This is a genomic window from Protofrankia sp. BMG5.30 (genome assembly GCF_001983005.1).
Lineage (GTDB): Bacteria > Actinomycetota > Actinomycetes > Frankiales > Frankiaceae > Protofrankia > Protofrankia coriariae.
Map to the genome: position 1 here is coordinate 1 of NZ_MOME01000036.1, position 57,671 is coordinate 57,671.

Consider the following 57,671-nt stretch of genomic DNA (forward strand, 5'->3'; position numbering starts at 1 on the left):
CATAAAACGACCGCACGACCGCGTTCGAATGCCGAATCGTGGCCACCATATAACTGTCGTCCTGGAACCGCTTACGGGTGATCGGGTTCACCGTTCCTGCCGTCATCGCAGAATCGGTTCGCGGCAACCGACGCCGCTTGCTGGTCCGCTGCAACCACAGCACGAAATCCCGCGCCTCCGCCGGACACGCCTTCGACCATTCCACCTCCACCGCCCGCAGGAACCGCCACCAACGCAGCAACGCAAACGCATAGCTACGAATCGTCGCGGCCGAACATCCCTGCGCTACAAGATCACGCAAGAACCGTCGGACCGGCTCGACCGGCCTATCCGCCTCGTCCACCACACAGAACGGCTCGACACCAACCATCGGGACCACCCGACCCCACTCMGGCAGATCGATCAGATCAATCACACGATCACAATTATCGGACATCCGCACGCAGTCCTCTCACTCGGAACTGCGTGACAGTTACCGACGGGCCACCACCCGCCGCCTACGACACGCTGACCCTCCGCCCGGTAGTCCGGTCAACGGTCCCAACGACCGACAGATCCACCGCGGGAGCGACCAACGGCGCGACGTACGGCGGCACCCCGAGGTGGAGTCCCAATGCCCAGGAGTTGCCGAAGCCGAAAAGGAAACTGAGCCCCATCACCAGCACCATGATCACGGTGACGCCGCGGACGGCGGAGCTTCCTGCCCGGTCGCCGCCACGGCCGCCTGACGATGCTGCGGCTGTTGCCGCTTCGGCGCTCATCGAAGACTCCGCATGACCTTGGTCGGCTGCCAGGCGCCGGCTGATCGCTCGGGCGGGGCTGTCCGCTCCGCCCTGCCCGCTGCCGCACCGGTTGCCACACAGGGGTGCGGCGAAGGCGCGACGGGGGTGTCGCTGGCCCTCTCGGAGGCGGCGGATGTGTGGCAATGCGTGTGGCAACGCGGGCCGCCAGAGGGGCACTCCGGCGACCAGAAGTGGACGTCAAAGCACGTGTGCGGACGTTCCTGAACGGTATGGACCGGCCTGAAAAGCGGAAGGTCGGCGGTTCGACCCCGCCCCTGCCCACCACCTCTGACCAGGGGTTTTGCTCCTCAACTGAGCCCCTCACAGCCTCTTCAAGATCGTTATGTAGCAACGGGCCGAGCTGTCCGACCGACGTGCACGCTGACATGCTCGTGCGATGCCACCGGCACGCGCCCCGGCACCGGCGTCCGGGATAGCTGTTGACTCGGTCATGCCGCGACCCGCCTCGCGCCCGTGCGCACCGGCCGTATCCCGGCCACCCAGAACGAGCCGGGGTTTCGCCCCGTTCGTGTTCACGTACGGGGCGAGCGTCAGCCCGTCGAACTCCACCGGCCGAAACGGCGTACCCGCCAACGACTCCGGCGGCACCGGCCGCACCGCGGCGGCGATCTTCACCTTCACCTCCGCCGACCCGGCCCGCGCGTTCGGGTCGGCGTCCATCATCCGCACCGCCCACACCAACTCACCGGTGACCTTGTCCCGTTTCTGCGCGTCGGTCACTCCGAGCCCCGCTCCCAGTCGCTCGCATACGGTGGCTGGGACAAGTGCCTCTACAAGTACGCCTGGTTCGACACCTCACCCGAGTGCAAGGTTGCCCATGCGCTCGACGACGTGCGCAGCAACGTCGTTGTCCGGGCCCGTCTACACATCGACGATCTCCCGACTACCTGGACCCGAGAAGGCCGCGAGTACAACCCTGACCTCGTCGCGATCGAAGAAGTCGACGGCGAGCGGACCTGCTGGCTCATCGAGACCAAGATGAAYAAGGAGGCGACTGTCGACGRYGTTCGGGCGAAATCGAAATGTCACTGTCCGCAACCACGCTGGAGTCGTGCCGCGTCCGTGTTCGGCGGACACCCGCTTCGACCATGCCAACCCGCGTGCCAGACGCCGGTGACGAAATCGGATGACACCACCCGGACAGAGGTGTCCCCGGCAGCAGGGCGACCGCTACACGGCCTGCGCACTCGCGCAGCCTGCATCGTTTGCACAGAAATAACTGGCCATAATCAAGAAAAATAGTTTAACGGGGTGGCCACAGGGGATATCACAAGAAACCTCTGTCRCAAGGAGAGACCACCATGGTTACTTTTGTCCTCGTTATGCTGCTGCTGGGTCTGGTCGCTGGCGCGATCGCTCGTATTGTGCTGCCCGGCCCCGATCAGATCGRTATTTTCGGCACCATCGTTGTCGGTGCCATCGGCTCCTTCGTGGGCGGCTTCCTCGGCTATATTCTGTTCGACCGGGACGTCGGTGAGGGCGCCCTGCAGCCATCCGGAATCATCGGTGCCGTCATCGGCTCCATCCTGGTACTGCTGGTGTGGCGGAGTGTCGGTGGCCGCACCGGCAGCCGTCGGTACGCGCGACGGTAGGAGCGGGGAGGGCCTCGCGACGCCTGGGCGAGAGGGTATCGGGCCGGCGTCGCGGTACGGCCGTTCGCGCCGATGCGCGGCCGAACCGGTCCGCTACAGGGGCTGCCGGCGGTATCGCCACCTCGTCCGGGACAGCGCCCGAATGTGGCGAACCGTCACTCCACGGGCCGTCGCCTTCGTCAGCACGGCGCTCAGCGCGACGAACAGCCTGGCCACGGCACGCGCACCGCTGCCGGCACTTCCACAGGAAAAGGAATCCACATGAGTATGACTGACAAGGTCAGAAACACGCTGCATCGGCTCCGGGGAAAGGGCCGGCGGAGCGCCGGCAGGGTAACCGGCGACCGAGAAATGGAAGCGAGAGGCGGGGCCGAGAAGACCCGCGGGGACCTCAAGCAGGCTGGTGAGAACGTCAGGGACGCCTTCAGCTAGACCGGACCGGAACAGCCACAATCGAGCGGGCCTGCGGGTCCGGCCAACAGGGTCGGACCCGCAGGCCCGTTTCCGCCTGCCTGCGGGCCGATGAGCACCCGCCGGCTCGTCACGGCGCGCACGGGAGAGGGGGCCGGGAATTGGATTACCGCACGATGGGATGGCTCGTCACGGTGCGCACGGGAGAGGGGTTTCTGGCTACCGGGTGACGTGGAGGTCACCGCGACCGGGGTTGCGGGCCTCGGCATTGCGGTGACGACGCGCGAGCCGGCGGAGTTGGAACATGCGGCCCGTTCCGGGGATCGCGATCAGTAGTGCTCCCGCGACCGTGGCGAACAGCATCGCTACCGCGAGCGGCAGGTGGCCGTCAAAGCTCAGGAACGACACTTCGACCTGCTGGCCGTTCTGCAGAATGAAGATCAACAGCAGGATGAGGACGAGGGCGAACAGAATTGCCGCTGTCCAGGTTCGGCTGGTGCGCGTGGAGCGCACGACGTGCTGGCGGACCGCGGGCTGTGTGYCGCCCGTCTCGGGTGTCCGTGGGTCCGGCGACGGGTCGGTGATCGTCATGACGGCTTCCTGTTCTGGCCTCGGCCGGGTAGTGCACCTGTGGGTCTGTCGAGCGCTGCTGTCCGCGACATCCCCTTCTTGCCTGACATGTCCCGGATCACACAGCCGTGAGGGCGGTCGGCGCGGTTGCCGCACCTGGTGGGGCCAGATCGGGGATCAGGGCGGCGGCCGTCGGTGTGGCGTGCACATTCAGCCGGTCGACCATGCGGGTCAGGGCGAACAGGCGGTAGATGTGGGGGCGGACTCCGACGACCTTGACGGGGATGCCGGCGAGGGCCGCCCGGTTCGCGACGCCGACCAGGATTCCCAGGCCGCAGGCGTCGAGGAAGGACACACCGTCGAGGTCGACCACCAGCAGCGGTGGTAGCTGGTCGAGGCCTGCCATCAGCGCCGCGCGGAACGCGGCGCCGGTGGCCATGTCGATCTCACCGTGGACACGCACGATCGTCATACTGGGCGGCGCGTAGGTGTCGGTATGAAAGCGGATGACGGACCTGGAAGTGCGCTGAGACAACGGGCCGGACAGGTGGAGGAAACCCTCCATCACGATCACCAGGCTTTCGGCCAAATGAGTTGCCACCGGAAGGTGTAAGCAGTCGACGGGAGCGCATGGCATCCGGACACTTCGGCTGGCTACTCAGACCCGGCTCTCACCATAGCGCGATCCGTCTCCGACCGGGAAACTTTTTCCACGTTGCGGGCGGTCCCGCGGCGCCGGGACACGATTGTCGGCTATCTCGCCGAACCTCGGATGGACGGGGGTGGCGGCTGGCGGCGTCGGTGGGAGGTCAGCACAGCGGTGCTGTCGACCGTTCCGTCGACGATGCCGCGGGCCAGGTCGGTGAGGCGGGTGTTGGTGTTGCGGGCGTGGCGGCGGAGCCGGTTGAACGCCTGGTCCATGTCGAGGCTGCCGCGTTCGGCGAGGACTCCTTTGGCCTGTTCGATCACGACCCTGCTGGTCAGCGCGTGTTGTAGCTGCTCGGCGAGCATCTCCTGGTGGCGGATCGCACGTTCCTGCAGGATCGCGATCGTCGCCACGTCGGCCAGCGCCTGGCCGATGCGGGCGTCGGCGTCGTCGAGACGGCCGGGGCGGGTACCGAACAGGTTCAACGTGCCGATCACCTCGTCGCGTAGCCGCATCGGTAGCRCATGGACCGAGCGGTAGCCCGCGGCACGCGTCTCGGCCGTGAAGATCGGCCACCGGCGTGCGGCCAGATCGACGTCGGGAACGGTGACCGCCGTGCCGGTGTGGTAGCAGTCCAGGCACGGCCCCTGGTCGTGTTGGAGCTGGAACAACTCGAGTAGCCGGCTGGTCTCCGAGGATGCTGCCACGACCTGCAGGCTGCCGCGCTGGTCGGCCAGCAACAGGCCGGCGGCGGCTACGTCGAGCAGGGTCACGCAGTGGTCGGCCAGCCGGCGCAGCAGGTCCGCGACGTCGTAGTCGGCCACCAGACTGTCGGCCAGGGCGACGAACGCCTCGCTCAGTTGCTGTTCCTGATCCACCGTCGCCTCCACGCACCCGTCACGCGTCCCATGAGGAGTTTTGTCCGCCATCATCCGGGCAGGTCACCGTCGAGTCGCAGCCGGYGGCCGACGATGTCGCGGGCGACCTCGTCGGGGGTCCGCCCGGCGGCGTAGGCGTACGCGCGCAGCCGGACAAGGGCCTCCTGCGCGCTCACCCCGAGCTGGGCCATCACCATCCCGGTCGCCTGGTGGATCTCGGCCCGGTACATCCCGAAGGCGTCCGGGCCCACTCCGAGCGGCAGGCCGGCCGGGCCCCGCAGGTCGCCGGCCGCCGCGTCGATGACCGTGAGGGCCGCGACGTCCACGACGATCAACGCGTCCGCCAGCGCATCGCCCTCCAGCGAGCCTGGCCGCGCGCGTACGAGGTCGAGGGCGCCCAGCCGGATCGCGCCGATCTGCAGCGGAAACGCGAAGATCCCCTGGAAGCCGGCAGCCAGGACCGCGGGGGTGAACATCGGCCAGCGGCGCCCCGCCGGCCCGGTCAGATCCCCGACGAGCACCGGGTGTCCGTGGCGGGTGGCGTCCCAGCAGGGTCCCTCACCGAGGGCGAACTGAAGATCGTTAAGATGGGCGGAGGCCGGATCGCTCGCGCCGGAGTAACCCTGGCCGGCAGTGTCGGCCGTCACCGAGATCGCAGCCCCGTCCACCGGTAGGGCTGACACGGCGCCGGTGCACAGCCGCTCCAGCACCGAAGCGTCCCTGGACCGGTCTGCCAGCAGGGCACGCAACTCGCGGCGAAGCCGGCCGGGGTCACTCACGCGCTCCTTGGCTGCCACGCAGGCGCGGTGCGACACCGACGACACCCCTGGCTGTGATCAACCGCTTCTCAGCTCCTGCCACCGCGGAAAGGGTCGGTTCTGCCGTAGGCGAACCGGCCACGAGGTCTGCGGTTATGGTTGTTCCTCTCAGTCGACCAACCGCATCAGCGAGAGGGAACCCGGAACAGGCATACGGACCAGACCAGGACGAGAACACAGCCACGCTGACATGACGCCTCTCAAGCTACGCCGCCACCCGTGGCCCCGTGGCCTCCCTGCTCGGCCAGGCCGAAGAGGAAGGCCGTCAACGGGACGGATCGAATCAGGTTACGCGTCCCCGATCCCTCGGTCCCACCGCGCCTGCGCCGGAGGCGGCAGCCGAGATGGAACGATGTGCGATGTGCGGAAGGATGTTTGCGATGTACGCCCGCGAGGGCGTCGGCCTGCCGGTCACGGCCGCGATCGGGCGGCCGTCGCGTGAGGACGAGCCGGCTGGAGGCGTTCAGTGACGCCGTCCTGGCCATCATCATAACGATCATGGTGCTGGAACTGAAGGTTCCGGAGGGGCACGACCTGGCGGCGCTGCGGCACACCACCGGGACCTCGTTGCTCACCTACCTGCTCAGCTTCGTCTATGTCGGCATCTACTGGAACAACCACCACCACACCTTCCAACTGGTMCAGCGCAGCACCGGCGGCGTGCTCTGGGCGAACCTGGGCCTGCTGTTCTTCCTTTCCCTGTTTCCATTCACCACCGCGTGGATGGACGACAGCGACTTCGCCCGCACTCCCGTGGTCGTCTACGGGGTGAACCTGCTCGCGGCCGCGATCGCCTACTTCGTGCTACAAACTGTGATCATTCGGAACGAGGGCGCGGGCTCCCCGCTGCGGCAGGCTGTCGGGCGGGACCTCAAGGGCAAGGCATCCGTGATCCTCTACCTCGCCGGTATCGTGAGCGCGCTGCTCACCGGCCACGGGCACATCGGCATCCGGATCGCGCTCGGCTTCTTCGTCGTCGTCGCCATCCTGTGGCTGATCCCCGACCGCCGCATCGACCGCATCATCCGCGACCAGGGCCTCCCCGACTGAGGTCGTGTCCGCGCGATCGAAGATCCACCGGACATGGCCTGGCCGGTGCCCCACCGTTGAGACGTACCGTCCGGGCACGCACACGCGCGCCCCGAAAATCATAGATTGAGATCAGATCTCAAATCGGAATCGACCGGACGGCCAGGATCCGGTCAGCCGGACGAACGGGATCACAGCGATGCCGCCCCGCACTCCGACGACGGTTCAGGATCGTCAGGACCGTCTGTGACAGCGGCGACGGCTCGGCTGACGAGGTGTTCGGGCAGCCCCGCCTGTTCGCCATGCCAGCGCACCCAGTCGGGCAGAAGCGCCTTCGCCGCCGCCGTGACCGGATCATCGATCCAGTCGCTCATCAGAGCCCGGTGGAACCGGACGCGGTGCGGGGACACCGTATGCCGGGCCTCCGGCAGGACCCCTTCGATCCACTCGTACGCCAGCGCGGCGACCGCGTCAGAGTCCGGCTGCGCACCGTKCCGGGTGACGTACCAGATGGTGAACGCCTCGGCCGTCGGGGTCTCGTCGATGTCACGGTACAGCGACGGCGTATCGGGTAGCGGCATCCCACGCCCGTTCAACGCGTCCGCGAGATCATGGATACGGCGCCGGACACGGAACCAGTTGTCCAGTGCGGAATCGGACTCGGTTCCTTGTATCGTCTCCTCCCCGATACCGCAGTAAAGAAGGCAGCGCAGGGATTCCGCGGTCTCGGACGGTACCGGCAGGGCGTCGTCAGCCGTGTCACCGACCATGCTGCGCCACGCCGCGGCAGCCTGCGCCACATCGTCGAAGACACCTGCGTTGGCCACTTCCACGAAGCCGCAGGCGTCGATGTCGAACAGGAAGACCGACGGGTCCGCACCACCGGGATACTCACAGCCAGCGATCACCGCCAGCCGGGTGCCGTAGGCATCGCGCATCCGCCACACCTCGCCGGTGGCGGCGATACGCGGCAGCGTTTTCAGCCACCGCGGCTGGGGTCGCGCGGCCGTGCCGGCCCGGACCGCCTTCCCGACATCCGACGCCACGCTCCGTAGCGCGTCCTGGGTATTCGAGGCGAGCGCGGGCGACGCGATCGAGGTAAGGCCGTGCAGCAGCCGCCACGGTGCCTCCCACGCACCGCCGCCGCGGCCCAGCTCGTCCCGGACGCGGGTCGCCAGCGCGTCGGTGAGCTCGGCGAACCACCAGTCGAACCACAGCCCGGCGCAATCCTCGCGCAGGGCACGGCGTAGCTGGCCGCCCAGCAGTTGCGCGGCCGCCTCCTCCAGGCGGCGGGGCCCGTCGGCCGCCATGACCACCTCGGCCCCGTCGATGACCGCCGTGGTCGACCGGCCGAACCAGGCGGGCGGCTGCCGGCGCCCCGCCAGCAGCCGCGACGCCGTGGCCGGCGTGTTCCGTCGCCCGGTCTGCCGGCTGCCGGCACTCGACGACGCACCGACCGGACGAGCGGAGGGACGCTTCCCGCTCTTCTTGGTCTTACGTCCGCGTGACACCGGTGACATGATGCCGTCGATCGTAGATGGGCCTTCCGACAATCGAAACACGAGCCGCCGGCGGGACCTCACCTTGATCCGTGGTGTGGTTCACGCCGGCGTTCACGCGGCGTCAACGCGGGCGGTCGGCGACGGCGATCCGGCCGCTTCGTAGCGATCGGTGCTGCTTCACCTCGACGGGCAGGCCGGCCGCGACGGTGAACAGGTCGTTGTCGGCGGCGACCGGGAAACGATGGCTGGTGAGCAGTGCGCGCATGGCAGCGGCCGTCCAGGACGAGCGGCGTGGCTCGGCCGCCCACGGGCGCGGCTGACGCGCGACCAGGGTCATGGCGCCGGCGGCCACGCGGCCGACGGCCGTTGACAGGGAGGGTGACTGGTAGGTCACAATCAGGCGACTGCCGGGAGTGGAGCAGTGATCGACGGCCGCCATCGTGGCGGCGACCTGGGCCCGGGTCAGGTAGGGCACGACACCCTCCCAGACCCACGTCGTCGGCACGGCGCGGTGATGGCCGGCCGAGGCGAGCACGTCCTCGAGCCGGTCGCCGGAGAAGTCGACGGTCACGAACCTCAGTGACCGCGCACACGGCGCAAGAACACCGACCCGGTCACGCTTGTCCCGCTGGGAAGCCTGATGGTCGACTTCGAAGACGTCGACCTCGGCCAGCTCGGGCATGCGCCAGGCACGGTCGTCCAGACCGGCGCCCAGGATCACCAGTTGCGGGGACAGCCGGGAACGCACCGCCTCGTCGATCGCGACGGTGCGCGCCACCATGACCTCGCTGGCTGCCCGCACCATCTCGAACTCCACCCGTGGGCCCCAGCCCTGGGGCGGCGCGCCCGCGCGCACCTGGTCGACCGGAACCCGCTCCTCGTCACGCAGCAGCGCGATCGCCGTCGGGTCATGGAACCGACCCGGCGCAAGCCGTCCGTCCGCGACGGCGCGGCCCTGGCAGACCAGTACCGCGGTGCGGCTCGCCGGACGTCTTCTCACCCGCCGCACGAGGCGCCCGCCGGGGAACAGCGGGTCATGGTGCGCCTTCCCGCCTGTCGACGCGGCGGTGCCATCGTGGTGCGCGCGTGGCGCGGGGCGGGCTGATACACAGATCCAGTCAGGCCGACGGTAACGGGGACAACGGCACGGTCGACAACGTAAGGAAACTGTGAGCCGAAGGCCCGGGCAGGCTGTGACGGCGGAGCGCCGTAACCCCTGTGGCCCTATGACGAGCTGGCCGGAGTGATGATGACGGCGACATCGGCATACGGGGACTTCGCCCGGCCGAGACGGCTGAGCGTGTTGAACAGCTTCGACGCCGGGACCATGACCCCGTATTTCGCGCGGACCTTGCGCCGGACTTCGTCGAAGACGTCGCCGGAGGCCGCCAGCTCGGCGGTCCCCTCGACAGGTGACGAGCCGTCCCGGACGCGCCCGCGCGCGTCCGACGGCTGTAGCACAATCTTGGGGTTGTTCCGGAGCCGCTTGTACTTGCCCGACGCCGACGACGTGCTAAATCCGATCCGGTCCCCGTCAAGCGGAACGATCCACGTGGGTGTGGACACGGCGGAACCGGTCTTACGGAAAGTTGTCACAGCAACATATTTCGCATCACCCAACGCCATGCCGTAAGTCTAGGACCTGACAGGGCCGGGGACTCAGCGGGACGTCGGGATGCTTTTGACGGAAGCGACCGGACGATCTCAAAGGCGCCGGTACGGCCGTTCCCGGGAAGGATGAAACACGCCGAGTCACCACCGGACGGTGACCGGCTCCCTCAGGATCGCCTGTACCGTGCCGGCACATCGGACACCGCTCCGGCTGCCGGAAAAATCAACCATCATGGCCGTTGATTTTCTTCGCGGCTTTACAACAGCCGCAGCTTTACAACAGCCGGCCCGCACCGCGCCGGGGCCTCCCGCGTCGGCAATCCCACGCGCTTCCCCGCGGTCCGGTCCTGCGTCACGGCCATGACCCGCCGGCCCGGACAGAGTGGTGCTGCCCGGGCCTTGTCAGGGTCTGGCCAGGCCGGGTGCGGACGGCCGCGCCCACCCCCGCGAGCGGACCGCACCCACCGAGCGAGCATCGTCGTCCGGCGGCTGTCCGGCGGCATCCGGTTCATCCGGCGGCCGGTCAGTCCWCCGGATCGGCGGATCGCCGCGAAAGGGGCCGAGAAATTTCGGTGAGGTGCAGGGTCTTCGCGGTCGCGGCCATCGTCTGGGCCGCGAGCTCGGTATTGTCCGAGAGCCGCTGACCGAACGTGGGGATCATTTCGTTCAGCCTGGGCCGCCAGGCGTCATAACGCTCGGGGAAGCACCGCTCGAGAAGATCGAGCATGATCGGTACGGCGGTGGACGCGCCGGGGGAAGCCCCGAGAACTCCGGCGATGGAGCCGTCGGCGGACGCGACGACCTCGGTGCCGAACTGGAGGATCCCTCCCTTCTCGGGATCCTTCTTCACGATCTGTGCCCGCTGCCCGGCCGTGATGATCCGCCAGTCCTTGGCCAGTGCGCCGGGAACGAACTTCGCGAGCTCGGCAATCTTCTTCTTCCGCGTCGCTCGCAGCGCGTTCACCARCAGGGCGACAAGGGCGATGTTGTCCCTCGCCATGGCAAGCAGCGGGAGGACGTTGTGCCAACGGATGGACGACGGCATATCAAGGACGGAGCCGTGCTTGAGGAACTTCGGGCTCGAGCCGGCATACGGACCGAACAGGATCGACTTCTTGCCGTCGACGATCCTGGTGTCCAGGTGCGGCATGGACATCGGCGGCGCGCCGATCGGCGCCTTGCCGTACACCTTCGCGTGGTGCCGGGCGACGACGGCCGGATTGTCGGTACGGAGAAACTGCCCGCTGATGGGCAGCAGGGCGAAACCGTAGGCCTCGGGTATCCGTGATTTCTGCAGGATCTTCAGCGCCCACCCACCCGCGCCGACGAACACGAACCGCGCGGAGACCTCCTTGGTCTTCCCGGTCGTGTTGTTGTGGATGCGCAGCCGCCACCGGCCGTCCGGCTTCCGCGTCAGCGCCCTGATCTCCTGGTTGAGGTGGATACCGACGCCGGAGGCCTCAAGCGTCCGGAAGAGCTGCCGGCTCAGGGAACCGAAGTCCACGTCGGTTCCGGAGATGTCACGGGTCGCGGCTATCTGCTCGCCGGGTTTGCGCTGCTCGATCAGCAGCGGAGCCCATCGCTGGATCACGGCGGGATCGTCGCTGAACTCCATGGCGGAGAACAGCGGCTCGGTACGCAGCGCCTCGTATCTCCTGCGCAGGAAGTCGACATCGGTCGCCCCCTGCACGAAGGTCATGTGCGGCGTCGAGTTGATGAAGGTCTCCGGCTCGGAAAATGTTCCGTCCTCCACCAGATACGACCAGAACTGCCGGCTCACCTGGAACTGTTCGTTGATCCCGACGGCCTTCCGCACGTCGATGGTGCCGTCCGGGAGCTCRCTGGTGTAGTTCAGTTCGCACAGGGCGGCGTGACCGGTACCCGCGTTGTTCCACGGGTCCGAACTCTCCTCGGCGACCCTGGGCAATCGCTCGTACAYGTCGATCGACCAGTCCGGCTGGAGTCTGCGCAGCAGAGTACCGAGGGTGRCACTCATGATTCCCGCGCCGATGAGGACGACGTCGGCGGACTCACGGGCCCTGTTCGTGTCGGGCGACTGCGGATTCATGTGGCTCACTGCCTTCTTTCACGATTCTCGCACCTGACACAATTCCATCGTACGGTCCGCATATACGCACGTATGATTGGAGCGGTGAGTCGTGAATCACGGGACGGAAAGAGCGCACCGGCGTCGGACCTGTCGTCTGCTATGGGACGGCAGCCGGCACCGTGAACTCCCGGATGCCCCGTGAGCTGGGAGTACGTCACTACGAATGAATCACCGGGGCGGGCCTGGCGGCGTTTGCGAAATGGAATTTTTACACGCTTCTAACCTGCCGTCCACGAACGACTTCCAGTCGATTTGACGGCCGCCCGACAAAGCATCGCGGTAAATAGGGAGAAATACCCGGCCAGCCGGGCAGAGAATACCCTGACGACCAGGAGGAAAGGCGGCCCGGCCAGGGTCCGGCCGAGGCCGGGCGCGGGGGACCCTCGGCCCCGCGGGGCCTTCTCCGCCCGCCGGCACTCCGGTGCGTCCGGAAGCGGTCCTCCCGACACGCGGCAGGCGCCTGCCGGTGCGGCGGCAGCCCGGCCGCTGGTGCGCCCGGTCGCAACGCGGGYTGGTCCGCGCTCCGCCCCGCCGACGCTCATCGCCGACCGGGTCAGGTCCACCAGCGAGGGCCGCGTCCACCGCGGGGCCGCCCGGTTCCCTCGGCGCCCCCTTGCTCCCGGCTCCTCATGGACGGCCCCGGGCAGGATCGTGCGTCCATACCTGGGAGACGCATGCTCCGTAACCGGGATACGACGTATATGGATGCGGCCAGTACGGATACGGCCGGCCTGGGATGTACCTGGGATACGGTGTGTCGCCGGCCCGGTGTGGCTGGTGGGCTCCGGTATACCGGAACGGCCGTGAGAAGGCGGGCCGAACCGGAAGAACCAACGAACGAGCCCACTCGCCCGACCACCGAAAGGGAATTCGCCGGCGTCGGTTTGGCCACGGCACGGCCGGGCACGAGCGGCACAGCGGATTACCGGTGAACGGCCCGGGGGCCAGACGTTCCGGTCTGCTCCGGAGAATCCCGGTGCCATGTCGGTCGCGTCCCGGCCCCCGGGCCCACCGAGCAGCGACAAAGCGACCACAAGAGCGCCGACGGGGAGTCACAATGGGCAGTTGTGAGGTTTGCGGCAACGACTACGAGATGAGCTTCGAGGTGCACGCCCAGGGAAATGTACACATATTTGACAGCTTTGAATGCGCGATCCACGCGATGGCCCCGGTCTGTGAACACTGCGGGGTGAAGATCTCCGGTCACGGAGCACAGACCGACGGACAGTTCTTCTGCGGCGCCCACTGCGCCCGGGCGGCAGGGCGGCAGGGGATTCGTGACCATGCATGACGTGACCACGAGTGACGTGACCACGAGTGACATATGAACATGTGACATGTCACATGGGACGCATGAACTGAACGTATGACGTGTGAACGTGCGGCCTGACCACGTGACAGACGCGGCCACCGGTGGCGCGCGGCCGGTGGACAGCCATCCGCAGTTCGCCGTCACGGTGCCACCACGGCCGTCGCGCCGCCGTAAGAACGAGATCTCCGCCAGCCACGATGCGGTGATCCGTGGCAGACGGATGATCTACAGCGGCGGGCGACGGTGCCACCCTGGCGGACCGATCACCATCCGCGTCAGGGCTTTCCCATGAACTGCCCCGGCCGGATCGCGGCCGGGGCTTTCGCGGCAGGACCGGCCGTCACCCGCCCAGCGGGTTGCGGCATCCCCCAGCCGCGGCCGCGGGCGGCCATCCTGGCGTGTTCCGGCCCCGGGGGTGCCCGGCGGCCTGGATCGATCCACCGGCCACCGGCCGGGCCCTGGCCCACGGAGGAAACCGTGCGCCACGACCCCCTCGGGATGCCCGGGTCCGGGGGCTTCGACCCGGAACGCTGACCTGCCAGCGGTCCGGGAAGCCGGGCCTGAGGCGGCGGGCGAAAAACTACGGCACGCCGCCCTCAGCCTCTGGTCGAAGACCCCCGGATCCTGGCCAGGGACCCCAGTTTCCTGGTCGAAGACTCCCGGATCCTGGCCGAAAAACCCGAAAACGCCTGGATGTACCGAGACGTCCTCATTTTCGGCAACCTCGACACATCAAAAGCACAACCATTGCCCCTGGTTGGAACAACCGTCGTACCGGCGACCCCCTTGGCCTTAACCTGACCGCATCTCAAGCAGCCGGAACCGCCTGGACTCCGAAGCCTGCGGGCCATGTCGAAACAGGAAGGAGGATCCGATGCGTCTGATCGCGTTGGCGTGGGGCTATACCTCACTTCCCACGGATGGGATCCCCTTGAGGAGAGCCCGGACCTCCGCCTCTCGGTAGCGGCGATGGCCGCCGAGAGTGCGGATCGACGTGAGCTTGCCCGCCTTCGCCCACCTGGTCACCGTCTTCGGGTCAACTCGAAACATCGTTGCCACTTCAGCGGGCGTCAGCAGCGGCTCAGCGTCCGGTGTTCTCGTCGTCATTGCGTTGGCCTCCCGTCACAGAGCGTCGCTCCGTCCCATACAGATCGTGCATCCTTCGGGGGCATTTCGGACATGGCACGTCAGGACCATCTGCTGACTAGTCACACGACGTCCGAAGCGAGCAATCACGCTCAGTTAGCAGTTATGAACTATCAGCTTGCGGACTCCCTGGTCTGAAGCGGTCTCCACCGGTTCAGGACACGCCCATACGCCGCAACCGCCGCGTCTGTTCGCCCTCGGCGTAACGCGCTGATCGCCTCGCCCAGGTCCGCGACCGACGTGTCGTTGCGCAGCGCATCGTCATCGAGCAGATCGACGATGCCTCCGTAGTCGAGCTCGATCCGGCTGTGCGGGTGGAAGTCCTCCAGCCAGTCCCCGAGCTCGGCCACGCCGTCGACGCCCGGCGAGTCCGGCGCGACCCGGCGCAGCACATCGAGCGCCTCCAGGGCCCGGGTCACCCGGCGCCGGGCAAGGCCCATCGACGTCCGGTAGAGCAGCGACCTGTCGACGGTGTCACCCGTGACCAGGACCCGCTCCGCGGGATCGAACAGGACGAACCACGGCGGCGGCACCATCCAGGTGCAGGTCTGGACGTAGACCTTGAGATCGGGCCGGCGGCTGCGCCAACGGTCCAGCTCGGTCTCGGCCGGCTCGGCCAGCCGGCGCGGGATGAACGCCTCGGCCACCCGCTCGGGCAGCCGGCCGCGGAACTCCATCGCGGCCTGCCACACCCGCAGCTGGGTGTACCAGGGGCAGACGAACATCAGGCCGTCCGCCATCTGGACGAAGGCGGACTCGTCTGCCACGTCCAGCGAGGGACGGATGGTCGCGGCCAGCGCGACGGTTCGTTCCCGCCGGGCACCGGCCCGGCGGCTGGGCACGCCTCCCTCGGCCGCGTACCGCTCCCAACGGAGCCGTTCGGCCGGGGGGAAGGCCGCCAGCGGCTCGTACACCCGCAGGTAGGCGGCCGGACTCACGACAGGCGCCACAGAAGAGATCCTGGCATGCCGGGAACATCAGCGAGTCGCCGTAGGCCCGTCGTCGACACGCGCCCCCCGCTCGACGACGGGAGCCCATGGCAGCAACGACGAACAATCACCACCACACCAGCTCATGGCGGCAGCCGCGGATACGTTGCGGACGTCGACCGCGCCCGTTCGGGAGGTTCCACCCGGTCAGGCGTCGACCATGAAGAGCACATCCCTCGACGAACCCCACGTTCCCGACGAAGGGAGCCTCACCGGTGCCGTCCGTCTTCACCGCCGGTTCGCAGCACGAACAGGTGGTTTTCTGCATCGACCCCGCCAGCGGGCTGCGCGCGATCATCGCGATCTACTCGACCGCTCTCGGCCCCGCCCTCGGAGGGACCAGATTCCACCCCTACGTCGACGAGGACGCGGCCCTGGGCGACGCCCTTGCCCTGTCCAGGGCCATGGCCTACAAGGCCGCCTGCGCCGGCCTGGACCTCGGCGGCGGCAAGGCGGTCATCCTCGGCGACCCCGAGCGGGACAAGTCCGAGCCGCTGCTGCGCGCGTACGGACGTTTCGTGGCGTCACTCGGCGGCCGCTATATCACCGCCTGTGACGTCGGCACGTACGTCGAGGACATGGACGTGATCGCGCGGGAGTGCCGGTGGGTCACCGGACGCTCCCCCGCACACGGCGGCTCGGGCGACTCCGGCATCCTGACCGCCTACGGCGTGTTCGAGGGGATGCGCGCCTGCGCCCGGCACCTGTGGGGCACGCCGTCGCTGGCGGGCCGCCGGGTGGCCGTCAGCGGCGTCGGCAAGGTCGGCCGACGGCTGGTGGGCCATCTGCTCGCCGACGGCGCCCGGGTGGTCGCCGCGGACGTCAGCCCGGTGGCCCTGCGACGGCTGCGGGCGGAGTATCCCGACGTCGAGACGCACGCCGACCCCGACGTGCTCATCGGAGCCGACGCGGACGTGTACTCCCCGTGCGCGCTCGGTGGTGTTCTCACCGCGGACGTGGTCGGGGCGCTGCGGGCGCGCGTCGTGTGTGGCGCAGCCAACAACCAGCTCGCGGACGCGGACGCGGACAAGCTGCTGGCCGGCGCGGGCGTGCTCTACGCGCCGGACTTCGTGGTCAACGCCGGCGGGCTCATCCAGGTCGCCGACGAGATCCAGGGCTACTCCCCGGAGCGGGCGCGGGCGAAGGCCAGCGGCATCTTCGCCTCGACCCTGGAGGTGCTGGCTCTCGCCGAGCGGACCGGGGTCACCTCCACCGTTGCCGCCACCCAGTTGGCGGAGCGCCGCATCAGCGAGGTCGGACGGCTACGCCAGATTCTCGTTCCCGGACGTGCGGAGTAGTCAGAGCAGCCGATCGTCAGATTTCGATCTGTGATTCATGTCACGTATATGCCGCTGCGATCGCCTCCCAACCGGACAACTGTGGGGTTGGCGTGCCGGGCGGCCCGCGATCCCTGTAGTCTCGGGAGGCACGAGACAATGAGAGCACCGGGGCGGGTCCCCGTCGTCATGTTCGAGGGGGTCGAGCCATGGGGCGCGGCCGAGCGAAGGCCAAGCAGACGAAAGTCGCCCGCGAGCTCAAGTACAACTCGCCGAATATGGATCTGGATCGGCTAAAAGCCGATCTGGGCGCGAGCAGTACGCGAGACGACACCGCGGACGATCCGTACTCGGATGATTCCTACGAGTACGACTACCTCGATGAGGATGAGGACACCGGTCGACGGTAGCGGTACGAGCACGGGGTGCGGGCCGCCGGGTCCGCGTCACTGGGTACCACCGTCGGGCAGTGCTCCTCGCCAGCGCAAGGTGCGCCAGGGGTGCGCGTCCCACTCCCGCTCCACATGTGGGATGCGCACCCGTCCTCAAGCGCTCCGAGTGCCTCCTGGGCAGCCATCGCGCGACCGACGATCCACCGGAGACAGCCGTCCCGGGCCGGCGGGAGCCGTCGGCGTCCCGTGAACGGCCGGTCGCGGGAGTCCGCATGGGCCGTAGACCCATCGGCGGCCCGTCGGCCGCGCGTCTCCGGGGTTCGCACGGGCGGGGTCCACGGATCGGGGTCCAGGGGGCTGGTTACGTGGTCGCTCCACGGGTTCCGGCCGGTCACCGGTCTATGGCGTCACACAGGTAGCACGTGACGCCATAGACCGGTGACCGGCCGGCCCGACGGGTTCGCCGGGTGGGCTGTCACAGGTACGGCCCGCCCGTACACCGCCGTCATACCGCCGTCGCRGGTCCAGCGGATGGGCAGGGGTGTGATCGGGCTGAGTCGGACGCGTGTGAGCCATCCRAATTTTGTTGCATTTAGTTATTTATATGAGACATACCGTAACAGGCCGCCACATGATCTATGCCACTATGGGCAACATTCGAGCTGAGCATCCCGGTCAGTACGGACTCGACCGATACACGTGGCAAACTGACGGGGTCRCATCGCCATCGGACCACACCGGCTGGCGGCGATGACGGCCGTTCCGTCCGAGCGGGTCTCGGCCTGGACGTGAGCCTACGAGAAGGCTGCTGGCAGGCATCGGCGCGTTGCCCGCAAGGTCGAGACGGAGGCCGGCTACATGTCCACGAAGCCGCCGTCTGCCTCCTCAGATCATGCTACCCAGGGTAATGAACGGTCACGTTCTCCTCGCTCGTTCCGTGCTCTGTACGGTGTGCTCTCGCTCACGTCCGCCGCGGCCGTCGTCGTCGCGGCACTGTACGCCGTCCGGGATGGCCGGCCCGCGTGGGACGCGCTCGCCCCGGCCCTACTGGTATGCGTACTCGGCCAGCTACCGATAGTCATTCGCCGAATCGGCCGGAACCTCGACGATCTCAACCTCGGAGAGATCTCGCTGATCATCGCCCTCGCGCTGGTCCCGGGCCCGTGGGTCGTCCTGCTCAGCCTGCCGACAACGCTGGGAGCACACCTGGTCGCCGGGCACCGGCCGCTCCCAGCGCTGCTGCGCACCGCTGTCGTCACCACGAGTACCGGAGCGGCCGTCCTGGCCGCGGCCGCGGCCATGGGTGGCCGCGACCTGCCGGCGGCGCTGCCGGACACCCGCGCGTTCGCCGCCATGGCCGTGGCCGCCATGGTGTGCGGCATCCTCACCTGGCTTCTCACGCTTCCCGGCACGTTCGCGGCAACGCGGTCGAGATGGCCTGCCCACCGCATGCCGCATGACAGCCTCGCCATCCTGCGGATGCAGTCGATCGTCGCGAACACCGCGCTGGGCCTGCTGGTACTCGCGGCCGTGAGCTGGAATCCGGTCGTCGCGCTGGCGCTTCCACTCGCCGCGGCCGGCCCCGGCATCGGCCACTACCGCAGGCTGCGCTCCCTGGAGGAACCCGGCCACTGGGACGAGGTCAACGCCGCCGCCCGGGAACTCGCCGACGCCGACGAGCCAACCGTCGTCATGATCGCACAGCGCAAGGCCGAGACCCTCTTCCACGCGGACAGCACGATGTTGACCATCTGGCCCCCGATCCCCACCGACACGGCACCCACCGAAAGCACATCCACCGACACCACGTCGACAACGACCGACCAGCACGCGCCGGCAACGGCCGAGCGGCATCCGTCCCCTGACACGCCGCCGGAAGACGTCCGCCAGGAAGATCCTCTTCCGGGGCGGAACACCCGCCGGCAGGAAGAGCGCCAGCCAGCTCCGCCCGGGCGTCGCAGATGGCTGCCATCCCGGATTCGGGAGGTCAGCACCCCCCTGCTCGCGGGCGAGGAGCAGATCGGTGTGCTCACCCTGGGCTTCCGCCGGCCGACGGCCTGGCGTCGCCACGAGGAGCAGGTCCTGGCGGCCTTCACCCAGACGGTCTCCCGCGCCCTCGCGCATGCCCGGCTGGAGGCCCACGCCCGCCAGGTGGCCGAGGAGCAGGCCCACGACGCCGGGCACGACTGGCTGACCGGCCTGGGCAACCGCCGGCTGCTGATGGCCAGAGCAGCGGCCGAGCTGCGGCGGCAGGCCGAGACCGGGCGGTCCGTCGCCCTCGTGATGATCGACCTGGACCGCTTCAAAATCATCAATGACACCCTCGGGCACAGCGCCGGGGACCGGGTGCTACAGGCGGTCGCCGAGCGGCTGCGGCGCGGCGTCCGGGCGGACGACGTCGTCGCCCGCCTGGGCGGGGACGAGTTCGCCGTCCTCGTCACCGGCATCGACGACCCCGCCCAGGCCGAGGCGACCGCCGCCGAACTCGCCGACGTGCTGTGCCGGGACGTCGTCATGGACGGCATCCCGCTGGCGGTGGAGGCGTCCCTCGGGGTCGCCTGCCACCCACAGGACGGCAGCACCATCGAGGAGCTGCTGAAACACGCCGACATCGCCATGTACCAGGCGAAACACTCCCACCCCCGGTGGCGGCGCTTCGACGCCGGCAGCCACGACCCGTCCCTGGAACGGCTCGCCCTGGTCGCCGAGCTGCGCTCCGCGATCAGCGGGAACGAGCTGGTGCTGAACTACCAGCCCCAGGTGGAGCTGCGGACCGGGCGAATCAGCGGCGTCGAGGCGCTGGTGCGCTGGAAGCATCCACGACGCGGGATGCTCACCCCCGAGATGTTCGTCCCCGCGATCGAGCAGTCCGGGCTGGTGCAGGACTTCACCAAGGCGATCCTCGAGCAGGCCCTCGTCGCGTGCGCCGGCTGGCGGGCCAGCGGGTTCGACATCACGGTGTCGGTCAACCTCTCCGCCCGTAACCTCCTGAACATCGAACTTCCCGGGGACGTGGCGAAGTTGCTGGTCAAGMACGACGTTCCGGCGGCGGCACTCACCCTGGAGATCACCGAGACCGCGATGATGTCGGACAAGCGGACGGCCCACCGGCTGCTGGGCAAGCTGCGGGAGATCGGCGTCCGGATCGCCGTCGACGACTTYGGCACCGGGTTCTCCTCCCTGACCATGCTGCAGGAGCGGATCCTCGACGAGGTCAAGGTGGATCAGAGCTTCGTCCGCAAACTGCTGGTCGAGCAGGGTGACGCCGCGATCGTCTCCGCCACGATCCACCTGGCGCACACCCACAACCTCCAGGTGGTCGCGGAGGGGGTGGAGACCGCCGAGCTCATGGCCGCGTTGGCGGCGCTGCGGTGCGACTTCGTCCAGGGCCTGCACACCGGCGCGGCCATGCCGCTGCCGGAGCTCACCGCCTATCTGCGGGCGTCGGAGTCCGCGCCCCGCCGGGCGGTCGGCACGAACGCCCGGATCCTGCCGCTGTACCGCAGGCGGCCCCGCGGCCCCAGACCCGCCGGGGACTGACCAGCCCGGGCACCCAGCCCAGGGACGCTGGCCGACCGGGACCGGAATCGGCTACCCGGTGGGAGGGTGTTCCCCGACAAGCTCGACCCGGCCCTCCTCGGCGGCACCCGCACCGTTGACGGAGCCGGCAGCGCCCCCGGCAGTGCCCTCACCGGGGTGGGCGGTGACCTCCCCGACGATCCAGGCGGGGACCCCGCGGGCGGCGAGCAGGTCCACGGCGGCGGGCGCGTCGTCCGCGCCGAGCAGGGCGACCATCCCCACCCCGAGGTTGAACGTGCGTTCCATCTCGGCCCGCGATATGCCGCCACGCCCGGCCAGCAGGGCGAACAGGGGCGGCGGGGCCCAGGTGGAGCGGTCCAGCCGGGCGGTCAGGTCGGCGGGCAGCACCCGCGCCAGGTTGGCCGCGAGCCCACCGCCGGTGACATGCGCGAAGGCGTGGACGTCCAGAGCCTCGGCCAGAGCGAGGCAGTCACGAGCGTAGATCCGGGTGGGGACGAGCAGTGCCTCACCGAGAGTGGTACCCAGGTCGTCCTCGTGGCGGGCCAGGGCGGCCCGGCCTTCCGCGGACACCCCGCCGGGGCCGTCCGGATCCGGCGGGCCGAGCAGCGCGTGGCGCACCAGGGAGTACCCGTTGGAGTGCAGGCCGGACGAGGCCATCGCGACCACCGCGTCCCCGGGCCGCACCCGATCCGGCCCCAGCAGCGCGTCCGCCTCCACCACACCGACGCCGGTGGCGGCGAGATCGTAGTCGTCGGCGCCCATCAGACCGGGATGCTCCGCGGTCTCACCGCCGACCAGCGCGGCGCCGGCCTGCTGGCAGCCCTGCGCGATCCCGGCGACGATCGCCGCGATCCGCTCCGGGACGACCGTCCCGCAGGCGATGTAGTCCAGCAGGAACAGCGGTTCGGCGCCGCAGACCACCAGGTCGTCCACGACCATCGCGACCAGGTCGACACCGACGGTGTCGTGTCGTCCGACCGCCCGCGCAATGGCGATCTTCGTGCCTACGCCGTCGGTCGACGAGGCGAGCAGCGGACGCCGGTAGCGGGTGACATCGAGTTCGAACAGCCCGGCGAAACCGCCGAGGGAACCGACCACCTCGGGCCGCGTGGCCCGGGCGACATGCTCGCGCATGAGCGCGACGGCACGGTCACCRGCATCGATGTCGACGCCGGCGTCCCGATAGGACACCGCGGCTGGGGGCGGGGCCGGTGCCGGGGGAGGCGTCACCGTCCTCGCGGCCGGTGGGCCAGGCGGAACAGGCGGTGGCACGCTCACCCCGGCTGCACCACGGAGTCCACGTCCGGGGAGGGGTCGGCGCCGTTCATCCCGGCCGTGATCTCGCTCACGACGTCCTCCAGCAGGTACTTGCCGAGATGGTCGGTGTGCGGGAGCGGCACCGGATACACCCCGTCGAAACAGGCCCGGCACAGCGTCTCGGCCGGCTGCCGGGAGGCCGCGACCAGGCCGTCCAGCGAGACGTAGGCGAGCGAGTCGGCACCGAGCGACTCACGGATCTCCTCGACGCAGGCACTGCTCGCGATCAGCTCCGCCCGGGTGGCGAAGTCGATGCCGTAGAAGCACGGCCAGCGCACCGGGGGCGAGGAGATCCGCACGTGCACCTCGGCCGCGCCGGCCTCCCGCAGCATCCGTACCAGGGCTCGCTGGGTGTTGCCACGCACGATCGAGTCGTCGACGACGACGAGCCGACGGCCGTCGATCACATCGCGCAGCGGGTTGAGCTTCAGGCGGATGCCACGCTGGCGGATGGTCTGCGACGGCTGGATGAAGGTGCGTCCCACATAGGAGTTCTTCACCAGGCCCTCGCCGTAGGGAATCCGGCTGGCCTCGGCGAAGCCGACCGCTGCCGGCACGCCGGACTGCGGCACCCCGATGACGAGATCGGCGTCCGCCGGGGCCTCGCGGGCGAGGGCACGGCCGACATCGACCCGGGCCGCGTGCACGGAACGGCCCGCGATCGTCGTGTCCGGGCGGGCCAGGTAGACGTACTCGAACAGGCAGCCGTGCGGCGTCGCGGGCGCGTATCTGTGCGAGCGTGGCCCGGCGGCGTCGATGACGACCAGTTCGCCGGGCTCGATCTCGCGGACGAACTCGGCGCCGACGATGTCGAGGGCGGCGGTCTCGCTCGCCACGACCCAGCCGGCCGCCGGGACGTCCCCGCCGAGCCGGCCGAGGACCAGCGGGTGCACCCCGTGCGTGTCCCGGGCGGCGTACAGGGTCGAGGTGTCGCAGAAGACCAGCGAGAACGCGCCGGCCAGCTGTGGCAGCACAGCCATGGCCGCGTCCTGCAGCGTCGGGCCCGGATGGGCGGCCAGCATGGCCGTGATCAGATCGGAGTCGGTGGTCGCCCGGATCCGGTCCTCACCGGTGTCGACAAGATCGGCAGCGAGCTCGACGGTGTTGGTCAGGTTGCCGTTGTGACCGAGCGCGACGACGTTCCCACGCTGCGATGAGCGGTAGGACGGCTGGGCGTTCTCCCAGGTCGACGACCCGGTCGTCGAGTAGCGGGTGTGCCCGATGGCCACGTGGCCGGACAGGCTGGCCAGCGTCACCTCGTCGAAGACCTGGGCGACCAGCCCCAGCTCCTTGAAGACGAGGACGGTCCGGCCGTCGGCGACGGCGATGCCCGCCGCCTCCTGACCCCGGTGCTGTAGCGCGTACAGTCCGTAGTAGGTGAGCTTCGCGACGTCCTCGTCCGGCGCCCACACCCCGAAGACCCCGCAGGCGTCCCGCGGACCGGGATCATCGGAGTAGTCGAAAACGCCATGATCAGGACCACAGCATCCCGCGCCGAAGCTCCCAGCGCCCGTGTGCGATGCGCTGGGACCACGCGCCGTCACAGCCTGCGGAATGCGGGCAGACCCGGGGCCTCCCGCCGAACAGGCAGGTGGACAGGTCGAACAGTCACCGACGTCGCGCAACACAGCTCCTTGGACGTCATTGGTACTGGTCCGGTGTCCACGCTAGCAGCGCGGGCCCGGGGCGACACCCGTCGATCTACAACTCATGCGGGCGGGAGCGGATATCACAGGCATGTTCAGCGTTTCTGACAGCAAAACCAGCGCGGCGACGTTCCCGTCGGGACGGCGGGACGATGATCATCACGCCGGTCGGGGGCATCAGGCGTCCCAGCGTGATCATCTGGTCCGCGACGGCGGGCCCGTCGGGCCGGCGGCCGGGTGAGCCCAACCGGATGATTCCGGTCAGGCGATCCGCAGCAGCGGGAGGTACGGACGAAGATCGGCACGGGCGCCGCTGGCTCGGACCCGACCGTCCGCCGTCGCATCCGCCCAGCTCAGCCGGCCTGCCGCGAGCTCGACGAAGGCGACCGCCCCGGCCTCGACCACGTTCGGCGGGGTGCCCCGGGTGTGCCGCGGGCCCTCGACCGCCTGCACCGCGGCGAAAGGGGGTACTCGGACCTCCACCGAGCGCCCCGGGGCACGGGTCACGAGCTCACCGGTGCACGCCTTCACAGCGAGCCGCAGCGCGTCCCGGGCCGGCTCGACCCCGAGATCCAGGCCGTACACGACGCCCGCCAGCACCTCGGCGAGCAGCAGATCCCCGAGGCGTATCCCGGCACCGCCATCACTACCACCACCGCCGTCCGTCCCGCCGGTGCCGGCGGCCGGGAACCCGTCGTCGGCGGCCGTGACAGCGACCAGGCGTCCGGTGTCAGCGCCGTCGACAGCGGCCACCGCGGCGGCGACGCGCTCCCGCAGCCGCGAGCGGGCGCCGGCCGCGAAACCAGCGGGATCGCCCAGAGCGGGGGCGTCGAGGCCGGCGGCCGTCGGCTGCCGGCCGGCAGGGAGGGCGGTGAGATGGCCGGCAAGGTAGACGGACGCGGACAGCGTCGGCGCGGTGGCGGGCGGCGGTGCGGACGCGGCCGCGTCCGCGAGCGCGGCGACGGACCTGGCCAGACGCCCGACGACGTCCGCGACACTGCGGCCGGGCAGCCGGCTCGGCCGCGTGAACGCCAGGTCGGCGGATGCGTCCACCTGGTCCGCGATCCGCTCCCACTGGCCGATCAGCGCCGGCACCAGCTTCGGATCATCACGACGAGCCGCGGACGCCACCGTCCGATTATCGACCGCACGCCAACGGCCGGTCGTCAGCCGTCAGCCGGCAGCCGGCAGCCGGTGGTCCGGTCATCGGCCGTCGGTCGGTGATCAGGCCGCGACGCGATTATTGATCTTTTACTCCTGGAACGCTGGCCCGGGCCGTCGAAGAGGAGGATGGGCCGATGGACACGCAGCCGTACGGGAACGTGATCGTGGACGCGAGCGCCGGCGGCACAGCCCCGGACGACCCGTTCGGGACGGCCGCCATCCGCCGCCGGGTGCTGGACGCCTGGGCCGCATCCCCCGCCCGCTTCCGCGAGGACGCGAACGCCGAGGAGGACGCCGCCCGCGGCGCCTACCACGACCGCCTCGTCGTGGAACTGCTCCAGAACGCCGTGGACGCGGCCCAGGACGCCGGGGCCGACTGCCGTGTCCTCATAACGCTGACCAGCGGCGACGCCCCCGGCAGCCATGCTCCTGGCAGCCATGCTCCTGGCAGCCATGCTCCTGGCAGCCATGCTCCTGGCAGCCATGCTCCTGGCAGCCATGCTCCTGGCAGCCATGCCCCCAACGGTCACGGCCCCGGCGACGGCGAGCGCGGCGGTGACGGTCACGGCAGCGGGGGCGGCAGCATACTGGAGATCGCCAACACCGGGGCGGCGCTGTCCGTACCGGGGGTCGAATCGCTCTCGACGCTGCGTGCCTCGGCCAAACGTGACACCGCGGCCCTCGGACGCTTCGGCGTCGGCTTCGCCGCGGTCCTGGCCGTCAGCGACACCCCGTCGATCGTGTCGCGGGACGCCCGGGACACCGCCGGCCTGCCGGGCGGCAGCCGCGGCGTCCGCTGGTCGAAGCGGGAAACGATCGACGCGGTGGGCAGGCTCGGGGTGCCGGCCCTCGACACCGAACTGGCCCGCCGCGGCGGTGCCGTCCCGGTGCTCCGGCTGCCCCTGCCCATCCTCGACGCGGCACCGCCGCCAGCGGGCTATGACACCGTCATCCGGCTGCCGCTGCGCGACGCCGACGCGACCGCCCTGGCCCGCGCCCTGCTCGCGGGCCTCGACCCGACGCTCCCGCTGGTCATGCCCGGGCTCACCGAGGTCACCGTTGTGATCGACGGCGTCCCGCGGACCCTGTCCTGCACCTGGGCGGACCGGACACCGGACGGCATGGAGATCGCGGTGCTCGACGGCRGGCGCTGGCTCGGCCGGGTCCGGCGCGGGATGATCCCRCCCGCCCTGCTCGCCGACCGGCCGGTGGAGGAGCGGGCCCGCACCGGGTTCGAGACACGGGCCTTCGTACGCGAGGGCGGCTGGCCCGCGGACGTGCCGAAACTCGTCCGCGCGCCGCAGCCGACCGACGAGCGGCTGTCGTTGCCGGTGCTGGCCAGCGTGGGCCTGCCGCTGGAGCCGTCCCGTCGGCACACGGTCGCCGGCCCGCTGCGGGACTGGCTGGTCGACCGGCTCGCCGAGACCGTCGTCGACATCGCCGTCGACCTCGGCAACGGCCGTCTGCCGGCACCGGACGCCCAGCCCACGTCGGCACCAGCGTCAGCACCGACGATCGCGAATGCCGCATCGACACAGACGCAGTCGCTCTGGGACGTCCTGAGAGCGCAGGAGACCCTGGACACGCAGCGGCCACAGGCGGATCCGGCGGGACCTGCCGCCTCGTCGCCGCGGACAGCGTTGGACGCCTCACTCTGGCGGGCAGCGCTGGACGCCCCGTCGGCTTCGGCGCCGACGGCCTCGCTCGAGCTCGTCCCCACCGGGCTGCCGGTCGGCGACGTCGACGCCAGACTGCGGGACACCCTCGCCCGGCTGCTGCCGGACGCGCCGATGCTGCCCGGCGGCCGCCGTGGCGGCGACTGTCTCGTCTGCGACCTCGGCCCCGCGACCGATCCGGTCACCGCGCTGCTCACAGCCACACCCGACGGTCCCGCCCCGGCCCTGGAAGATCCCGCTCCGGCCCTGGCGTCCACGGGCACCGCCGTGCTCACCGGTGGTCTCCCGCCCGCCGGCGCGGACCTGTCCGTCGGTGACGACGATCGCGCGGGCGGGCCCGTCGACGACCCCGGTGGCACCGTCGACGGGCTGTTGCCCGCAGCCTACGCCGCCCGCCGCTGGCGGCCGGCCCTCGACGCCCTGGGGGTGCGCCGCCTCGACACCGCCGGGGTCGTCGAGATCCTCGCCGAGCTGCGCATGACGCCGGCCTGGTGGGCACGGGTCTACGCGGCGCTGGCGAACGCTCCCGACCGGGACGCCCTCGGCGCCCTGCCCGTCCCGCTGGCCGCTGCCGCGTCCACCGCTGCCGTGATCCCCGCGGCCGTAGTCCCCGCGGCCGCTGCGACCGCCACGGCCATCGCGGCCATCGCGGACGCGGACACCAACACGAGCGTGACCGGCGTCGCCGACAGCCCCCAGGAGCTGGGTGTCCGGATGGTCACCGGCCCGCGCGGGGTGCTGCTTCCCACCCCCGAGCTGGACGTTGTCGCGCTGGTGGCCTCGGGTCTCCCGCTGCGGGTGGCGCATCCGGACGCCTGCGCCGGTGCCGCCCGCGACGCCCTGCGCACACTGGGCGCGGTCGAGGGCACCCCCGCCGGTGTCCTGCGCGATGGCTCCGTCCGTGACACGATCATGGATGTCGACGCGGACACCGATCCCGACGCCGCGCTCGCGCTGGCGGGCGCCGTCCTCGCTCTGGTCCGGGACGCGGGCTTCGGTGTCGCCGGCGGCATCGATGGCGGCGACACCGGCACTATCGACGACGGAACCATCACTTTTGGCGACGAGCCAACCTCCGGAGAGCTGTCCTGGCTCGCTGACCTGCTGCTTCCCGACAGCGACGGCGACTTCACCCCCGCCGCCGAACTTCTGATCGCCGACGGCCCGCTCGACCAGGTGCTCGCGGCGGACGCGCCGTTCCGCGCCCTGGCCGACGACTTCGCGCAGGCATGGCCGGCAGAGGTCCTCGAAGCGGTCGGGGTGCTGCGGACCTTTGCCGTGCTCAGCGCCACCGACGTCCGGCTCGATCCGGACGAGCCAGTCCTGCTCGACCTGGACGACAGCGACATCTGGGTGGCGGAGGTCACCGCCGGCGGCTCGGCCGGGGCCGGCCCGGCTCCGGCCGAGCCGGGCGCGCCACCCGCCCTGCGGACCTTCACCGCCATACGCGATCTCGAGCTCGTCGACCCGTCACGGTGGCCCGCCGCGCTCGCGGAACTGGCCCGGCCACCCCTGCGAGACGTGATCATGGGTTTCGACCGGTTCCGGTGGCCCGATCATCCTGGGTGGAGCCGGCGGGCCGGTGCCGACGCCGACCCCGATGCCTGGTCGGCCGCGGACGTCGGCGTGTCGTACACGCGCTGGTGGCTCTCGCGCAACGCGCTGCTTCCGGTCGCCGGATCCACGGCCGTGCTGCCGCCACCGGAACTGGCGCTGCCCGGCGCCGACCCGCTGCTGGTCGGGCTGTTCGCGCCGGCCGCCCCCCTACCCGGGGTCGACGCCGACCTGCTGCGCCGGCTCGGCTGCCGGCTCACGCTCGCCGACGTCCTCGGCGATCCGGACGCCGTGCTCGACCTGCTGGACCGACTCGGCGACGCCGACCGGGACGTACCGTGGTCGGCGGCCCGCGCCCTCTACATGGCTGCGGTGGACGCCGTCGCGGCCCTCCCCCGTGCCGGAATCACCAGCGACGACGCCTACCGCGACACCGACACCGTCGCCGACGGCGAGACCGACACCGACACCGACGGCGAGACCGACAGCGAGGGACCGGCCGGCATCGACCCACCGCTGACCGTGCGCACCCCGCACGGCGTGGTACGGACCTCCGACGCCGTGATCGTGGACGCGCCGGACCTCCTGCCGCTGCTCGGAGCGGGACGCGGCGCGCTGCGGCTGCCACTGGACCGGGCGGCCGAAGCGTCCTACGTGCTCGGCGTTCCCCTGCTGTCGTCGCTGGGCGACTGCGACGTCATCACCGCCCACGACAGCACCGCCCACGACACCGCCGTCGAAGCCGGCGGGAGGGCCAGCGCGGCGAACGCCTCCCCGGCCCCGGAAACCCCCGAAACCCCGGAAGAGCTCACGGCGCCGGACGGGACACCGTACCTTTCCCATGCCCGCCTGCTCGTGGCCGACGTCGACGGCCGGCCCACACCGGTCCCGTGGCGGGTGCTCGGCGGCATCGGCGGGGAGATCCACGTCGATGCCGGCGCCGGGACGGACGCGCTGGCCAGGGCCCTGGCCTGGCACGCCGGCACCTGGGACCGCCGGCACGCCATCGCCGAAGCGCTGCGCAACCCCGCCGGCGAAGCCCAACGCCAGGCCGAAGCCGACCTCGACGACTCCTGACCCAGCAGCGCCCGGCCACCGACTCGACAGGCAACAGCGGACACACAGGGCAGGAGCCGCCATTAAAGGTTGGACCCCTAAACTTTAATGCGAGCCCGCGGCGTTAAAGGTCAGACGGTGAACGGATGGCCCACTACGGGGCCCGGCACTGGGAGCCCTCCTGTGGCGCGCCCGTCCGCCGCGATCGCCAAGGTGGAACATATCGGTCATATGTTCCGGATCCCCTGGTCAACCGCCCGCTGATGGTTGATGCGGAACTCGACGCCCGATGCGCCCAGGTCGAGGCCGTCGTACGGGGCCTGGCTCACAGCCCGGGCGCCCGCGGGTTGGAAGGTCTTGCCCGCTTCCTGCTCCGTTCCGAGGCACTGGCCTCGTCCCGGATCGAAGGGCTACAGGTGTCCGCTCAGCAACTCGCCCTCGTCGAACTGGCCGACACCGAGGGCATCCCCGTCCGCGGTTTCACCGCCAACGCCCGTCTCGTCGCCAACAACATCCGAGCACTGAAGCAGGCCGCGGGGGAACTGGCAGAGGCACCGAGTATCACCGTGGCAGACATCACCAACCTGCACCGCGCGCTGCTACCCGATCATCATCCTCCGGGACTGCGCACCGTACAGAACTGGATCGGTGGCAATGACTGGCATCCTCTCGACGCCGATTTCGTTCCGCCGCCACCTGAACGCGTCGAGCCGCTCATGGATGATCTTGCCCTGTACATGTCCGGAGCCGGTCATTCACCACTCGTGCAGGCCGGGCTCGTGCACGCCCAGTTCGAGACCATCCACCCGTACACGGACGGGAACGGACGGGTCGGACGAGCACTGATCCACACGGTGCTGGCCCGGCGGGACTCACCCGTGCCGCGGTACTCCCGGTGAGCTTCGTACTGCTCACCCGTTCTGACGCCTACGTCCAGGGGCTGAACGCGTACCGGTACGGCGAGGACGGCCGAGACGGCGTGAAACGGTGGCTGATGGTGTTTCTCGAAGCCGTTGAGGTGACGGTCGCACAGGCCAGCCGTTTCGCCCAGGAGCTCACAGATCTCCAGCGGGAGTGGACGGATCGCCATGGCCGCTCCCGTGAGTCCCAGGGGAAGCGGCGCCAGGCGCGTTCCAGTTCAGCCGTTGTGCGGCTGCTCCAACAGCTTCCCGAAGTCCCCCTTGTCACGGCCCGGACGGTCGAACGCCTGCTGGACGTGTCGTTCCCAGCGGCCCGGGCCGCTGTCGAAGAGCTGGCCAGCGCTGGCGTGCTCACCCCACGGCAGGTTGGACGAAACACGACGGGCTACCTCGCCCGGGAGGTCTTCGAGTTGCTGACCCTCGCCGAACGGCACCTGGCCAGCACCAGGTGGGATACCCGTCAGGCCGCCCCGGCCCGGCCGGTGCCGGCCCTTCCCCGTCCAACCGGCTGACGCCGTAACCGTGTCGACCCCGAACAGATCCGGATCCCGTAGAAATCCCCGCAGGTCAACACAGCCCACGCTGCAGCCTCGGCCGCGTGTGTGCCCGTAATGATGTACACCGTAATGATGTACACCGCCAGACACGAAATCGCCTACCGTCGTTTCACGGAATGTCAGCACCAGATACGACTTCCGGCCGGCCGCGAAAAGAGCCCCTCCAATACGCGCCGGCCCTGACGGCAACAGACGGCCGGCCGCCGCGGCTGGGAGCGGCTGTGGACGGGGCGGCTATGACGCGGGGTGGTCGTCGGTGCGGGCGGTGGGGAGCTGGTGGCGGAGGCGGTTGCGGCGGCGGGTCGTGGACCAGACGCCGACCAGGCCGAGCAGCGTGCCGACGGCCGCGGTGGCGATCCACCACAGGTGACCGTCAGCGCGTAGATCATCCCAGAACGGCAGCATCACGATCAGCGCGACGAGCCACAGGACCGTGCCCACCCGCACCGACAGCACACCGTCGTACGGGAGCGGTTCCAACTGCCGCCGCTCACCCGTCGCGCTCACCCGTACGACGCTACCCGGGCCGGGTCGCCCCGGCACGATGCCCCGGCACGACGCCCCCGCACGCGGTCCGCCGCGCAGGGACCCCGGCCAGGCGCGGCAGCACAGGTCATGATCCAAAAGATTTTGTCGCTGTGTACGGTTTTCAGCCGAAAAAGCGTACACAACGACAAACTCGCGGTGATCTTGTAAGCGGACGACGCACGTCGGGAGGGCGTCGGGGGCCCGGCAAACGGCAACGGGGTGTCAGGAGGACAGGAGAGCACGGCCGGCGGCGGCGTGGACGGCGTCGTCCTGGGGGGTGTGTACCCGTCCGCAGAGGACGTTCCGGTAGTGGCGCTCCAGGGGATTCGCACGGGTCAGGCCGGGATTGCCGATCAGGGCGACCGCCTTGCCCACCGCGTCGATCGCGGCGTTCGTGACCGCCGACTTCACGACGCTGCCACGGGATGTAGGGAGGGCTTTCCCGGCGTCGACCTCGCGCGTGGTCGTCTCGACCAGCAGTCGGGCCGTGGTCAGCGTGACGTCGATCTCCCCGACCGCGGCCTGGAAGCGCGGCAGGCTCGCCAGCGGCCTGCCGAGGTTGGACGGTACCCGCTCGTGCAGAAAACCGATCAGCCAGTCCCGGGCGGCCTCGGCGACCCCCAGATAGATCGAGGCAATGGTCAGACCGCCCCACGCCGCGAGGCCGGACGCAACGGTGGAATCGACCACCCCCGGGTCCCGCAGCCTCGACGCGGGCGTCAGGCCGATCCCCGCCGCGGCGTCCAGGCGCACCCGGTTGAAGATCACGTCGTGGCTTTCGGTTGCGCGCATACCGAAGTGGTCCCAGGTACGGACGATCTCGATGCCCGGGGCGTCCGCCGGCACCAGGAAGGTGCCGATCCGCGGCTCGCGCGGTCTCGGCCGCGCCGAGGCCGGCTCCGGCCGCCCGTGGGAGGCGGCGTCCAGCGCCGGATCGCCGGCGGCCCCGTCGGCGGGATCACCAGCGGGCTCGGCGGCCGGGTCACTGGCGGGGTCGGTGGCTCCCCACACCAGCATCCAGCGCAGCACCGGCGCGCCCGTCGAATAGATCTTGTGGCCGCTGAGCTCCCAGCCGTCCCCGGTCCAACGCGCTGTCGTCGCCGGTATGCCGCCGCGGGCGGGGGTGCCGAGATCGGGCTCCACCCGCAGCCCGTTGGCCAGCGCGCCCTCTTCGACGGCGGAACGCGCAATGGGCCCGTACACCTGCGCAGGCCATGGCTCAAAGCGTCCGCAGCTCGCGTGGATGATGTAGGTCATGGCGAGGACCAGTGTGGTCGACGGGTCGCCGCGGGCGATCGTCCCGAGCACCTCGACCACCTCGGACAGGCCTGCCTCCGCTCCGCCGTAGGCGGCCGGCACCGTCAGTCCGATCAGCCCGGCCCGGTGCAGCCGGTCGAGGTTCGCCACCGGAAAGGTCCCCGACCGGTCGTGCTCGGCCGCGGTCGCGGCGAACTCGACGGCCAGTTCGRCCAGCAGTTCCCGACGGGACTGGCGCGATGGCGCGATCGACGGTGCGACGCTCACTGGTACGCCCCCTGTGCCATTGCAGATCAGGGAATGTTCATCCGGGCCGAAGAACACACGGAACCGCAGCGGGACGGTGGGACACCGGCGTTCACCGGGCGTCGTTTTCCAGGAAGGTTCCGTAGCGGCCGTCGTGGTAGATCAGCGGGGTCACGTCGTCCCCGGTGTGTGCCTGCAGGACCCGGGCAACCAGCAGCCGGTGGTCGCCGGTGGCAACCCGGTGCTCAAGCCGGGCCCGCACCCAGGCTGGCGCCTCGGCGAGCAGCGGCTCACCGGTCGGTAGCCGCGTCCAGCGGGTCGGCGCGGCGAACCGGTCGATCCCCTTGATGGCGAAACGGTGCGCGAGATCGCGCTGGCTGTCGGAGAGCAGGTGTACGACCACCGTGTCCGCGACGAGCAACGACGGCCAGCTCGACGATGTCGACGCCACGGACAGCGAGATCAGCGGCGGTTCGAGCGACAGCGAGGCCACCGACGTCGCGGTGAAGCCGACCGGACCGGAGGCTCCTTCCAGGGTCACCACCGTCACCCCCGCGGCGTGCCGGCGGAAGACCCGGCGGTAGGCGTCCGGGTCGACCCCACGCTCGGCGGCGTTCTCAGCGTCGGCGGGAGCAGCGCCGACAAGCCGGACCACCGGACTATCGGCGATACCGTGATCGTCCAGCGATTCGGTGAGCCGGGCCTGCGCCGCGTGGCGGGCGGCGGCGGACGCGGGCCGGGCCTGGCCGCCGCTCACCGCGCACCCCCCGACCCGGTGGCCGCCCCCACGGTAACCGGCGCCGCCGCGGCCAGCGCCGTGACGGCCGCCCGGACCAGCCCGCCGTTCGCCGCGGACCAGGCCGCGGTCTCGTCGTCGAGCTCCGGCAGCCTGGCTTCGATGATCGAAAATGCCGGGACGGGGACGGTCGCGCCGAGCTCGGCCAGCAGCGGACGCAGATGCAGCTCGGTAACGGGCAGATGCGCCGGTGCGCCCGACACGATCACCGGTATGGCGACCACCCCGGCCAGCGCACCCGACGGGAGCGGGTCGAGGAAGGCCTTGAGCAGACCGGTGTAGGTGGCCTTGTACACCGGCGTCGCCACGACGAGCACACCTGCGCCGCGGACGGATTCCACCGCGCTCGCGACGGCACCGGTGCTGTCGGTGAACAGCTCCGGTGCCAGCAGGGCGAGGTCGACGTCACCGGACTCCGCGGCCGGTTCCGGGGTGGCCGTCCCGAACGCGGGATCGGCGGTCAGACCGTCGCGGATCCGGTCGGCGAGCGCGCGGGCGACCGTGAGCGTCCGCGAACCCGGGCGGGGGTTTCCGCTCAGGACGATGATGCGCGGGAAGGGCTGCGGCATGACCAGCCTCCGACTGGGCTCTCAGTGATCCTGAAACCTGGGCCGCCGGCGGCGCGGGAAGAGAGTGATCGCGCCGTCTTCGACCGATGGGCATATGGATGATCGACGGGCTCGAAGCCTCTGTCCATTCTGTTCCACGGCCACGGTCAACTGTTTGGTCAACTGCCCGGTCATCTGCTTGGTCAATTACCCAGCGATCGGACCAGGAACGAGGCCACATCGAGTTTCTTGTCGAGGACGCCGGCCTCGGTGTAGACGTCCGCGGTGCGTTGCAGGTCCTTTACGACGGTGTCGTCGATCGGGACCGCGAGCATGTTCCGGCGGCCGACCACCGTGGCCGCGACCGGCTCGGGCAGCTTCGTCAGGGAGGCGAACAATGTGGTGAACGCCTCCTTGTTGGAGTTCGTCCATGCGTATGCCCGACCCTGACGGACCAGGAAGTCGGCGATGGCCGCGCGTTTCGCCGGATTCTCGAGCGCCTGCTGCGAGGCTACGGTGAATCCGAGYCCGGTGCTGATCCCGTCGCCGTCCCGAAGGACCCGGGCGCCCTTTGCCTCCGAAAGCGCGATGTACGGGTCCCAGGTGGACCACGCCGCGATCTGGTTGGAGTCGAAGGCGGCACCGGCCGCCTGCGGCGTCAGGAACGAGATCTCCACGTCGTTCGGGGTGAGCCCGGCCTCCCGGAGCGCGCCGAGCAGCAGGTAGTGCCCGACGCTGCCCTTCGTGGTCGGCGAGACGGTCTTGCCCTTCAACTCCGCCACGCTGTGGATGGGCGAGTCCTTGCTGACCAGGAGCGCGACCCCCCGCGGGGAGCCGCGGGACGCGCCGACGACCTTCAGCGGCGCGCCGGAGCCGAGCGAGGACAGGACGGGCGCGTCTCCGGCGCCGCCGATGTCGGCGGCGTTCGCCCGCAGTGCCTGCAACAGAGGCGCCGCGGCGGAGAAGTCCGACCATTCGATCTTGTACGGCGCATCCTTGAGCGCGCCGGAGGCATCGAGCACCGCCTTGTTCTGACCGACCTGGTCCGCGACCCGCAGGGTCACACCGGACAGGTCCGGCGCGGCACCCGCCGGCGTCGTCGCCTGCGGCGCGTCGGATCCCCCGCCGCAGGCGACAGCCAACAGCAGGGCCACGAGCGCGGCGAGGCCGACGAGCAGGCGGGATTTCGGACGGGTTGACAGACGTGGCATCAGGCAACTCCGGTACGCGGATCTCTGTCGTCCGCGAAGGTGAAGGAAAACGTGACGGTGGCGGGAAACAGGCCGGACGATTCCGGACAGCCCTGGCCGACGGAAACCGGCCGGACGGCGGGAACATCAGGGCCGCAGTCGAAAATCCTGGTTACGGAAAGCTACAATTCGATGGGAAAACGGCCGTGCACCGACCGGATCCGAGATGGCGGCGGCGACGAGTCCGTCATCGACAGCGGCTACTCCAGGCCCGACCGTAATCCACGCAACGACGTCGCGTCAGGACGGTCTCGGCAGGCATAAAACAGCACTCTGCGTATTTTTTGCTTGTTCAGTCAAGAAGTAGAAAAGTGATATGTATCACACAAGTTGGTCCGTTGACGCAGGTGGGRGCGTCATGCTTCCGTTGATTTCATGCTCAAGCCGGCGCTTCTGGTGACTCGGGGTCACATCGACCTTCTTCGGGTGAAGTCCGCCGCATGTCCGGCGTCCCGGCCAGGGACGTGACCTCATCTGAGGTGTGACGATCTGAAGGTGTGACGATCTGAAGGTGTGACGCGACGAGCGCCCGGCAGGCCTGCGCCAGGAATTTCTGATCGTCTTCGGTCGTCCACAACGGTTTGTTTTCGGATATCCGACAAACTGGCCGTGTCTCCCGACGGATCGGTCTCCCGACCGGAGCGGTCTCCCGACCGGAGCGGTCTCCCGACCGGAGCGGTCTCCCGACGGATCGCGACAGTTCCCAACAGACAGCCGGCGGATCCGCCGCGATACACGCCGTTCTTCCGGCCGGCCGCCACCCGCGTCCGGCGTCCACCCGGCGGCACAGGTGAACGGTAGGGCGGCCCGTCGATCCGAGCAGCTACAGCACCAGAGCGCCCCCTGACCCCTCGCCGGCCGCCACCGCCGGCAGCCAGGCACAGCACATCGACAGCGTCACCACCGACATCGCCGCCGGCCTTGTGTTCCCGCCGGCTCTGTGTTCCAGCGACCGTGCTGGCGCCGGAAACACATCCGGAGCGGAGAAATCCACAAGCGGAGAATTTGTGACGACACAGACACTCCCCACGGGGAGGGACACGGCGCGCGCGGCCGGCCAGGACGGGGGCGCCGACGCGTCGGACAACACGCCCGCGCTGCCGGACGTCCCGCCCGGGCGCGGTGCCCCGGCGCTGACGACGGTCACCGCGTCAGCCGCCAGGCGGCGTGGCGTCCCGCGCTGGGTCCGGCGGCCGGTGGGCCCGCTGCTCCTGCTGCTGCTGTGGCAGATCGCGAGCTGGCGTGGCAGCACGTCCACCGAACTGCTCGCCTCACCGTGGACCGTCGTCACCACCTTTGCCGACCTCGTCGGCAGCGGCGAGCTGCCGACGGCGATCGCGGTGTCACTGCGCCGCGCCGCCACCGGCGTGCTGCTCGGCGGGTCCGTCGGCGTCCTCCTGGCGCTGCTCGCGGGGCTGTTCCGGCTCGGCGAGGATCTCATCGACGCGTCGGTGCAGATGATCCGGACCGTGCCGTTCGTGGGCCTCATCCCCCTGTTCATCATCTGGTTCGGCATCGGTGAGACGCCAAAGATCGCCCTGGTCGCCTYCGGTGTCGCCTTCCCGCTCTACATCAACACCTACGCTGGTATCCGCAACGTCGACTCGAGCCTCGTCGAGGCCGCCCGAACGGTAGGGCTGACCCGGCTGGGGCTGATCCGGCACGTCATCCTGCCCGGCGCGCTGCCGAACGTGCTGGTGGGGCTGCGCTTCTCCCTGGCCATCTCGTGGCTCGCGCTCATCTTCGCCGAGCAGATCAACGCCAACCAGGGCCTGGGGCAACTGATGAACGACGCCCAGGAGTTCCAGCGAACCGACATCATCGTCGTCTGCCTGGTCGTCTACGCCTTTCTCGGACTCACCGTCGACGCCATCGTCCGACTTCTCGAAAGGGTGCTGCTGTCGTGGCGACCGGCATTCAGCGGAACGTGACCGCCCGGCCCGGCCCGGAAGCGCCCGGGCAGTCCCCGACGCATCCAGCGGTGGACCGTCCACCGGTCGACACCGCGGGCGGGCAGCCGGAGCGCGCCGACCCACCGACAGCCCCGGAAGCGGACCAGGCGCCCGCGCACCCACCGGCGGCCGGCCCGCTCCCGACCCCGGACGGCACCCCGCTCGCCGTGACGGTCCGCGGCCTGCGGCGCGCGTTCGGCAGCAACGTCGTCATCAACGACCTCGACCTGGACGTACCGGCCGGCCAGTTCGTCGCGCTGCTCGGCGCCAGCGGCTGCGGGAAGAGCACGCTGCTGCGCATCCTCGCCGACCTCGACACCGAGATCAGCGGGCAGGTGCGGGTGGCGTCCCGGCGGGCCGTGGCCTTCCAGACACCGCGCCTGCTGCCGTGGAAACGGGTCTGGCGCAACGTTGTCCTCGGCCTTCCCGGCCGGCCCGACAGGGCCAGGGCGACCGCGGCACTGACCGAGGTGGGCCTCACCCACCGGGCCGACGCCTGGCCGAAGACGCTCTCCGGCGGTGAGGCGCAGCGGGCCTCCCTCGCCCGCGCCCTTGTCCGTGACCCCGACCTGATGCTGCTCGACGAGCCGTTCGGCGCCCTCGACGCGCTTACCCGGATCCGGGTGCAGGGGCTGGTCGAGCAGTTGTGGCAACGTCACAGCCCGGCGATCCTGCTGGTCACCCACGACGTCGAGGAAGCCCTGCTACTCGCCGACCGGGTTCTGGTCATGAAGGACGGGGTGATCGCCCACAGCGCGACCATCGCCCTTGCCAGGCCCCGCGACGTCGGCGATCCGCGTTTCGTCGCGCTGCGTGCCGAACTGCTCGGCTGGCTTGGAGTCGGGCATGCCCGCTCCGAGGCGGCCAACGGTCGTCCGGCGCGGGACGGCGAGCCCGACCCGGCAGCCGATGTCCGAGAACCTCCGCCCAGACAGAAAATCCTCTCATGACCTCTTCTCAGATACCCGCGTACTCGGACGTCGATCCGTTCCACCGCCGCCTGCACCAGATCACCCAGGGCGAGCTGGACCCGGACAYCGCGCAGACATCGGGGATGCGCCGGTTCTCCGCCATCAGCGGCAAGACCGTCGGATCGTCCAAACTGTGGATGGGACAGGTGCACGTCGCCCCGGCCACCGCGTCCGGCAACCATCATCACGGCCGCTCCGAGACCGCCATCTACGTGGTCAGCGGCCATCCGGAGTTCGTCTTCCTCGACCAGGCGGTCGAGGGGACGGACGAGCCCGGCCCCGGCCGTGAGGTCCGGGTGCGGACCTCACCGGGTGACTTCATCTTCGTGCCGCCGTGGGTCCCGCACCGCGAGGAGAACCCCGACCCGAGCCTCGAGGCCATCGTCGTGATCGCCCGAAGCACCCAGGAGGGGATCGTGGTCAACCTCGAGGACCTGCGGTGGGCCGGGCCGGTCCTGACCAACGGATCGGATGTCGAGGGCTGTTCCTGACCGACCGTCCTGACCAATCGTCCTGACCGACCCTGCTGACCGCTCGTTCTGACCGCTCGCTGGTCCCGTGCGGTCGCGATCCATCCCAACCTCGCACGTCATGTTCACGAGGAGCAGCGCCATGCCTGTGGAGTTCATCGGACTGATCGCAACCAACGAAGGGTCGGAAACGCATCGGAGCTCCGGAGCGGTCATCGACCCGAACTACGTCCGCCGGTTCGCCCGCGTTCACGAGGACGCCGACTTCGACCGGGTACTGATCGGCTACAGCTCYGCATCACCCGACAACATCCAGGTCGCGGCCTATGCCGCAGCCCACACCGAGCGTCTCGGATATCTGGTCGCGCACCGGCCGGGCGTGGTCTTCCCGACGGTGGCGGCCCGCTATTTCGCCACCCTCGACCATTTCTCCGGCGGGCGGATCGCCGTCCACATCATCACCGGTGGCAGCGACGCCGAGCAGCGGCGGGACGGCGACTACCTGACCAAGGACGAACGTTACRACCGCACCGACGAATACCTCGACATCGTCCGCAAGACGTGGACGTCCACCGAGCCGTTCAGCCACGAGGGGCGGTACTACAAGCTGGCGGACCATCTGGCCACCGTGCGCCCGGTCCAGCAGCCGCACATCCCGCTGTACTTCGGTGGGTCGTCACAGGCGGCCTACCGGGTCGGCGGCAGGCAGGCGGACGTGTTCGCCCTGTGGGGCGAGCCGCTGGCGCAGACCRCCGAGCAGATCGCCGCGGTGAACCAGGCCGCCGAGCGGGCCGGCCGGCCCAGGCCGGGGATCAGCGTGTCGTTCCGGCCGATCCTCGGCCCGACCGAGGACCTTGCCTGGGAGCGGGCGCACCGAATCCTCGCGGACACCCGCGCGAACCTGGCCGCGCCCGGCAACATCTTCAGCCAGTTCCGCCACGCGTTCAGCCCTGAGCGGGCCCCGGCGAACGTCGGGTCACAGCGCCTGCTGGCCGCGGCCGCCGCCGGCGAGCTGCACGACCGGGCGCTGTGGACGCCGCTGGCCGCCGCCACCGGTGCCGCGGGCAACTCGACGGCTCTGGTCGGCACCCCGGAGACGGTCGCGCAGGCGTTGCTCGACTACATCGACATCGGCGTGACCACAGTGCTGATCCGTGGTTACGACCCCTACGACRACACCATCGACTACGGACGTCAGCTCATCCCGCTGGTCCGCGAGGAGGTCGCCCGTCGGGACCGGGGGGAGGCCGCGAACCGCACCGCGATCGCGCCGGGACCCGCGGCACTGGCGGCCAACGGCGCGAGCGTGAACTGAACGTGAAGCGAACGTGAACCGAGTGTAAAGTCGACAGGCGGGTGGGTGTGCTACCAGTCAACCGGTCCACGCCCCCGTCCGGCGATCCCGGGGGGATCGCCGGATACCGTGTACGCCAGGGCAAACACAACCAGCACACGACAGCGGGAAAACCCGGCGCCAGCACGACGAAACGCAACCTCCACGAAGCTTTCCAGCTCTGTTATCCTTCGGATGTGAATTATCACGTGGAGCCGAGACCACGCATCGCTGGTCCGCTGCACGCCGGGCTCCTTCTCGAGGCTTTCTGGCCTCCTCGTCGCGAACACGACTTCGATCAGTACTGTCCGGGCTCCCTCGCGCGCTAGAGACAGGATCAGCGCTCACCAGCCCGTTCCGCAAAATTCTTTTGGCCGTAGCGGCCGTCCGTCAGAATTTATGTGACCACTGATCGAAAACGACACAACATGTTTTCTCGCACCTGAGTACCAGTCCGGTCGAGCCGGGAGGTGTCGAGGAATCCGAAGGAGCCATTCACATGACCGCGCCACGCCCAGGTTCGTCCCACCTTGAGCAGCCCCGTCTCACAGTGACGCAGAGACGCCGCCTGGACACCCTGACAACCGCYCGCGCAACGGTCGCCACCCCCCTCCGGCAGCAGCCGGAGCGCGATGTGGTCGTACTCGGTCGCGCCGCCTCCTGGCAGCAGCCGACCGTCCAGCCCCCGGCCGGTTCACCGATCATCGCACCGGCCGGCGCGCCGACCACCACGCCGCAGCGCCCCGAGCGCGGCGTGTGGATCGACCGTCCCACCTGGAGCGCGTTCGTCGACGGAAAGCTGCTCGACCTGACCTATCTCGAGTTCGAGTTGCTCGACTTTCTGGTGCGCCATCCGGCGCTGGTGCACTCCCGCACCGCGCTGCTGCGCTCGGTCTGGGGCTACAACCTCGACGACGACCCCCGGGCGGCCGGCCGGACCGTGGACGTGCRCATCACCCGGCTGCGGCGCAAGCTGGGGCCCGAGCACCGAGACCGCATCGAGACCATCCGCCGGGTCGGTTACCGCTACCGTCCCGTCTCCACGGGCCGCCAGGCATAGGCCGGGCCCGACGGGGCTCCGGTCGCACCGACGGCGCCCGAACGACCGTCACCCAGTGGGCCCAGCCTGACCGACGTCCCGGCCACGCGGCCATCTCGAGCGCCGAGGTCACCTCGAACGTCGAGGCCGTCCCGGGTGCCGGGGCGGGCCGTCGTCCGCGCGGCGGGACATGTCGGTGAGTCCAGTTGTCTACCGTGCCCGCTACCGTGCCTGCTACTGTGACGCTCGGGTATCCGAAGAATCACCGTGCGGTATGGTTCTTGAAGACTACCATGACCACGCCAAGGAGATCATCATGCCGGGGGGCGTGACACGAGGTCAGCCGGAGCCCGGTTTCCCGATCAAGGCCGCTCCCGCGCCCGACGCCGGGCGCATCCGTCGCGACGCCAGCCAGCGGTGGGCACATACCGCTGGAAACACGTAGTTTTTCTGGTAATGAGCGCAGCGGAGAAGTACTTTGACCCGATGGACGGCGTGGCCGAAGCCCAGCTTGCATCGGTTCTCCGCCTGTCCGTGATGCGGCTGTCGCGGCGTATGCGCCAGGAGCGGTCGAACACCCTGACACCCACGCAGATCGCCACCCTCGCCACCCTGAAACGGCACGGCTCGATGACCCTCGGTGAGCTCGCCGCGCACGAGCGGGTGCAGCCGCCGTCGATGACGCGGGTGGTCGCCCACCTCGCCGAAGCGGGCCTGGTCGCCCGCGGCGCGCATCCCTCCGACGGCCGGCAGGTCATCGCGCGGATCACCGAAGCGGGCATCGACCTGCTGGAGGCCGACCGCCGGCGCCGCGACGAGTGGCTCGCCGAACGGCTGGCGTCACTGAGCCCGGACGAGATGGCCGCGCTCGAGCGGGCCGCGCCCATCCTGGACACGCTGGCCGGCTCATGACGGGGGCCGGCTCATGACGGGGGCCGCCGTCGGCCCGTGACACGGCCCGCCACCACCGGTGCTGGTGCGCGCGGGCGGGGCATCCGCGTCCAGGTCGTCGACCGGGCGCCGTCTCTCCATGCCGCGCGTCATGCACCCATACCGTCCATGTAACCCATGTAACCCATGTAATCCATGTAATCCATGTCACCCATGCCGTCCTACAGCTCCACCCAGCCGCTGTCCTCCTCGGACGCGTCCGCGGCCGCCAGCACCCGCGCGATGGTGAGCAGGTCGTGGAAGGTCGCGCCACGGACCAGCGCGGGGTCGCCCAGCTCGGTGACCCGGACGACGTCGTAGGTCGCCTCGATCAGACCGGGACGTGCGCCCGGGACCGCGCGCATCAGCAGATCGCGCGTGCCGTCCGCGTCCTGGCGCAGGACGCGGCGGCCCTGCACCACCATCCGCCCGCCGGTCCCGCAGATCGTGATCGTGGCGGTCTCCAGCCGGCCGTCGGGCCGCTCGTTGATCAGTGCCGTGGCGCCGCTGGCCGACAGCAGCGCGAAGGTGACGGGCGCGTCGGCGGTGAGCCTGGCCGCGGGCATGGCGTCCGGGCTGGCGCAGACGGCGAGCACCTCCCCGCACCAGCGGACGACCAGGTCGACGATCTCGGCCCGGCCGGACTGCCCCGCCGGGGCCCCGAGTACGGTCACCTGGGTGATCCGGCCGAGGGCGGCCAACGACGCCTGTACATGCCAGGCCGCCGGCCAGGCCCGGCCGTCCATGGCGACGACATGCGCGAGGTCGGACTCCTCCGCCAGGTCGGCGACGGCCCGCAGCGACTCCGGGTCGGCGGTCGTCGGACGAGCCAGCAGCACGTGCAGGCCGGCTTCGACGGAGCGGCGCGCGATCACGTCGGAGCCGGGCGGCCCCATTTCGATGCACACGGCCTCGATCTCGTCGGAGAGCATCGCGACCAGATCCGCGTAGGCGCGTGGTGCCTCGGCCTCCGCTGCCCAGGCCAGCGACTCCAACGGCTCGGGCGCGAGCAGGCCGACCACGTCCACCCCCGCGTCCCGTAGCACCGGTGCGGTCGTGCGGTCGCTGCCATCCGTCGCCAGAGCCATCGCGCCGGGCAGGTCGGGCAGCAGTCGTCGGGTGTCGCGTCGGCGTTCCCGCCATTCGCGCGCACCTGTCGGATCACGTTGGGCCACCAACTCGGGAACCGTTGTCACATACCGATAGTGCCCTCCAGCGCGGGGGCCTGGAGCGTTATTCGTAACTACCCGGCATCAAACTCCCGACGCCAACAGGAGGAGATCTTTTTGTCCGACTTATTACCATCATTCCCATCAATGGTGGAGCCGGTGTCGGTAACCGGCGGCCGCATCATGCAGAATCCGCGGTCATGGCTCGGATGTTCGTGGCGTTGCTCCCACCGGAGGATGTCCTGCAGCCACTCGCCGATGCCGTCGAGCGGCTACGGGCCGACCGGTCGGGGCCGGCGGTGGGGCTGCGGTGGGCTTCACCGAAGAGCTGGCACATCACACTCGCCTTCCTCGGCGAGGTACCCGCGGGCGTCCGGCCCGCGCTGGCTCGGGCACTGGCCCGGGTGGCCGCCGAGCACCCGCCGGCACCGGTGACCATTTCTGGTGGCGGACGCTTCGGGAGCCGGGTGCTGTTCGCGGCGGTCGACGAGCGGCCGCTGGCGCCACTGGCCCGTGCGGTCGCCCAAGCGGCCAGGCAGGCCGGAGCGGACGGCCTGGACCCCCGCGAGTGGCGGGGGCACCTCACGCTCGCGACCCACCGGCCGTCCCCCCACCGGCAGGGCCGACACACCGACGCACCGGCACCGGCCGATCAACCGGACCTGGCGGTGTTGGTCGACAGCCTCGCCGGGGTCAGCGCCCGGCCGTGGACGGCGACCGGGTTCGCCCTCATGAGCAGCGGATCACCGCCCGGCCCCCCGTACGCGACGACGGCCACCTGGCCGCTGGCGGGCTGAGTCGCCGGCGGGCTGGGCCCGCTGACACGCCAGGGCCCGCCACAGCGGCACGATCACCTGTCGGCCACGGCGACGGCGGGCCCGGGAGCGATCCTGTCCAGCGTGTCCAGTTCCCGCTCGCCAAGAACGATCTCCAGCGCCCGCAGCGCCGCGGTGAGCTCGTCGACACCGTGCGGGCGGATGGTTGCCGCGGTCAGCTCCGGCTGGGCGAGCAGCCAGGCGAGCGCCACGCTCGCGGGTCGTTCACCGAACGATTCGCACAGGGCCACGAACGCCTCGAACCGAGGCCGGTGCCGCTCCAACCGCCGTTCCACCTGCCGCAGTTCCACCTGCCGCTGTTCCGGCACGCCCGCCGGCGCGTACGCTGAAACACCGTCGAGCAGCGCGTCCAGCAGCGGGCTGYGCCCGATCACGCCCACGCCGTAGGACTGGCAGACCGGCAGCACCTCCGTCTCGGCCGCACGCTCCAGCACGCTGTAGTCGCACAGGTTGCTGACAAGGCCGAGGGAACGCCGCCGCATCGCGGCCTCGTTGCCCGCCGCGATCTCCCAGCCGGCCAGGCCGGACGAACCGACATAGACGATCTTCCCCTGGGCGGCCAGCATGTCCGTGGCCTGCCAGATCTCCTCCCATGGGGTGTCCCGGGCCGGCGAGGATATCYGAAGAAGGTCGATATGGTCGGTGCGCAGCCGGCGCAACGACTCCTCGCAACGCCGCCGGATCTCGGGCCCGGACAGCTTCCCGTCACCCGCGGGCCGGCCCGGGCCCGGGCTGGCCGGTCCGTGCAGCCCGGTCGCCAGCACGATCTGGTCACGGCGCCCATGGCTCCTCGACAGCCAGTCACCGACAGCGTACTCGGCGGCGCCCGCGTCGGTGTATCCGGTGGCACGGGTGGGCCGCCCGTGGGCGTTCGCGGTGTCGAGGAAGGTGTCGAAAAAGGTGATACCGGCGTCCAGCGCCCGGTCCATGACTGTGCCGGAGAGGTCCGTGCCCACCGATGGTCCGACATTCATCACGCCCAGGCACAGCCGGGACACCCGCACGCCGGTACGGCCAAGATGCGCGTGGATCACAGAACAATCTCCCGTCATCGGCGACCGGCCCACCCGGAGCGCCCATGACCCACTATGCCGACGCGAACGCCGTCCGCCGTAAGCGGTGCCCGGAAGACACCGGCGGACCCTTCCGCGGAACCGTCCACGAAGCCCCGTGGCGATGCCCGGAAGCGCCATCCACGGACGGCCCCGAATCATGGCCAACCATGCCGGAAGGAATGAGATGGAGAGCTTGCCGCCGAACCGCATGTAACGGGTGGCGTAGGACACGTCGGGCGGAAGACACCGATCACGGGCGTGTGCAGGCCACAACCGCGAGACTTGGGGACAACCGTTGCCTACCGCCGAACCGGCCCGAGCGGTCCACACCCCGACGCCGCGGCCCCGGCGTGAGCCACACCGACGTGATCGCTACAGCGAGAGGAGCCCGGCGTGACCGAGCAGGTCAGCACTTTGACCGTCACCGACAACCGCACCGGCCGGACCTATGAGATCCCGATCGAGAACGGCGCGATCCGCGCCAACACCCTGCGTTCGATAAAGCTTGACGAGAGCGACTTCGGCCTGCTGACCTATGACCCGGCTTTCACGAACACGGCGAGCTGCCGTAGCGCGATCACCTTCATTGACGGCGACGCCGGCATCCTGCGCTACCGCGGCTTTCCGATCACGGAGYTGGCCGACAAGAGCAGCTTCCTGGAGGTCGCCTACCTGCTGCTCGCCGGGGAGCTGCCCACGGCCTCGGAGCTGGCGGTGTGGGAAAGCGAGATCACGCACCACACGCTCGTCCACGAATCGATCAAGAAGTTCATCGACGGCTTCTACCACGACGCGCACCCGATGGGCATCCTGCTGTCGAGCGTCGGCGCGTTGTCGACCTTCTACCCGGACGCCAAGGAGATAACCGATCCCGGGCTGCGCCGGCTACAGATCGTCCGGCTCATCGCGAAGATCACGACATTGGCGGCCTTCTCCTACCGACACTCGATCGGGCTGCCGTACGTCTACCCGGACAACGACCTGTCCTATGCCGGCAACTTCCTGAACATGATGTGGAAGGCCACCGAGCTCAAGTACGAGCCGGACCCGATTCTCGAGCACGCCCTCGACGTCCTGTTCATTCTGCACGCCGACCATGAGCAGAACTGTTCGACGAACGCGATGCGGGCCGTCGGGAGCTCCCAGGCCGACCCCTTCTCGGCAGCCGCCGCGGCTATTTCCGCGCTGTACGGCCCGCTGCACGGCGGTGCCAACGAGCAGGTACTGCGGATGCTCACCGAAATCGGGTCGGTGGAGAACATCCCGGCCTTCATCGAGCAGGTCAAGAGTGGCAAGAAGAAGCTGATGGGATTCGGGCACCGGGTGTACAAGAACTACGACCCGCGGGCCCGGGTGATCCGGCAGATAGCCGACGAGGTGTTCAAGGTCACCGGGACGAACCCGCTGCTCGACCTGGCCCTGGAACTGGAGCGGGTCGCGCTCGAGGACGAGTACTTCATCAAGCGGAAGCTCTACCCGAACGTCGACTTCTACACCGGCATCATCTACCAGGCGATGGGTTTCCCGGTGGAGATGTTCCCGGTGCTGTTCGCGGTCGGGCGGATGCCAGGCTGGCTCGCCCAGTGGGAGGAGGGCCTGCTCGACCCGGAGCAGAAGATCGCCCGGCCGCGCCAGCTCTACGTCGGCCACGAGGAGCGTCCGTACACGCTGATCGAGGACCGCTCGCCTGACTTCGCCGGTGCCTCCGACTCGATCGCGGCGCTGGCGGCCCAGGCGGCCCCGACCCGCCCGCGTCGGTAGAAACCGCTATACCCCCGGTCCCGTGGAAAGAGCGATGAGTACTGGTCCTGGAGTGTTCCGCGGAACACTCCAGGACCAGTACCGGCACGGCGTCGGAAACGAACGGTCCGGATGAAACGGAGAAAAGCGGCCCACCGGAAAAATCCGGTGGAAAGGCTGACGGAAAAGCAGGTTACGCGGGCTACGGCGGACTACAGACGTTCGACCACGTGGTCGATGGCGCCGGTGAGCGCCTGGATGTCGGACGGCTCGACCGCCGGGAAGCAGGCCACCCGCAACTGGTTGCGGCCGAGCTTGCGGTACGGCTCCACGTCCACGATGCCGTTGGCCCGCAGGGTGCGGGCGACCGCGGCCGCGTCCAYGCCCTCGAAGTCGATCGTGACGACAACCTGGGAACGCTGCGCCGGGTCTGCGACGAACGGCGTCGCGTAGCTCGTCTTCTCCGCCCAGGTGTAGAGAATCGACGACGACTCGGCCGTGCGGCGCACGCACCAGTCCAGGCCGCCGCCCGCGAGCATCCACTCGACCTGGTCGGCGAAGAGGAACAGCGTGGCGACCGCGGGAGTGTTGTACGTCTGATCCTTGGCGCTGTTGTCCCGGGCGGTGGTGAGGTCCAGGAAGGGCGGGATCCAGCGGTCGGAGGCGGCGATCTCGGCCAGCCGCTCCAGCGCGGCCGGGGACAGCAGCGCCACCCACAGTCCGCCGTCGGAGGCGAAGTTCTTCTGGGGCGCGAAGTAGTAGGCGTCCGCCTGCGAGATGTCGACCGGCAGGCCACCGGCGCCCGAGGTCGCGTCGACCAGGTGCAGCGCTCCCGCGTCCGCCCCGATCGGGCGGCGCACCGGCTTGGCCACGCCCGTGGACGTCTCGTTGTGTGGCGTCGCGTACACGTCGACACCCGGCTCGGGCGCCCACTCGGGGTGGCTGCCCGGTGCCGAGGAGACGACCGACGGCTCGGCCAGGAACGGCGCGCCCTTCGTCGTGTCGGCGAACTTGCCGCCGAACTCCCCGAACACCAGGTGCTGGGAGCGTTCGCGGACGAGGTTGAAGGCGGCGGCGTCCCAGAAGGCGGTGGCCCCGCCGAGGCCGAGCACCACCTCGTAGCCGTCGGGCAGCGAGAACAGCTCGGCCAGCCCGGCGCGGACCCGCCCGACCAGGGCGCGCACGGGCTTCTGCCGGTGCGACGTCCCGAGCAGCGACGTGCCGGTGGCGGCAAGCCGGGCCACCGCCTCGGGGCGGACCTTGGACGGCCCGCAGCCGAAGCGTCCGTCGACCGGACGCAGATGTTCGGGGATGACGATCTGGTCAGGCATGAATATCTCCGAGCGGCCGGGGAGCCGGGCCGACGTAGCGGGCGGACGGGCGGATGAGGCGCCCGGTGCGCTTCTGCTCCAGGATGTGGGCGCTCCACCCAGCGGTACGCGCGCAGGTGAACATGGACGTGAACATGTGCGCCGGCACCCCGGCGTAGTCGAGCACGACCGCGGACCAGAACTCGACGTTCGTCCGCAGCGGGCGGTCGGGGTACCGGTTGGTGAGCTCCTCGATGGCGGCGGCCTCCAGCGCCTCGGCCACCTCGTAGCGGTTCGAGCCGAGATCGCGCGCGGTGCGGCGCAGCACCCGGGCGCGCGGATCCTCCGCGCGGTACACGCGGTGCCCGAAGCCCATCAGCCGCTCCTTGCGGTCCAGCGCCCGGCGGACGTATCCGGTCGGGTCTCCGGTGGCCTCCACCTCGTCGAGCATCGCCAGTACCCGGGACGGGGCGCCGCCGTGCAGCGGGCCGGAGAGCGCGCCCACCGCGGAGGACAGCGAGGCCGCCGCGTCCGCGCCGGTGGAGGCCACCACCCGGGCCGTGAACGTGGATGCATTCATACCGTGCTCGGCCGCGGACACCCAGTAGGCGTCCACCGCCTGGACATGCTTGGGATCCGGCTCACCCCGCCAACGGATCATGAAACGTTCGGTGATCGTGCGAGCCCGGTCGACCTCCTTCTGCGGGACGGCGGGCTGGCCGAGGCCGCGGGCCGCCTGCGCGACGAAGGACAGCGCCACCACCGAGGCCCGGGCAAGATCGTCGCGCGCCTGGGCGTCGGAGATGTCGATGAGCTGGCCGAACCCCCAGTGGGGAGCCAGCATCGCCAGCGCGCTCTGCACGTCCACCCGGATGTCGCCGGAGTGCACCGGCAGCGGGAACGGCTCCGCCGGTGGCAGGCCGGGTTCGAACGAGGAGTCGACGAGCAGCCCCCACACGTGGCCGTAGTCGACCTTGCCAACAAGATCCTCGATGTCGACGCCGCGATACCGTAGCGCGCTGCCTTCCCTGTCCGGCTCGGCGATCTCGGTCTCGAAGGCGATCACGCCCTCGAGACCGGGCTTGAAATCACTCGTCTTCTCAGACATCGAAGTCCGGGGCTCCGCTTCCTGTCTCCGCCGGCCGGTCGCGTGGACGACGACGCGGGGTCTGGGCACGCCGAACGCCAGCCGATAGCTGATCTGAGCTGGTTGCATCATCGGGCAGAATTACCTGTCTGCATCCTGCCCTCTCGGCGGAAGCGGTGCCATAGCCCGGCAGGACACCGCCGGCGGCCCACGGCGAGCGCGATCGGAACTTACCCGGCAGACCGGGCCTCGCCGGCCGTAACGGCCTCGCCGACGTGGCGCAGGTCACTTTCGACCCAGAAGATCACCTGTACCCGACGTCACCGGGGCGGGCCTCCGGGCGGGCCTGCCCGGAGAAAGGTGACACGATCGACGGTGTGTCCGCCCGCCCGAACCACGCCCGGCCGCCGGTGCCCGATCCCGCCGCCCAACGGCGCTGTTACAGCGCGGGCAGGCTGCACGAGTCCGACCTTGCCCCCACCTGGGTGGCCCAGTTCGCGCGCTGGTACGAGCAGGCGTCCGCGGTGGCCGCCGAGCCGGGGTCGGCACTGCCCGAGCCGAACGCGATGGTGTTCGCGACCGCGGACACCCGCGGCCGGCCCAGCGCCCGGACCGTTCTGCTCAAGGGATTCGACGAGCGCGGCTTCACGCTCTTCACCAACCTCGGCTCCCGCAAGGCCCGGGAGGCCGCCGCGAATCCGTACGGTTCGCTGGTGTTTCCCTGGCACGCCCTGCAACGACAGATCGTCGCCGTCGGCGGGCTCGAGGAGGTGTCACGCGCCGAGACCGCGGCGTACTTCCGGTCCCGGCCGCGCGGCTCGCAGCTCGGGGCGTGGACGAGCCGGCAGTCCGAGGTGATCGGTTCCCGGGACTGGCTGGACCGGCGCTGGGCCGAGCTGGACGCTCGCTGGCCGGCGCCGGAACCGGTCCCGGTGCCGGCGTTCTGGGGAGGGATAAGGCTCGTCCCGGAAACGGTCGAGTTCTGGCAGGGAGGCCCTGACCGGCTGCACGACCGGCTGCGCTATCGTCGAATCGATGCCGACGACACTCCTGCCGACACTTCCGCGGACGAGGTCCGGGCTGGTGAACCGCGGTCCGGTGAACCCGGTACCGGCGAACACGGCCAGTCACACGCGGATGGCCGCTGGATCGTCGAGCGCCTGTCACCATGAGACGCGGCGTGTTGGGAAATTCTTATGCGCCAGCGCCTTTGCGGCAGGCCGCGACAAGGCCGCTTCGCAAACATGACACAATCGTCAATCAAGCCGGCCGGCCGAATCGAATAATCTACAGAAACACAATTCCATCACACGCGGTTACGCTTTTGATCACAACTGGCACCTCCGCGTGCGAGTTGCGCAAGCCCATTGGTAGCATCCCTCGCAACATGCTGCTGTGACAGCGGCCACAGGCCCGCTTCCGGCATGCCAAAAGCCTTGAGGGGGCAAACACAATGCGTTTAGGCAGGACGCGGCTAACTCTAGCCGGCGTAATCGGATCAATGCTGATCGGGTTGACCGCCCCGGCCGCATGGGCAGACGACACGACGTCGGCTCCTGACCCGGGCACCGCGGCGAAGACGGTCCAGCAGGTGCCGGCGCAGTCGGGTCTCCCGCTCAGCCTCCCGGCCAACCTTCCCGCCAACCTTCCCGCCAACCTCCCGGCGGACATCACGCAGCTCTCCCCGGACGTGCTGCACAACCTGCTCAGCCTCGTTCCCGGCCTGCCGGTGGACATCCAGGGCCTGCTCGACTTGAGCAAAGTGGGCAACCTGCTGGCCCAGCCGCTGGCGCTTCTGCACTCCTGCGGCCCCGACGGGGGCAAGTGGCAGCTGAAGAACACCTCCGACAAGCCCTTCGGGTTCGGCTGGTATGACACCAAGGGCAAGGGCGGCACCGGCGAGATCCCGCCGGGCGGACTGATTACTCTCGTCACCCACGTGCTCGACGCCGTCCTGGCCATTCCGTTCGACCTGTTGTCGGGCAGCCTGCTCAAGGCGATCCCGGCCATCGGTGTTGCCAACTGCCCCGGCGCGGACAACGGCGGAGGCGGCGCGGATCAGCAGCAGGATGTCGACACCGGCGGCGCCACCGTACCGGTCTCCACACCGGCGAACGCCGTGGTCACGGACCGGGTCTACTACACAGGATGATGCTCCTGGGTTCGAGTGTGTGCCGTCGCCCCGCCTCCGGGGTGGCGGCACACGCCGTTTCGTCCACCGGTATGCCCGCTGGTGCCGCGCCCACCGGAGGCACGCCCGTGTCCACATCCACATCCACATCCGTGTCGGCGGCGGCAGCGGCCGGCAACACACCGCCCCCACGGCGGCTGTCCCCGCGGCGCGCGGGAATCCCGTCGCTCGTTCTCGCCGGGCTGATCGCCTTCACCGGTTGCGGCGGAGGATCGGCGGACTCGCCGACGGGCACCCAGCCGACGGCGCCGACGAGCACGGCCGTCCCGCAGGCGGCGCACAGCGAACTGGCCGCCGCGGCATCGGTCAACCAGGACGGGACGTCCACCATCGTCACCGCCGTCGTCCCGAAGGTGGACATCTACAAGTCGCCGATCGCCGCGAGCGTGGTCTCCCAGCTGAGCAACCCGAACGAAGCGGGTGCCCCGCGGGTCTTCCTGGTGGTGGCGAAGCTCCCCGGCTGGTGGCAGGTGCTGCTGCCGGTCCAGCCCGCCGGCACCACCGGCTGGGTGAAGGACGCCCAGGTGAAGGCCAGCCAGACCAGCTACYGGGTAGAGGTCGCCCGCAAGGAGCACCGGTTGCGGGTCTATGACAAGCAGCAGGTCATTGTCGACGAGCCGACCGCCGTCGGGACGGGTGACACTCCGACCCCGGGCGGCAAGTTCTATCTGACCGAACTGCTCCAGCCCCGCAACCCGGCCGGCGCGTACGGGCCGTACGCGTTCGGGCTGAGCGGCTTCTCGACCACCCTCGATTCCTTCGAGGGACGAGCGCCGGTGATCGGTATTCACGGGACGAACCAGCCGAACCTGCTCGGCCAGGATGTCAGCCATGGCTGCATTCGGGTGAGCAACGAGACCATCACCCGGCTCGCGCGCCTGCTCCCACTGGGCACGCCAGTGGAGATCGTCGCCTGATCCAGGACGCCGGGCGCCCGTCGGTACACCCACGGGCGCCCGGTGTCGTTTCCGGCGGGCGTCGGCCGCCTCCCGCGGCCGGTTCCCCCGGACGCGCGCCGGCAGACCGGCCGGCGGTCCGGCGGTCCGGCGGTCCGGCGGTCCGGCGGTCCGGCGGTCCGGCGGTCAGCCCATCATGCCGGCCAGGGTGCGTTCAGCGAGTTCCAGATCATGGACGAAGCCGGCGTAGACCTCGTCCCGGGTGGCCGGCTCGACCCGCAGCACCGCGCTCGGGTGCAACGTGGCGATCAGCTGGGCGTCCGATCCGGGCGGCCCGGGCAGCAACCGGCCGCGCATCTTCGTCACCCGGAACGACGGCCCGAGCAGCGCCTGCCCCGCGGTCGCGCCGAGCAGGACGACCAGCCGCGGCCTGATCCGGTTCAGCTCGGCCGCGAGCCATGGCCGGCAGGCCGTGACCTGCCGGGCGTCCGGTGTCTGGTGGATACGCCGCGGCCCGCCGTTGCGGCGGTACCTGAAATGCTTGACCGCGTTTGTGACATACGCCTCGGCCCGGTCGATCCCGGCGTCCGCGAGCGCCCGGTCAAGCAGCTTGCCGGCGGGCCCGACGAACGGCCGGCCACGCCGGTCCTCGACATCACCGGGCTGTTCGCCGACGAGGACCAGGCGCGCACGCGGATTCCCCTCCCCGAAGACGGTCCGGGTGTCGGGCAGGTCCGCCAGCTCACAGCCCCGGCAGGACGCGGCGGCCGCGGCCAGCCCGGCAAGGTCGGCATCCGGCGGGACGAAGGGCAGGGCACCGCCCCCGCCACGGACACCGGTGCCTGCGCCGGTGCCGGCACCGGTGGGAAAAGAGTCGTTCGTCACGGTCGCATCCTCACATCCCCCGCGGTGGGGCTGATGTCGCCACCCACCCGGTAGCGGGCATGGCCCCGGACAGCCGTAGCGGTAATATTACTCCATGCAATCAGTGCATACTGGACTAATCGGGAACCCACCGAACGCTCCACCGCAGCCAGGGGGGTACTAAGATCATGGAAACGTCCCGGCCTGCGCGGCGCTCTCGCATCCGGATACTCGGCCTCACTCTCGTGGGTGTTCTGCTGGCGCTCGCCAGCGGCTCCTGCGGCGGGTCACGGCAGCCCGCCGGCAACACGACGCCGGAACAGCCGGTGGTCCCGGTCGCGTCGGCAGCCGCCCGGACGAACCTGCACGCGGGGGACTACGTGCTGACCGAGGGGCCGGAAACCACCGGCTTCAACGCGAGCACGTCCCTGGACAACCGTGGAGCCCTCTCCGTAGCCGCGATGACCGGCTTCGCGGCGTGTGTCGGGAGGTCGGGAGCCGATCCGAAGATCGAGCCGCTGGACTCAGCCAAGGGACCCTACTTCGCCACGAACGACAACCTGGTCTTCATGGGTTCGGTGGCGGCGGTCTACCCGGCCGAGGTGATAACGGAGGCGGTCCGGATCGCGGCCGATCCGTCCTTCCCCTCCTGCGTCGGTGACCTGCTCAAACGCGGGTACACCGAGGCCGCCGACCTGCCCGAGGGCAGCACTTTCACGATCCTGTCGACGACGAAACGCACGCCCCCGGCCGGTGTCACCGCGCTGACCAGGGTGAAGGCGTCGATGACCCTCGACGGGCCGGCGGTGCCGATGACGTTCGACGTGATGTTCGTCTTCGCCGGCCAGGTGCAGAGCTCCTTCCTGGTCGGCCGGGTGTTCGACGCACCCGACCAGGCCGTCGTGAACCGGATCGCCAAGCAGATCGTCCGAAAGACCGCCAACCAGTAGGCGGCACGCCGGTCAGGAGAGGACCGTCTCCCCGGCGGTGGCCGGGGAGACGGGGCCGACGGGCCTGGGCTACCGCCACCTCGCGGCGTTGTTGTGCCTGGCAGCGCCGTTGTGCCTGGCAGCGCTCCACCTCGGGGTGCTGCCATCTCGCTGGCAACCAGACGTCCCTTTTGTTCGGGGCATCCATGGATGGACTACACGAAAGCTACTTTCAGAGACCGTGTGGCAACATGKCGCGATCGCTATGTATGAGGTGTTCTGTTAGCGGCCACCCCTGTGGGGACCTACGGCATGTTCCAGGCGTCTCCAGACGTCGTCGTTCGACACCGATCCGGTGCGCAACCCCGAGCGCGAAACACACGGTCGCGTCGCCCTCGGCCCTGACGGTGGCCCGGGGAGCCGGGCCACGGCAGCGGGAGACAAGCACGATCACGCCGCCTCTGGCCCCCTAGACGGAGGAGGACTATTGGTACCGCAGGCTGCCGGCTGGGACCAGGGTGTCCAGGACGCGTGGACATCCGTCATCCAGAGCGTGCCGAAGATCGGGGCGTTCGTGCTCATCCTGCTCGCCGGCGGCCTGGCGGCCCGTGGCATCGTCAGCGCCGTCAACCGTCTCCTGGTCCGTGCCGGCGCCGACAACCTGCTCGACCGCAGCGGGCTGGCCCGCATGCTCCGTCGCCCCGCGGCCGACCTGCGCGCCGGCCTCATGCGGCTCACGTTCGCCATCGCCGCGCTGGCACTTCTCCAGCTGGCACTCGGCGTGTTCGGGGTCAACCCGGTCAGCATCCTCGTTCACGATCTCATCGTCATGTTGGCGCGGGCCGTGCTCGCCTGCGTCGTCCTCGTGATCGGCGCCACCCTGGCGTCCGCCGCGCGCGGCTACGTCGGCAACGCGCTCAGCGGCCTGCCCTACGCCGGAGCGGCGGGGGTCGTCAGCGCCACCATCATCATGATCGGTTTTGGCAAGGCCGSCCTGGACGAACTCGGCCTTGCCACATCCGTGACAACACCGATGCTCTACGCTGTTCTCGCAACCGTCACCGGAGTGACGATCGTGGGGGTGGGCGGCGGGCTCATCCGTCCCATGCAACAGCGTTGGGAGGAGGCCCTGCGTCGCGGCGGACAGGAGCTGACCAGCGCCCGGTCGACGTGGCACGGCAACCGGGCACGCTCCGCGGCCGAGGAGCCGATGGTGGTCTCCGTGAGTGACCTGGTCGCCTCCGGTCGCACCGGCAGACGGCCGGACACCCCTCCGGATCCGCTCCCCCCGCGGCAGGAGACGGGCGAACCCGACGGCCACGCCGGACCCACCCGGCAGTCATGACCTTCCAACCACGGGAGCGGCCGGCGTCCGGGGCCGATGGCGGCGCCGGCCGCCACACCAACGAAGCCGCCTGTGGCGACGCCGGCCGCCGCACCAGCAAGCCGCCATACCAACAGCCACCGCAATAGCGACAACGGTCCAGAACGGCCGCAACGGACACGTGTCCGTTCCACGAACTGACGCGCGCGACAGGAGTGGGTAAGGCACTCTGGTACGACAGCGAGTCGCAACCAACGACAGCCAAGGCCACTTACGGGGCACGTCACTACGGAGCACGTCACGCAGCACGCGGGAAGTGGGGAGACATCTCGGTGGACACGCCATCAGACCTGGAGCGCTCCCGGCTGCTCCTGGTCTGGCTACAGGCCCGTCGCGCCGTCGACCGCTGCCTGTCGGACCTGCTTGCGGCCGGGCCGGCCGGCGAACGCCGCGTCCGCGAACAGCTCGAGCTGGTCAACGACCTGGAAAGCCGCGCGCGGGAGGCGTTCGTGCAGTACCGCTCCGCGGTACTGCAGCCCCTGCCGGACACCGACCCGGCGGACGCGCTGGACACCGCGGGCGTAGTGGACTGGACCGTTCCCCTGGACGCGGCGGGGCGCCCGCGCCTGGGCGTGGTACGGACGGACCAGCCTGGTCCGGATCCGGAGCGGGACCAGGTCACGGGAACAGCCCCGAACACCGTCGACTCCGGCCCGGTGCCCGGTCCCGGCACCGGCACCGGCACCGACCTGGGCCGCTCGGCATCCAGATCCGGAACAGATCTTGGTCGCACGGCGTCCGGATCCACATCCACCACCAGGACAGGACCGCCCACGGATTCGGCCTGCCCCGGAAGTCCAGCGGCCACCTCACCCGCTGGCGGGACCAGCGGGCCTCCCACCGGATCCCCTACCGGGATCACCGGAGCGACCGGGACCGCCGCGGGCCGTCCTTCTTCCGCGCCCTCTGCGCCTCCCGCACCACCCGCCCGCCCCAGCGGCTCATTACCGTCCGCGCCACTGCCATCCGCGAGAGTCATTCCGTTCGCCGGCCGGGACCGTGAAACGGACATCACGCGCAGAACTCGAGCCATCCGGGGGAGTCAACGCCGGCACCGGTGACGGACTTCTGTCACCAACAGGACAAAATATGTGTGATGCCGCCCTCCCGTCTGGCCCGCGCGCTGCTGTCCCAGCGCCGCCGCCGTAGCTCGCCTCGCCGCCGCGGCCTGCTGCGGCGTGACGTGCTGGTCTGCTGCGCCGTGTTCACGTCCGTGCTGGCCCTGTGTGCCGGGGGATGCGCGGCTCTGTACGACCGCGTCCTGCCAACCCCCTCCCCGACCACGCTCATGATCACCGTGCCCACCCCGACAACCGGGCCGGACGCGTACGAACGATCAGGACGCACGACACAGTTACGCCTGACGCTGCCGGCCATCACGGTCGCCCCGCCCTTCCCACTCGTCATCGCGTTGCACAGCCTGAACAACGACAGCTCGGAGCCACAGTCGCTGTGGGGCTTCGACGCGCTCGCGGGCACCGCCGGGTTCGCCGTGGCCTACCCTGACGCGCTCAACACCTCCTGGAACGCGGGCACCTGCTGCGGAAAGTCCGCGGCCGCGCAGGTCGACGACGTCGGATGGTTACGGGCGCTCATCTCGCATYTGGAGCAGCACTACCCGATCGACCGGCAACGGGTGTTCCTTGTCGGTTTCTCCAACGGCGGCATGATCGCCTACCGTTACGCCTGYGAGCACGCTGGCGAGATCGCCGGGATCGCGGTGGTCGCGGCCAGCCTGCAGACGGCCGGCTGCGCGCCGGCGAAACCGGTGACCGTGGTGGCCATCCACGGCCAGCTCGACAAGCGCGTCCCATACGCCGGCGAGGCCTGGTCCGAGGCGCTCGGGACGCCCCTGCGGTCGGCGCGGGAGAGCCTGTCGCCCTTCCGGGCCAGTGCCGGCTGCGCCGAACCGTCGCTGCCGCAGGACACCTTCACGGTCGGCAGCGACGGTGGCGCCATCGGAAACGCGGCCGGCGGCCAACTCGTCGGCCTCGACGAGGACGGGGCCGCGGGCCCGGCCAGCCGTGGCGGGGGCGCGCAACAGGCGGCGCCCGGCCAGGCCGTCGCTGCCCTCGCCCCACCGGCTGGCGCCGGGGGCCGCACCGCGACGAGCGGTCCTGGGGCCGGCGCCGCGTCAGCCGCCCACGACGGGTACACGGCGATCAGGCAGGAGACGGTGTGCTCGTCCGGCAAGCGGATCGTGGAGTTCCTGCTTCCCGGCCTCGCCCACGGTTGGCCACCCGCCACCGGCCCGAAACGCTTCGACACCGCCACGGTGATCTGGCGGCTGCTCGCCCCGATGCGCTCACCCGCTCCCGGACCCGACCTGTAGGCCGGCCCTACGGCCACCGGCCGACGCGGGCGGGTGCTCCAG

General features: G+C 70.0%; 51 protein-coding genes and 1 pseudogene. 26 read left to right on the plus strand and 26 right to left on the minus strand.

What is annotated here, in order from left to right:
* The 3 genes and pseudogenes from BL254_RS18285 to BL254_RS29585 form a co-directional block, all read right to left on the minus strand.
* Nucleotides 1-415, minus strand: a pseudogene (locus BL254_RS18285) (site-specific integrase); the annotation flags it as partial.
* A gap of 82 nt (nt 416-497) precedes the next feature.
* Nucleotides 498-761 (minus strand): hypothetical protein, encoded by a 264-nt coding sequence (locus BL254_RS18290; RefSeq protein ID WP_076844230.1) that lies wholly within the window; start codon nt 759-761, stop codon nt 498-500.
* Between the two features lie 342 nt (nt 762-1,103).
* Entirely contained in the window at nt 1,104-1,523 is a 420-nt protein-coding gene (locus BL254_RS29585) for a hypothetical protein (RefSeq protein ID WP_076844232.1), read from the minus strand.
* A gap of 581 nt (nt 1,524-2,104) precedes the next feature.
* Here BL254_RS29585 and BL254_RS18300 point away from each other — a divergent pair.
* The gene (locus tag BL254_RS18300; protein ID WP_076844234.1) at nt 2,105-2,395 is read left to right on the plus strand and encodes a GlsB/YeaQ/YmgE family stress response membrane protein; all 291 of its coding nucleotides are present in this window, start codon (nt 2,105-2,107) and stop codon (nt 2,393-2,395) included.
* 267 nt (nt 2,396-2,662) lie between these two features.
* Nucleotides 2,663-2,827 carry a CsbD family protein gene (locus BL254_RS18305; RefSeq protein ID WP_254858278.1) on the plus strand — a complete coding sequence of 55 codons (165 nt, stop codon included), beginning with the start codon at nt 2,663-2,665 and terminating at the stop codon, nt 2,825-2,827.
* A 198-nt stretch (nt 2,828-3,025) separates the two neighbouring features.
* Here BL254_RS18305 and BL254_RS18310 read toward each other — a convergent pair whose 3' ends face one another.
* The 4 genes from BL254_RS18310 to BL254_RS18325 all read right to left on the minus strand — a co-directional run bounded on the left by BL254_RS18310 (nt 3,026) and on the right by BL254_RS18325 (nt 5,679).
* The gene (locus tag BL254_RS18310; protein ID WP_083731183.1) at nt 3,026-3,397 is read right to left on the minus strand and encodes a lipopolysaccharide assembly LapA domain-containing protein; all 372 of its coding nucleotides are present in this window, start codon (nt 3,395-3,397) and stop codon (nt 3,026-3,028) included.
* Between the two features lie 97 nt (nt 3,398-3,494).
* On the minus strand, nt 3,495-3,941 hold the full coding sequence (locus tag BL254_RS18315; protein ID WP_162233265.1) for an STAS domain-containing protein: 447 nt from the start codon (nt 3,939-3,941) through the stop codon (nt 3,495-3,497).
* Nucleotides 3,942-4,129: 188 nt separating this feature from the next.
* The gene (locus BL254_RS18320; protein WP_139342389.1) at nt 4,130-4,900 is read right to left on the minus strand and encodes a GAF and ANTAR domain-containing protein; all 771 of its coding nucleotides are present in this window, start codon (nt 4,898-4,900) and stop codon (nt 4,130-4,132) included.
* A 50-nt stretch (nt 4,901-4,950) separates the two neighbouring features.
* Entirely contained in the window at nt 4,951-5,679 is a 729-nt protein-coding gene (locus tag BL254_RS18325) for a GAF and ANTAR domain-containing protein (protein WP_076844298.1), read from the minus strand.
* A 477-nt stretch (nt 5,680-6,156) separates the two neighbouring features.
* Between BL254_RS18325 and BL254_RS18330 the strand changes: the two genes are divergently transcribed.
* Nucleotides 6,157-6,768, plus strand: a complete 612-nt coding sequence (locus BL254_RS18330) for a TMEM175 family protein (protein WP_047224838.1) — start codon at nt 6,157-6,159, stop codon at nt 6,766-6,768.
* Between the two features lie 170 nt (nt 6,769-6,938).
* Here BL254_RS18330 and BL254_RS18335 read toward each other — a convergent pair whose 3' ends face one another.
* The 4 genes from BL254_RS18335 to mqo all read right to left on the minus strand — a co-directional run bounded on the left by BL254_RS18335 (nt 6,939) and on the right by mqo (nt 11,928).
* On the minus strand, nt 6,939-8,267 hold the full coding sequence (locus BL254_RS18335) for a hypothetical protein (RefSeq protein ID WP_139342390.1): 1,329 nt from the start codon (nt 8,265-8,267) through the stop codon (nt 6,939-6,941).
* Between the two features lie 103 nt (nt 8,268-8,370).
* On the minus strand, nt 8,371-9,249 hold the full coding sequence (locus tag BL254_RS18345) for a class I SAM-dependent methyltransferase (protein WP_047224845.1): 879 nt from the start codon (nt 9,247-9,249) through the stop codon (nt 8,371-8,373).
* Nucleotides 9,250-9,473: 224 nt separating this feature from the next.
* The gene (locus tag BL254_RS18350; protein WP_076844244.1) at nt 9,474-9,875 is read right to left on the minus strand and encodes a PPOX class F420-dependent oxidoreductase; all 402 of its coding nucleotides are present in this window, start codon (nt 9,873-9,875) and stop codon (nt 9,474-9,476) included.
* A 508-nt stretch (nt 9,876-10,383) separates the two neighbouring features.
* On the minus strand, nt 10,384-11,928 hold the full coding sequence (mqo, locus tag BL254_RS18355; protein WP_076844300.1) for a malate dehydrogenase (quinone): 1,545 nt from the start codon (nt 11,926-11,928) through the stop codon (nt 10,384-10,386).
* Nucleotides 11,929-13,027: 1,099 nt separating this feature from the next.
* Here mqo and BL254_RS18360 point away from each other — a divergent pair.
* Nucleotides 13,028-13,261 (plus strand): hypothetical protein, encoded by a 234-nt coding sequence (locus BL254_RS18360; protein ID WP_013871847.1) that lies wholly within the window; start codon nt 13,028-13,030, stop codon nt 13,259-13,261.
* Between the two features lie 921 nt (nt 13,262-14,182).
* On the opposite strand, the gene bldC is transcribed toward BL254_RS18360, so the two are convergent.
* Both bldC and BL254_RS18375 read right to left on the minus strand, forming a co-directional pair.
* Nucleotides 14,183-14,389, minus strand: a complete 207-nt coding sequence (gene bldC / locus BL254_RS18370) for a developmental transcriptional regulator BldC (protein WP_013871846.1) — start codon at nt 14,387-14,389, stop codon at nt 14,183-14,185.
* Between the two features lie 152 nt (nt 14,390-14,541).
* Nucleotides 14,542-15,378, minus strand: coding sequence for a hypothetical protein (locus BL254_RS18375; RefSeq protein ID WP_047224835.1), 837 nt, complete (start codon nt 15,376-15,378; stop codon nt 14,542-14,544).
* A 254-nt stretch (nt 15,379-15,632) separates the two neighbouring features.
* Between BL254_RS18375 and BL254_RS18380 the strand changes: the two genes are divergently transcribed.
* The 3 genes from BL254_RS18380 (at nt 15,633) to BL254_RS18390 (ending at nt 20,626) form a co-directional block, all read left to right on the plus strand.
* Nucleotides 15,633-16,715 carry a Glu/Leu/Phe/Val dehydrogenase gene (locus tag BL254_RS18380; protein ID WP_047224834.1) on the plus strand — a complete coding sequence of 361 codons (1,083 nt, stop codon included), beginning with the start codon at nt 15,633-15,635 and terminating at the stop codon, nt 16,713-16,715.
* Nucleotides 16,716-16,903: 188 nt separating this feature from the next.
* The gene (locus BL254_RS18385; RefSeq protein ID WP_013871843.1) at nt 16,904-17,104 is read left to right on the plus strand and encodes a DUF3073 domain-containing protein; all 201 of its coding nucleotides are present in this window, start codon (nt 16,904-16,906) and stop codon (nt 17,102-17,104) included.
* 933 nt (nt 17,105-18,037) lie between these two features.
* Nucleotides 18,038-20,626 (plus strand): bifunctional diguanylate cyclase/phosphodiesterase, encoded by a 2,589-nt coding sequence (locus tag BL254_RS18390; RefSeq protein ID WP_076844248.1) that lies wholly within the window; start codon nt 18,038-18,040, stop codon nt 20,624-20,626.
* A 51-nt stretch (nt 20,627-20,677) separates the two neighbouring features.
* Here BL254_RS18390 and purM read toward each other — a convergent pair whose 3' ends face one another.
* The 3 genes from purM to BL254_RS18405 form a co-directional block, all read right to left on the minus strand.
* A complete protein-coding gene (gene purM, locus BL254_RS18395) occupies nt 20,678-21,856 on the minus strand; it encodes a phosphoribosylformylglycinamidine cyclo-ligase (protein ID WP_047224832.1) in 1,179 nt (392 codons plus the stop codon).
* A 44-nt stretch (nt 21,857-21,900) separates the two neighbouring features.
* On the minus strand, nt 21,901-23,487 hold the full coding sequence (gene purF / locus BL254_RS18400; RefSeq protein ID WP_371390886.1) for an amidophosphoribosyltransferase: 1,587 nt from the start codon (nt 23,485-23,487) through the stop codon (nt 21,901-21,903).
* Nucleotides 23,488-23,850: 363 nt separating this feature from the next.
* Nucleotides 23,851-24,720 carry a sterol carrier family protein gene (locus tag BL254_RS18405; protein WP_047224831.1) on the minus strand — a complete coding sequence of 290 codons (870 nt, stop codon included), beginning with the start codon at nt 24,718-24,720 and terminating at the stop codon, nt 23,851-23,853.
* A 167-nt stretch (nt 24,721-24,887) separates the two neighbouring features.
* Between BL254_RS18405 and BL254_RS18410 the strand changes: the two genes are divergently transcribed.
* The 3 genes from BL254_RS18410 to BL254_RS27860 all read left to right on the plus strand — a co-directional run bounded on the left by BL254_RS18410 (nt 24,888) and on the right by BL254_RS27860 (nt 30,471).
* The gene (locus BL254_RS18410) at nt 24,888-29,060 is read left to right on the plus strand and encodes a sacsin N-terminal ATP-binding-like domain-containing protein (RefSeq protein ID WP_076844250.1); all 4,173 of its coding nucleotides are present in this window, start codon (nt 24,888-24,890) and stop codon (nt 29,058-29,060) included.
* A 242-nt stretch (nt 29,061-29,302) separates the two neighbouring features.
* Nucleotides 29,303-29,938 carry a Fic family protein gene (locus BL254_RS27855; RefSeq protein WP_200902545.1) on the plus strand — a complete coding sequence of 212 codons (636 nt, stop codon included), beginning with the start codon at nt 29,303-29,305 and terminating at the stop codon, nt 29,936-29,938.
* Nucleotides 29,935-30,471, plus strand: coding sequence for a hypothetical protein (locus tag BL254_RS27860; RefSeq protein ID WP_200902544.1), 537 nt, complete (start codon nt 29,935-29,937; stop codon nt 30,469-30,471). Before BL254_RS27855 ends, BL254_RS27860 begins: the two co-directional genes overlap by 4 nt.
* A gap of 279 nt (nt 30,472-30,750) precedes the next feature.
* Here BL254_RS27860 and BL254_RS18420 read toward each other — a convergent pair whose 3' ends face one another.
* From BL254_RS18420 to BL254_RS18440, 5 genes are all read right to left on the minus strand, one after another.
* Nucleotides 30,751-31,023, minus strand: a complete 273-nt coding sequence (locus BL254_RS18420) for a DUF2530 domain-containing protein (protein ID WP_047224830.1) — start codon at nt 31,021-31,023, stop codon at nt 30,751-30,753.
* Nucleotides 31,024-31,266: 243 nt separating this feature from the next.
* Nucleotides 31,267-32,568 (minus strand): acyl-CoA dehydrogenase family protein, encoded by a 1,302-nt coding sequence (locus tag BL254_RS18425; protein WP_076844252.1) that lies wholly within the window; start codon nt 32,566-32,568, stop codon nt 31,267-31,269.
* A gap of 91 nt (nt 32,569-32,659) precedes the next feature.
* A complete protein-coding gene (locus BL254_RS18430) occupies nt 32,660-33,304 on the minus strand; it encodes a flavin reductase family protein (protein ID WP_083731185.1) in 645 nt (214 codons plus the stop codon).
* Nucleotides 33,301-33,912: an NADPH-dependent FMN reductase gene (locus tag BL254_RS18435; protein ID WP_076844254.1), complete on the minus strand. Its 612-nt coding sequence runs from the start codon at nt 33,910-33,912 to the stop codon at nt 33,301-33,303. Before BL254_RS18435 ends, BL254_RS18430 begins: the two co-directional genes overlap by 4 nt.
* Nucleotides 33,913-34,094: 182 nt before the next feature.
* Nucleotides 34,095-35,102, minus strand: coding sequence for an ABC transporter substrate-binding protein (locus BL254_RS18440; protein ID WP_047224169.1), 1,008 nt, complete (start codon nt 35,100-35,102; stop codon nt 34,095-34,097).
* Between the two features lie 1,046 nt (nt 35,103-36,148).
* Here BL254_RS18440 and BL254_RS18445 point away from each other — a divergent pair.
* From BL254_RS18445 to BL254_RS18470, 7 genes are all read left to right on the plus strand, one after another.
* A complete protein-coding gene (locus BL254_RS18445) occupies nt 36,149-37,072 on the plus strand; it encodes an ABC transporter permease subunit (RefSeq protein ID WP_076844256.1) in 924 nt (307 codons plus the stop codon).
* Complete coding sequence (locus BL254_RS18450) at nt 37,045-38,043, plus strand: ABC transporter ATP-binding protein (protein WP_076844258.1); 999 nt, start codon at nt 37,045-37,047, stop codon at nt 38,041-38,043. Before BL254_RS18445 ends, BL254_RS18450 begins: the two co-directional genes overlap by 28 nt.
* Entirely contained in the window at nt 38,040-38,555 is a 516-nt protein-coding gene (locus BL254_RS18455; protein WP_076844260.1) for a cupin domain-containing protein, read from the plus strand. Before BL254_RS18450 ends, BL254_RS18455 begins: the two co-directional genes overlap by 4 nt.
* Nucleotides 38,556-38,676: 121 nt before the next feature.
* The gene (locus BL254_RS18460) at nt 38,677-39,849 is read left to right on the plus strand and encodes an LLM class flavin-dependent oxidoreductase (protein WP_076844262.1); all 1,173 of its coding nucleotides are present in this window, start codon (nt 38,677-38,679) and stop codon (nt 39,847-39,849) included.
* Between the two features lie 652 nt (nt 39,850-40,501).
* Nucleotides 40,502-40,927, plus strand: coding sequence for a winged helix-turn-helix domain-containing protein (locus BL254_RS25280; protein WP_254858276.1), 426 nt, complete (start codon nt 40,502-40,504; stop codon nt 40,925-40,927).
* Between the two features lie 253 nt (nt 40,928-41,180).
* Nucleotides 41,181-41,351, plus strand: a complete 171-nt coding sequence (locus BL254_RS27865; RefSeq protein ID WP_157180555.1) for a hypothetical protein — start codon at nt 41,181-41,183, stop codon at nt 41,349-41,351.
* 11 nt (nt 41,352-41,362) lie between these two features.
* On the plus strand, nt 41,363-41,818 hold the full coding sequence (locus BL254_RS18470) for a MarR family transcriptional regulator (protein ID WP_013871824.1): 456 nt from the start codon (nt 41,363-41,365) through the stop codon (nt 41,816-41,818).
* Nucleotides 41,819-42,018: 200 nt separating this feature from the next.
* On the opposite strand, the gene BL254_RS18475 is transcribed toward BL254_RS18470, so the two are convergent.
* Nucleotides 42,019-43,032: a Gfo/Idh/MocA family oxidoreductase gene (locus BL254_RS18475; protein WP_047224165.1), complete on the minus strand. Its 1,014-nt coding sequence runs from the start codon at nt 43,030-43,032 to the stop codon at nt 42,019-42,021.
* Nucleotides 43,033-43,205: 173 nt separating this feature from the next.
* Here BL254_RS18475 and thpR point away from each other — a divergent pair, with 173 nt between their 5' ends.
* Nucleotides 43,206-43,802: an RNA 2',3'-cyclic phosphodiesterase gene (thpR, locus tag BL254_RS18480; RefSeq protein WP_047224164.1), complete on the plus strand. Its 597-nt coding sequence runs from the start codon at nt 43,206-43,208 to the stop codon at nt 43,800-43,802.
* Between the two features lie 53 nt (nt 43,803-43,855).
* Here the strand turns inward: thpR and BL254_RS18485 are convergent, their stop codons facing one another.
* Nucleotides 43,856-44,875 (minus strand): aldo/keto reductase, encoded by a 1,020-nt coding sequence (locus tag BL254_RS18485; protein ID WP_083731187.1) that lies wholly within the window; start codon nt 44,873-44,875, stop codon nt 43,856-43,858.
* A 414-nt stretch (nt 44,876-45,289) separates the two neighbouring features.
* Here BL254_RS18485 and BL254_RS18490 point away from each other — a divergent pair, with 414 nt between their 5' ends.
* Complete coding sequence (locus BL254_RS18490; RefSeq protein WP_076844266.1) at nt 45,290-46,657, plus strand: citrate synthase; 1,368 nt, start codon at nt 45,290-45,292, stop codon at nt 46,655-46,657.
* A gap of 191 nt (nt 46,658-46,848) precedes the next feature.
* Here the strand turns inward: BL254_RS18490 and serC are convergent, their stop codons facing one another.
* Both serC and BL254_RS18500 read right to left on the minus strand, forming a co-directional pair.
* Nucleotides 46,849-47,967 (minus strand): phosphoserine transaminase, encoded by a 1,119-nt coding sequence (gene serC, locus BL254_RS18495; protein ID WP_076844268.1) that lies wholly within the window; start codon nt 47,965-47,967, stop codon nt 46,849-46,851.
* Nucleotides 47,960-49,054 (minus strand): citrate synthase 2, encoded by a 1,095-nt coding sequence (locus BL254_RS18500; protein ID WP_047224181.1) that lies wholly within the window; start codon nt 49,052-49,054, stop codon nt 47,960-47,962. The genes serC and BL254_RS18500 overlap by 8 nt, the downstream gene beginning before the upstream one ends.
* 254 nt (nt 49,055-49,308) lie before the next feature.
* Here BL254_RS18500 and pdxH point away from each other — a divergent pair, with 254 nt between their 5' ends.
* The 3 genes from pdxH to BL254_RS18515 all read left to right on the plus strand — a co-directional run bounded on the left by pdxH (nt 49,309) and on the right by BL254_RS18515 (nt 52,141).
* A complete protein-coding gene (gene pdxH / locus BL254_RS18505; protein ID WP_083731188.1) occupies nt 49,309-50,205 on the plus strand; it encodes a pyridoxamine 5'-phosphate oxidase in 897 nt (298 codons plus the stop codon).
* A gap of 329 nt (nt 50,206-50,534) precedes the next feature.
* Nucleotides 50,535-51,185: a hypothetical protein gene (locus BL254_RS18510; protein ID WP_052914792.1), complete on the plus strand. Its 651-nt coding sequence runs from the start codon at nt 50,535-50,537 to the stop codon at nt 51,183-51,185.
* A complete protein-coding gene (locus BL254_RS18515) occupies nt 51,182-52,141 on the plus strand; it encodes a L,D-transpeptidase (protein WP_175648415.1) in 960 nt (319 codons plus the stop codon). Before BL254_RS18510 ends, BL254_RS18515 begins: the two co-directional genes overlap by 4 nt.
* A 165-nt stretch (nt 52,142-52,306) precedes the next feature.
* On the opposite strand, the gene BL254_RS18520 is transcribed toward BL254_RS18515, so the two are convergent.
* Nucleotides 52,307-53,005 carry a UdgX family uracil-DNA binding protein gene (locus tag BL254_RS18520; RefSeq protein WP_217699317.1) on the minus strand — a complete coding sequence of 233 codons (699 nt, stop codon included), beginning with the start codon at nt 53,003-53,005 and terminating at the stop codon, nt 52,307-52,309.
* A 224-nt stretch (nt 53,006-53,229) separates the two neighbouring features.
* Between BL254_RS18520 and BL254_RS18525 the strand changes: the two genes are divergently transcribed.
* The 4 genes from BL254_RS18525 to BL254_RS18540 all read left to right on the plus strand — a co-directional run bounded on the left by BL254_RS18525 (nt 53,230) and on the right by BL254_RS18540 (nt 57,629).
* Nucleotides 53,230-53,934 carry a hypothetical protein gene (locus BL254_RS18525; protein ID WP_139342393.1) on the plus strand — a complete coding sequence of 235 codons (705 nt, stop codon included), beginning with the start codon at nt 53,230-53,232 and terminating at the stop codon, nt 53,932-53,934.
* Between the two features lie 466 nt (nt 53,935-54,400).
* Nucleotides 54,401-55,258 carry a mechanosensitive ion channel family protein gene (locus BL254_RS18530; RefSeq protein ID WP_076844272.1) on the plus strand — a complete coding sequence of 286 codons (858 nt, stop codon included), beginning with the start codon at nt 54,401-54,403 and terminating at the stop codon, nt 55,256-55,258.
* 311 nt (nt 55,259-55,569) lie between these two features.
* The gene (locus BL254_RS29115; RefSeq protein ID WP_076844274.1) at nt 55,570-56,358 is read left to right on the plus strand and encodes a hypothetical protein; all 789 of its coding nucleotides are present in this window, start codon (nt 55,570-55,572) and stop codon (nt 56,356-56,358) included.
* Nucleotides 56,359-56,393: 35 nt separating this feature from the next.
* Nucleotides 56,394-57,629 carry a PHB depolymerase family esterase gene (locus BL254_RS18540; protein WP_235433687.1) on the plus strand — a complete coding sequence of 412 codons (1,236 nt, stop codon included), beginning with the start codon at nt 56,394-56,396 and terminating at the stop codon, nt 57,627-57,629.
* Nucleotides 57,630-57,671 lie beyond the last annotated feature (42 nt).

Bases quoted from the DNA above. Each gene is read 5' to 3' on its own strand.
- BL254_RS18290 (WP_076844230.1), bottom strand. From the start codon at position 761: ATGAGCGCCGAAGCGGCAACAGCCGCAGCATCGTCAGGCGGCCGTGGC.
- BL254_RS18305 (WP_254858278.1), top strand. From the start codon at position 2,663: ATGACTGACAAGGTCAGAAACACGCTGCATCGGCTCCGGGGAAAGGGC.
- BL254_RS18315 (WP_162233265.1), bottom strand. From the start codon at position 3,941: ATGGAGGGTTTCCTCCACCTGTCCGGCCCGTTGTCTCAGCGCACTTCC.
- BL254_RS18350 (WP_076844244.1), bottom strand. From the start codon at position 9,875: ATGGCGTTGGGTGATGCGAAATATGTTGCTGTGACAACTTTCCGTAAG.
- BL254_RS18360 (WP_013871847.1), top strand. From the start codon at position 13,028: ATGGGCAGTTGTGAGGTTTGCGGCAACGACTACGAGATGAGCTTCGAG.
- bldC (WP_013871846.1), bottom strand. From the start codon at position 14,389: ATGACGACGAGAACACCGGACGCTGAGCCGCTGCTGACGCCCGCTGAA.
- BL254_RS18385 (WP_013871843.1), top strand. From the start codon at position 16,904: ATGGGGCGCGGCCGAGCGAAGGCCAAGCAGACGAAAGTCGCCCGCGAG.
- BL254_RS27855 (WP_200902545.1), top strand. From the start codon at position 29,303: ATGGTTGATGCGGAACTCGACGCCCGATGCGCCCAGGTCGAGGCCGTC.
- BL254_RS18435 (WP_076844254.1), bottom strand. From the start codon at position 33,912: ATGCCGCAGCCCTTCCCGCGCATCATCGTCCTGAGCGGAAACCCCCGC.
- BL254_RS27865 (WP_157180555.1), top strand. From the start codon at position 41,181: ATGGTTCTTGAAGACTACCATGACCACGCCAAGGAGATCATCATGCCG.
- BL254_RS18470 (WP_013871824.1), top strand. From the start codon at position 41,363: ATGAGCGCAGCGGAGAAGTACTTTGACCCGATGGACGGCGTGGCCGAA.
- thpR (WP_047224164.1), top strand. From the start codon at position 43,206: ATGGCTCGGATGTTCGTGGCGTTGCTCCCACCGGAGGATGTCCTGCAG.
- BL254_RS18500 (WP_047224181.1), bottom strand. From the start codon at position 49,054: ATGTCTGAGAAGACGAGTGATTTCAAGCCCGGTCTCGAGGGCGTGATC.
- BL254_RS18510 (WP_052914792.1), top strand. From the start codon at position 50,535: ATGCTGATCGGGTTGACCGCCCCGGCCGCATGGGCAGACGACACGACG.